The following is a 56042-nucleotide window of genomic DNA, read 5'->3' as shown; positions in this document are numbered from 1 at the left end:
CGAGCCGGTGGACGCGGCCGGGCTGACCCTCGGCATCGTCGTCACCACCTGGCACGCCGAGATCACCGACAGCCTGCTGGCCCGCGCCCTCGAGGCCGCCCGCGCCAGCGGGGTGACCGAGCCGACCGTCGTCCGCGCACCGGGCGCCGTCGAGCTGCCGGTCGTGGCCCAGGCGCTGGCCGAGCGGCACGACGCCGTCGTCGCGCTCGGCGTGGTCATCCGGGGTGGGACGCCGCACTTCGAGTACGTGTGCGACGCGGTGACCGCCGGCCTGACCCGGGTCGCGCTGGACGCCTCCCGGCCGGTCGGCAACGGAGTCCTCACCTGCGACACCGAGGAGCAGGCGCGGGACCGCGCAGGACTGCCCGGGTCCGCCGAGGACAAGGGCTGGGAGGCCGCCATCGCCGCGCTCGCCACCGCTCTGACGCTGCGCGACCTGCGCGGCCCGCAGCGCACGACCGGCTTCAGCGCCGTCCCCGCGGGAGGCCGGTCGTGAAGACGTTCGACTCCCTCTTCGCCGAGCTCTCGGCCAAGGTCGCCGACGGCGACGCCGCCTCGGGCACGGTCGCCGCGGTCCGCGACGGCGTGCACGCCGCGGGCAAAAAGGTCGTCGAGGAGGCGGCCGAGTCGTGGATGGCCGCCGAGCACGAGGGCGAGGAGCGGACGGCGGAGGAGATCAGCCAGCTGCTCTACCGGGTGCAGGTGCTGATGCTCGCCCGGGGTCTGACCCTGGACGACGTCTACGCTCACCTCTGATCATCACCGTTCCCGCCCCCACCTGAGGAGTCCCTGCAGTGCTGCGCATCGCCGTGCCCAACAAGGGCGTCCTGAGCGAGCCGGCCGCGGAGATGCTCGCGGAGAGCGGCTACCGCCAGCGGCGCAGCACCAAGGACCTCGTCGTCTTCGACCCCGACAACGACACCGAGTTCTTCTACCTGCGGCCCCGCGACATCGCCGTCTACGTCGCCGCGGGCACGCTGGACGTCGGCATCACCGGGCGCGACATGCTGCTGGAGACCGCGCCGCTCGACGGGGAGCGGTCGGCCGCGGTCGAGGTCATGCCGCTGGGCTTCGGGCGCTCCTCCTTCCGCTTCGCCGCCCCGGTGGGCTCGGAGATCGAGCGGGTCGATCAGCTCGCCGGCAAGCGGATCGCCACCGCCTACCCGGTGCTGCTGCAGCGCCACCTCGAGGAGTCCGGCATCAAGGCCGACGTCGTCAAGCTCGACGGCGCCGTCGAGACCGCCTGCCGGCTGGGCGTGGCCGACGCCGTCTGCGACGTGGTGGAGACCGGGACGACGCTGCGCGCGGCGGGGCTGCACATCATAGGCGAGCCGGTGCTCGCCAGCGAGGCGATCCTGGTCGGCCGCGAGGGCGCCGAGGAAATCCCGGCCGTCGCCCAGCTGCGGCGCCGACTCCAGGGGGTCCTGGTCGCGCGGCAGTACGTGATGCTCGACTACGACTGCCCCGACGCGATCCTCGCGCAGGCCACCGCGATCACCCCGGGCATCGAGGGCCCGACCGTCAGCCCGCTGCAGCGGCCCGGCTGGTCGGCGGTGCGTGCGATGGTCCGGCGCAGCCAGACCAATCAGGTGATGGACGACCTCTACGAGCTCGGCGCCCGCGCCATCCTGGTCACGAGCATCCACGCCTCCCGCCTCTGAGCCGGGCATGCGCCGACTCCTGCCGCTCCTCGTGCTCGCGGTCGCCCTCGTGACGGCCGGGTGCGGTTTGGACGACGGCGCGGCGTCCGACGCGACCGGCGGCGACCCCGCCGCAGGAGGCATCTCCCAGGCCGACGACGACCTGCAGCTCGAGGTCGACCTGGGCGAGGGCCGGGCGCCGGTGACCTGGACGCTGTCGTGCCTCGGTCCCGCCGAGGGCAGCCACCCCCAGGCGCAGGCGGCCTGCGACCACCTGGCCGGCCTGGAGCGGCCGTTCGCGCCACTGCCCGAGGACGTCGTCTGCAGCCAGCAGTACGGCGGCCCCCAGACCGCGCGGGTGCTCGGCCGCTGGGACGGGGAGCCGGTGGACCTGCACCTTTCCCGCATCGACGGCTGCCGGATCGCGCAGTGGGACTCGCTGGTCCCCGTCGTCCCTGCCCCCGCGGGCTGAACCCCTGCCCGGTCAGCGCACCCGCATGGTGCGTTCGACCAGATCGATGGCGGTGCACAGCCCGAGTGCGGTGGCGCGGCTGCCCGACCCCAGCAGGGCCTCGACGGTGGGCGCCAGCGGGCGCTCCCCGACGAGGGCGTGCAGCACGGCAGCGTACTCGGTGCTCACCCGGCCGGCCGCGGCGTGCCGCAGCACCGCCCGGGAGAGCTCGGTGGTGCGGCAGGCGGCCAGCGCCGTGACCCCTGCGGCGAACCGCGGCGCGGCCGGGTGCCCGAGGAGCACGAGCCCGGCCACGGTGCCCGCCATGACGTCGTCCCCGGCGGGGGTGAGCCCGGGGCCCATGCCGATCAGCCGGGTCGCGGTGCGCAGCGCGGCGTCGAGGTCGGCGCGCCGGACCGCTCCCCGCAGCGCGGCCAGCGGCCCGCCCGGACCGGTCGGCAGCCCGGGCAGCTCGAAGGCGCTGTGCGGGACGCCGTCGCCGTAGAGGGTGGTGCGGAGCTGCCGGACGCCCTCGGGGAGGAGCGCGGGGCGGGGGCTGGGCAGCCGGGGGTGCGGGTCCCACCACGCCGCGGCGCTCACCGCCAGGTCGCCGACGACGACGCGGCCGCCGCCCACCTCGGCGGTGGCGTTCGACGGCACCAGCGGGCGGCCGGTGCTGGGGCGGAAGAGGACGCAGCCCAGGGGCAGCCGCACGGCGTCGCTGGTGAGCACCCCGACCACGTCGCAGTCCCGCTCGCCCGGCACGTGCAGGTACACGCCGGTCGGCGTGCTGGCGAGCACCCGGGCCCGGCGCACGGGGCCGCGCAGCAGCGCCGTGACACCGGTGCTGGCCGCGGCCGGGACGGCGGCGACCTGGCGCGCCCACAGGCCTGCGCGCGCGGCCGCGGACCTGCGGGGGAGGGGGATGGGGGGAACTCCGGCACGCGCGGTACGGCCGCGCGTCGCCGTGGCCCCCGGGCGTTCGTCCCTGTCGGTCGTCGTCTCGTCGATGGTGTGCATGGCGGCCTCTCGCCAATGGGGCCACGGCCCCCCGTCCAGGGCCCGCTCGGGAGCCGGACGCAGAGGGGCAGGTGCCGCCAGGTGCAGGAGGACGGCTTAGCATCGCTGCGAGCGGGATGAGCGGGCTTCGAACCTATGCGGCGCGTCGCACGCCCTCTTATGGCGGAAGTCGCCAAGAATGGGTGTCGGCGTTCAAGGACTCCTGACAGGATTCCGGAACGACCTGACCTCATGTGCAACTGAAGGGGGACGCGACGTGACGCGGAGTGATACGTCGGTGGCGTTGTCCACTCAGCGTGACGGAACCCTTCCGTTTCGGCGTACCTGGGCGGTCGAGGAGCAGCGCCACGACCTGGCCCGGGACGAGCGAGGGAACTGGCAGGAGCGCATGGGGCTGACCGTCGAGGACGTCCTGGACCTCCCTGGGCTGGCGGGCACCACCGTCGCCTCGGGCGCCGGCGGACTGTCCCGGTCGGTCCGGCACATGGTCATCGACAAGCCGACGGACCCGCTGGCCGGCGCCGGCGCCGACGTGCTCGTCGTGCTCGGCGCCCGGCTCCCGCCGGCGGACGCCGCCAACTGCCGGGCCCTGGTCGAGCGGCTGGACGCGATGGGGACCGCCGCCCTGGCCTTCCGGCGCACCGACGGCCCGCCCCCGGTCCCGGCCGAGGTGCTCGCCGAGGCCGACCGTCGCGGGCTGCCGGTGCTGGCGCTGCCCGCGAACGTGCGCCTGGACGAGGTCGTGTCCGAGGTCCTCGGCGCCGTCGTCACCAAGCAGGGCCAGGCCCTGGCGCTCAACTCCCGCATGGACGACCAGTTCATGGAGGTCGCGCTCACCGGAGGCGGCCTGGCGGAGGTCACCCAGCGGCTGGCCGTGATGCTGGACGGGGCAGCGGTGCTGGGCCTGGGTCCCGACCGCGAGGTGGTCACCAGCGCCGGCCCCCGGGACGACGTCGCCGAGATCAGCGACTGGCTGTGGCTGCTGGACGCCGCCGCGGACGACGCCCTGGCCGAGCTCACGCCCTCGCGGCGGCTGGCCGGTGTGCGGGCCGACCGCACCGTCGTCACCCCGGCCGACGTGCTCGCCGACGCCGATCTCTCCCCGGCCGACGGCATCCTGCTCGTCCCCGGTCACCACCAGCTCCCCGGCGGCGTGGGCGAGTACGCCGTCGCCCCGATCATGGCCGGCGACCAGCGCCACGGCTGGCTCGTCGCGGTGCACCGGACCGGCGCGATGCTGGTCGGCGCGGGCGGCGTGCTGGAGCGGGCCGCGGTCATCGCGGCCCTCTCGGTGATCCGCCTCCAGGCCGTCCACTCGGTGGAGCTGCGCTTCCAGGGAGACCTGGTCCGCCGGCTCGTGGGCGGCTCGGTCGGCCACACCGAGCGCACGCTGGCCTACACCCGCTCCTTCGGCTGGCGGCTGGACGGGCCGGTCGCCGTCCTGGTCACCGCAACCGAGACCACCGCCGACGCCGCCGGCGACCCCACCCGCGCGCTCGACGTCCTCGACCGGCTGGCCGACGGCTGGCGCTCGGCGCTGGAAGCCGAGGTGGCCGGGGCGGCCGTCGCGGGCCTGGCCACCGAGATCGTCACGCTGCTGCCGCTGGACGGGCGCACCCCCGACGAGGTCTCCTCGCTGGTCGCCGCCGTCAGCTCGCGGGTCAACGGCCGCCTGCGCCGGCTGGGCCGGGTGCTGGGCACCGGCATCGGCCGGCCCGCGGGCTCGCTGTCCGAGCTCGCCGAGGCGCACCGCCAGGCGCAGCGCGCGCTCGGCGTCGGCCAGGAGATCCAGGGCGGGGCCTCGGTCACCCACTTCGACCAGCTCGGGGTGTTCCGGCTGCTGTCGCTGATCCCGGACAGCACCGAGCTGCGGTCCTACGTCGACGAGGTGCTCGGCCCGCTGGCCGACGCCACCGACGCCGACTCCGCCGACCTGCGCGAGACCCTGCTCGTGCTGCTCGAGACCAACCTCAACGTCGCGGAGTCGGCCCGCCGGCTGCACTTCCACTACAACACGATGCGCTACCGGATCGGCAAGCTCGAGCGGATGCTCGGCCCCTTCACCACCGATCCGACCCTCCGGCTGAACCTGCTGCTCGCGCTGCACGCGGCCCGGATGAGCGGCCTGGACCAGCCGCACCGGCCGCCGCTGGAGGCCGGCATGACCCCGCCGCCCGACGAGGGGCTGGACTCGCTGCTCTGACGGAGGACCCCGCTGCCCCCCACGCCTCGCACGCTCGGCGCGGGTCCCTGCAGCGGGGCCGTGACGAAGGGAATCCACATGAGCGACCCCGCCCGCCCGCTGCAGGGAAAGGTCGCCCTGGTCACCGGGGCGTCGTCGGGCATCGGAGAGGCGACGGCGGAGGCGCTCGCCGCCGCGGGGGCGGCGGTGGCCATCGGGGCCCGGCGCCGCGACCGGCTCGACGCGCTGGCCGACCGCCTCCGGAGCGACGGGGCGACGGTGCTGCAGCTCGACCTCGACGTCACCGACGAGCAGGCCTGCGTCGACGCGGTCGCCCGCACCCGGGCCGAGCTCGGCGGTCTCGACGTCCTGGTCAACAACGCCGGGGTCATGCTGCTCGGGACGATCGTGGGCGCGGACCCCGAGGACTGGCGCCGGATGCTGTCGACCAACGTCCTCGGCCTCATGTACATGACCCACGCGGCGATCGAGGGCATGGTCGAGCAGGGGTGCGGCGTCGTGAACGTCTCCAGCGTCGCCGGGCGGGTGGCCCGCAAGGGCGCCGGCGTCTACAACGCCAGCAAGTGGGCGGTGAACGCGTTCAGCGAGTCGCTGCGCCAGGAGGTCACCGGCCGCGGGGTGCGCATCGGGCTGGTCGAGCCGGGTGCGGTGGCCACCGAGCTGACCGACCACATCACCCAGCCCGAGGCCAAGGCGGCGTCCAAGCAGATGGCGAGCCAGATGACGCCGCTGCAGTCCGAGGACATCGCCCGGGCCGTGGTCTACATGGTCAGCCAGCCCCGGCACGTCGCCGTCAACGAGATGCTCGTCCGCCCCACCGACCAGGAGCGCTGACCCGGCGTCCTCCCTCACCGGGAAGCGTCCTCCCTCACGGTGCGCGGTGAGGGAGGACGCGCTGGGATCAGGTCACCTGATCCCAGCCGCTTCTTTCAGTCGTGGAAGACCTCGATGGCGGCGCCGATCTCCACCAGGCGCTCGTAGAGGTGCTCGTAGCCGCGGGCGATGATGTCGACGTTGCGCAGCACCGAGGTGCCCTTGGCCGCGAGCATGGCCAGCAGGATGCACACCGCGGGGCGCAGCGCCGGCGGGCAGACCACCTCGGCGCTCGACCAGTGCGTCGGGCCGTCGACGAGCACCCGGTGCGGGTCGAGCAGCCGGACGTCGGCGCCCAGCCGGGTCAGGTCGGACAGGTGGATCGCCCGGTTGTCGTAGACCCAGTCGTGGATCATCGTCGCCCCCTCCGCCTGCGCGGCGATGACCGCGAAGAACGGCAGGTTGTCGATGTTGAGCCCCGGGAACGGCATCGGGTGGATCTTGTCGATGGGCGCCCGCAGCTGCGAGGGGTGGATGGTGATGTCGGCCAGCCGGGTGTGCCCGTTGTCGGCCAGGTACTCCGGCGACAGCTCGTAGCGCAGGCCCATCTCGGCCAGCACCGCCAGCTCGATCTCCAGGAACTCCACGGGCGCCCGGCGCACGGTGAGCTCGGAGCCGGTGACGATGCCGGCGGTCAGCAGGCTCATCGCCTCGACCGGGTCCTCGCTGATCGTGTAGTCGACGTCGGCGTCGAGCACCGGCCGCCCGTGCACGACGAGCGTCGTCGTCCCGAGGCCTTCGACGTGGACCCCGAGCAGCTGCAGGTAGAGGACCAGGTCCTGGACCATGTAGTTCGAGCTGGCGTTGCGGATGGTGGTCCGGCCCTCGGCGCGGGCCGCGGCGAGCAGGGCGTTCTCGGTCACCGTGTCGCCGCGCTCGGTCAGCACGATCGTCCGGCCGGCGGTGCCGGTCGGGGTCACCGTGGCGTGGTACTCGCCGGACCGGGCCTCGACCTCCAGCCCGAAGGGGCGCAGGGCGATCATGTGCGGCTGCACCGTCCGGGTGCCCAGGTCGCAGCCGCCGGCGTAGGGCAGCTCGAACTGCGGCGCCCGGTGCAGCAGCGGACCCAGGAACATGATGATGCTGCGGGTGCGCCGGGCGGCGTCGGCGTCGATGCCGGCCAGGTCCAGCTGCTCGGGGACGAGGAGGGTGAGGTCGTGGCCGGCCTCGTCCCAGGTGGCGGAGACCCCGATGGAGCGCAGCACGTCGAGGATCCGCTCCACCTCGACGATGCGGGCCACGTTGCGCAGCGTCGTCCGGCCGCGGTTGAGCAGGGCGGCGCACAGCAGGGCGACGGCGGCGTTCTTCGAGGACTTGACCGCGACGCTGCCGCTGAGCAGCCGCCCGCCGGTGACCCGCAGGTGCGTGGGGCCGGACGGGCCGACGCGGATCAGCTCGCTCTCCAGGGCGGCGGAGAGGCGGCCCAGGAGCTCGAGGGTGAGGTTCTGGCCGCCCTGCTCGATGCGGGCCACGGCGCTCTGGCTGGTGCCCAGCCGTTCGGCGAGCTGCTGCTGGGTGAGGCCGCGGTGGCGCCGGGCGTCGCGCACGAGCGCGCCGATCCGGTGCATCGCGGTGTCGGGGGAGAGCTCGGTGACGGTCACCCGGGCACGTTATCTCGTGTGTGAGATAGAGCTGGAGACGCCGGGCCGATGCCACCCGGATGGTTCCGGTCCAGGATGACCGCATGGACGTCCTCGTCACCGGCGGTACCGGTCGCCTCGGGCAGCACCTCGTGCCACGGCTGCGGGACGCGGGCTCGGGAGTGCGGCAGATGTCCCGGCGCGGCACGGGACCGGGCGGCGTGCGGGGGGACCTGGCCAGCGGCGTCGACCTGCCGACGGCGCTGGCCGGTGCCGACGTCGTCGTCCATGCCGCCAGCGATCCGCGGGGAGACCCGTGGCAGGTCGACGTCGCCGGTACCCGCCGGCTGGTCGAGGCGGTCGACCGGGATCGGCTGCGCCACCTCGTGTACGTGTCGATCGTCGGCGTGGACCGCATCCCGTTCGGCTACTACCGCGCCAAGTTCGCCGCCGAGCAGGTCCTCCTCGCTTCGGGCCTGCCGGTGACGCTGGTGCGGGTGACCCAGTTCCACGACTTCGTCGACGAGCTGCTGTCCACCGCCCGGCGCGGTCCGGTCCTCCCGGTGCCGATGGGGTGGCGGCTCCAGCCGATCGACGTCGCCGAGGTCGCCGCCCACCTGGCCGACCTGACCGCCGCCGCGCCGACCGGGGGTGTGGTGGAGTTCGGCGGCCCCGAGGTGCTCACCGCCGCCGAACTGGCGCGCGCGTGGTCCGGGGCCCGGTCGCCGGGGGCGCACGTGGTGGCCACGCCGGTGCCCGGCCGGTTGAGCTCCGCCGTCCGGGACGGTGCCGCGCTGCCCTCCGGCGGCGCCCGTGGTCAGCGGACCTACGACGAGCACCTCGACGGCCGGAAACCGCGAGAACCTGTCGGTGGCTCCGCCTAGGGTGCGGCCGTGAGAACTTCCGCACCCGTCCTCGAGGGGCGCACCGTCCTGGCCGTCGTCGTCACCGTGCTGGCCTGGGCCTCGGCCTTCGTCGCCATCCGCGGGGTGGGGGAGGATCTCTCACCCGGCGCCCTGGCCCTGGGACGGTTGCTGGTCGGCTCCGCGGTGCTCGCTGCGCTGCTCGCCCGCCGCGGCTGGGTCACCCCCGACCGGCGCGAGTGGACGCTGCTCGCGGTGTGCGGCATCGGCTGGTTCGGCATCTACAACCTCGCGCTGAACGCCGCCGAGCAGCACCTGGACGCCGGCACCACCGCGATGCTGGTCAACATCGGGCCGATCCTCATCGCCGTCCTGGCCGGGCTGCTCCTGGGTGAGGGCTTCCCGCGGTGGCTCGTCGTCGGGGTGGCCGTCGCCTTCGTCGGCGTGCTGCTCATCGGCGCCGCCACCCGCAGCGCCGACCTCGACCTGCTGGGCGTCCTGCTCTGCGTCGTCGCGGCCGTCACCTATGCGATCGGCGTGGTCGCGCAGAAGCCGCTCGTGCGCCGGCTCTCCGCCCTCCAGGTCACCTTCACCGCCTGCGCCATCGGTGCGCTCTGCTGCCTGCCCTGGGCCGGTGCGCTCGTCTCCGACCTGGGCACCGCCCCCGCCGGATCGGTGGCCGGCATGGTCTACCTGGGCGTGGTGCCGACGGCGCTGGCGTTCAGCACCTGGGCCTACGCGCTGAGCCGGATGGACGCCGGGCGGCTCGGGGTGACCACCTACCTGGTGCCGCCGCTGGTGATCCTGCTCGGCTGGCTGTTCCTCGACGAGGTGCCGCCCGCGCTGGCCGTCGTCGGCGGCGCCGTGTGCCTCGCCGGTGTCGCGCTGTCCCGCCGAGGCGGGCGGCGCCGGGTGACGGCTCCGGCACCCGAACCCGAACCGCTCGTCGCCGGCTGATCCCTCCGGTGCGCCCCGGCGGTGTGCGGTCCCGGTCCCCGATGGGGTAGGCAGGGACCAGGCACGCGACCCGGGAGGTACGGCGGTGGAGCAGCAGGAGTGGGCGCAGGTGGTGGAGGCCGCCACGCGGGCGCCGTCGATCCACAACACCCAGCCGTGGCGGTTCACCGCGACGGCCGATCAGCTCGACGTGTTCCTCGACCCGGCTCGCGCGCTGCCGGTGCTGGACCCCACCGGTCGCCAGCAGGTGATCAGCTGCGGCATCGCCGTCGAGTTCGCGGTGGTGGCACTCGCAGCCGCCGGCCGGCTCACCGAGGTGGAGCTGCTCCCGGACGGAGGGAACGAGGACCACCTGGCCACCGTGCGGCTCGTCGGCCCCATCGAGGCCACCGAGGAGGACCGAGCCCTGGCGTCGGCCATCCCCGAGCGGCACACCGTGCGGGACCCCTTCCAGCCGCGGGACGTCCCGACCGAGCTGCTGGACCGGCTGCAGGCCGAGGCCGGCGCCTTCGGCACCTGGTTCAAGCCGGTGACCCGGTCCGAGGAGGAGGTCGCCACCGTCTTCCTCATCGACCGGGCCGAGGAGATGGAGCAGGGCGACCCCGCCTACGTCGCCGAGCTGCAGAGCTGGCTGCGCACCGATCCCACCGCCGTGGACGGCGTGCCGGTGGAGGCGGTCCCCAGCGGCGATCCGAACCAGCGGCCGTCGAACTGGACGATCCGGGACTTCGTCGTGGGCACCCGGCCGCAGGCCCCCGCCGCTCCTGGGCACGACCCCGACGCGCCGCCGCCCGAGGTCGAGCGGCCCACCGTGGTGCTCATGGGCACCGACGGCGACGACCGGCACTCCTGGCTGCAGGCCGGCCGTGCGCTGGGCCGGGTCCTGGTGGTGGCGACGTCGCACGGGGTGGCGGCCTCGCCGCTCACGCAGGCGCTCGACTGGCCGGCCACCCGAGCCCGGCTGCGCACGCGGCTCTCCCTGGTCGGACATCCGCAGATGCTCCTGCGGATGGGGTACCCGCAGGAGGGTGTGCCCGTGGCCGTCAGCGGCCGACGTCCGGTGGACGAGGTGCTGATGCGCGCGTCCGACCGCTGAGCGCCGGCCGGGCTGATCAGTCGGTGCGGCGCACCGGGGCCCAGTGGTCCTCGGCGTCGTCGGCGGGCCGGGTGCCGGCCGGCCCGGACGCGGCCGTCCGGTCCTCCGCCCGCCGGGCGGCGGCCTCCAGCGCCTCGTCGCGCTCGCGGGCGCGCTCCGCGCGCTGCCTCCGTTCCTCCTCGATCTCGGCAGGGTCGGTGGAGCGCGCCCGCCACAGGGCGATGCCGGTGAGGGCCAGGCCGATGGGCAGCACGTAGGCAGCCGCGCGCTCGGTCACCCCTCGGGCCAGCACGTCGACCTCCGCGACGAAGAAGACCGTCGCCGCGGCGCCGACGAGCCCCAGCAGGACCACGGTCGTGCCGAGCGCCTCGGACCGGGGACGCAGGGCGTAGGCCAGGCAGATCAGCCCGACGGCACTGCCGACGAGGTAGAGCACCGCGCCGGTGCCGTGCCAGGTGCCGGAGCGATCGGCGGGGAAGACGCCGACCAGCAGCGTGCCGATGGCCGCGGCGCCGAGCAGGTAGGTGGCCGCGCGGCCGGCGCCGCCGCGCAGGGCCGGGAGCAGCAGCAGGGCGCCGGCGACGATGAGCGCGGCCTGGACGACGAAGGAGGCGTTCATCGCCTGGTGTCCCGGCCAGGTCGTCTCGCCCAGGTCGCTGATGACGTCGTCGGCGCGGGAGTAGCGGTCCCCGCGGAGCTGGACCACCGTCTCCACGACGAAGAACTGCAGGGTGGCCAGCCAGGCGAGAGCGCCCCAGCGGAGGCGGGAGGAAGTCACGGGACCGATGGTCCCAGCCCGGGCCGGCCGGCCCGCGCGAGCACTGCTCGGAGCTGCGCCGCCGACAGCCACGACGGGTTGCTCCCGGCCGGCATGCGCAGCACCTCGGCCGAGCCGAAGTCGGGGTCGGCCAGCAACTCGCCCCGGGGCACGGGATCGGGCAGGGAGGTGAGGCGCACCGGGAGCACAGGGCCGTCGTCCTCGTGCTCCTGCACCGGCGCGGAGACGGTGCCGACGGCGTGCACGCCGGGGCTGGCGCGGCCACTGATCCGCAGCAGCACCGGCTGGCCGGGGGAGACCAGCTCCAGCCGGTAGGAGCGCCGGACGCAGCGGGTCAGCTCCCGCTCCTCGCCCGGCGCCCACCCGGCGTCGATCTCCGCCGGGGCCCGGGTGCTCTTGAGCAGCCACGCAGCGACGTCGGAGTGCTGCAGCCGGGCCACCGGCGGGTCCTCTCTCAGTCGGTGGCGGAGTGCTGCTCGGCGCCGGCGGGGTCGGCGTCCTCGGAGCCGACGGCCTGGCGCTCGAGCTCGGTGCGGTGCTCGAGCACCTCGTCGCTGGGGTGCGGGTCCTTGGCGTGCTGCGTGCGGTCCCGGGTCACGTTCTCCTCGGGGAGGAGGACGTCGTCGAGGTTCGGCTGGTCGGGGGTGGTCATGGTGGTGCTCCGTCCATCGCGGGTGCTGTCGTCCCCGGCCATAGCCAGCAGCCGCCCGGCCTAACCCGGGACGAGGGTCACCGGGGCTCCAGCCGCGCCGCGGGCAGCCAGTTCTCGATCAGCGCCGGGCCGTCCGGGCCGGTCACCGCGTACGTCACCCGGCCCTGCCAGGCGCCGTGCCGCTGCCGCCACTCGACGAGCAGCCCCGGCCAGGTGCCCGGCGCGTCCGGCGGGTCGTGCACCCAGCAGTGCCTGCCCTCGCCGCCGCGCCCCGCGGCGGTACCGGGCGCCGGAGGGGTCGCAGGAGGTTCCGCGGAGCCGGCGCCGGACCGTGCCGCGCGCTCGGCCAGGGACTGCCTCGAACCACCCCGCTGCATCCCTCCGGCCACCCCGAGAGGATCGCACGGATCGAACGCGTGTTCGACGCGGTGGGGGGTGTCGTGGGACGGATGTGCACGGGCGGCCGTGATCCGCGGAACAGGCGCCGGAGGCCGCGCCCCGTCACGGGAACCGGCCTCCGGCGCGCCCGGCTCAGTCGGTGGCGGCTCCGGCCACGCCCTCGGCCAGGGTGCGGGCGACCGACCGCAGCAGCGGGTGCTCCGGCAGGTCCTCCACCAGGACGGGCAGCGGCAGCGACCAGTTGGGACGGTCGGCGGCGCCGGGCATGTTGGGACGGCGGGGCTCGCCCACCGCGTCGTCCAACGTGGCCGACAGCAGCAGCGCCGGCGCCTGCGCCAGGAGCCGGTGGGCCTGCTCGACGGCCTGCTCCGGGGTGGCGTCGTCGGCCAGCCCCGGCAGGTGCTCGAGCAGCGAGGTGCGACCGCGCTCGATCTCCTCGGCCGTCCCGGTGCCGTACTCGGCCTGCTCCTCGGCGTCGGCGCCGCTCCACAGCCCGGCGACCGTGGGCAGGTCGTGGGTCGTGATCGCCGCCATCGCCTCGGCCGGCCAATCGGCGGGCTCGTCGTCCTCGAACCACAGCAGCCGGTAGGAGAGCACCCCGTGCTCGGCCATGGCCTCGCGCACGCCGTCCTCCACGGTGCCGAGGTCCTCGCCGACCACGAGCGCCTGCGCCCGGTGGCTCTCTAGGGCGACGATGTCGAGCAGGTCCTCGGCCGGGTAGCGGACGTAGGCGCCGTCGGCGGCGGTGCCGTCGCGCGGCACCCACCACAGCCGGAACAGGCCCATGACGTGGTCGATCCGCAGGCCTCCCGCGCCGGCGATCGTGGCGCGGATGGACTGGATGAACGGCTCGTAGTCCGCGTCGCGCAGCCGCCACGGGATCAGCGGGGGCGAGCCCCAGTCCTGCCCGGTGGAGTTGAACGCGTCCGGCGGGGCGCCCACGCTCACGCCGTCGGCCAGCGCGTCCTGCCACGTCCACGCGTCGGCGCCGCCGCCGGCGAAGCCGATCGGCAGGTCCTGGATGACGGTCATGCCGTCGGTGGCGGCCGCGAACTGCAGCTCGAGCGCCCACTGCAGCCAGGCGTGGAAGGCGACGACCGCGCCGTGCTGCTCGACGTAGGCCTCCAGCGCCCTGCTGCCCGGCCGGCGGAGCTCCTCGGGCCAGGCGTGCCAGTCGGCTCCGTGCTCCTCGGTGATGGCCGCCCAGGTGGCCCAGTCCTGCAGGGTCTGCCCCTGCTCCTCGCGCCAGCGCCCGAACGCCTCGCCGCCCCCGTGGGCGAAGAAGATGCGCATGAGCACCTCGCGCTTGCGCGCCCAGATCGCGTCCCGGTCGATCAGCTCGCCGTCGCCCAGCGCGCGCCCGGCGTCCTCCTCGAGGTCGACGGCGTCGGCACCGGGCACCTCGGGGACGCGCAGGTAGATCGGGTTGAGGAAGCGCCGGGTGGCCGGCAGGTACGGGCTGTCCTCCTGCTCGGCGATCGGGGCGACCGCGTGCAAGGGGTTGATCAGCACGAAGCCGGCGCCCTGCTCGGCGGCCATGCGCCGGAGAGCGCGCAGGTCACCGAGGTCGCCGATGCCCCAGCTGTCGCGGCTGCGGGCGGCGTAGAGCTGCACCGCCCAGCCCCAGGTGCGCTGTTCGGGCAGCCAGCAGCGGCCCGGGGACACGATCAGCCGGCGACGGCGCCCGTCGGCGGACTGCAGCCAGTGGTAGCCGAGCGGGAAATCCGCGGGCAGGGAGCCGGCGATCGAGCGGACCTCGCCGTCCTCGCAGACGACCTCGCCGCCCTCGACCTCGAGAGAGTCCCCGGGCCGGGCGACGATGGGTGCCCGCTCCTCGAGGTCCGCCGGCGGCCTCCCGATGATCTCGCGCAGCTTCTCGATGGTCTCCTGCGCTACCTCGTGCTCCTCGTCGAGCGCGTCCAGCCAGCTCGCATCGATGCCCCAGTCGTCCGTGGTCGGTGTGCCTGTCACGGAGCGATCCTCGCCGCGGGGCGCCGAGCCCGCAGGGTCAGGACCGCGACCGTGGGGAAGCTCGCTTCGTGGCCGGTGCCGTCGCCGGGTCCTCGGGCCAGGGGTGTCGGGGGTAGCGGCCGCGCAGCTCGCTGCGGACGGCCGGGTAGCCGGTGGTCCAGAAGCCGGCGAGGTCGGTGGTCGTCGCCACGACGCGCGAGGCGGGGGAGAGGAGCTGGAGCCGCAGCGGCCGGCCGGCCACCCGCGGGGCCTGCGCCCAGCCGAACACCTCCTGCACCCGCACCGACAGCGTGGGCACCTCCGGGTCGCCGTAGTCGACGCGGATCCGCGAGCCGGTCGGGACGGTGACCGCATCGGGGACGACGACGTCCAGGTCCGCGCTCAGCGGCCAGGGCACCAGGGCGCGCAGGGCGGCGACGACGTCGATGCGGGCGAGGTCGGCGCGGCGTCGTGCCCCGGCGAGGTCGAGCGCGTCGAGCAGCGCGTCGTCGTCGACCGGCGGCCACGGATCGCCCAGGCCGGCGCGGGCCGCGGCCAGGCGCTCGCGCAGCCGTCGGGCCGCCGTCGTCCAGGTGAGCAGGCCGAGCCCCTCGCGGCGGAGCCCCTCGGCGACCGCCGCCGTCAGCGCGCCCGGGTCGGGCTCGGGCAGCGGCCGCTCGGCCAGCACGATCGCGCCGAGCCGCTCCACGCGGGCGCTGCGCACGTCGCCGTCCCGCCACGACACCTCGTCCACTTCGGCGTGCAGCGAGGCCCCGGCCTCCAGGGCGGTGGCCTCGCCGATCGCGACGGCGGACCGCACCCGGGCGTCGCGCCGTCCCGGCGCCCGGTCGGCCACCGCGACCGCCAGCCACGGCGCGCCGGAGAGCGCGGTGCCGGGCGCCAGCTCCGCACCGGTGCCGGCGGCCATGAGGTAGCCGGTGCCGCCCGGGCGGCGGCGGGCCAGCCGTTCGGGGTGGGCGAGGCCGACCACGAGCCCGGCGGCGGTGTCGTCGGGCAGGTCGCGGGGCGCGACGTCGTCGACCGACCGCTCGAGGCGGGCCACCTCGTCCCGCCAGCGCGCGGTGGCCCCGCGGTCGGACCCTGCGCGCAGCGCCCGCCAGGTCACGGCGAGGTCGTCGCTGCGGGACGGGAGGTCCGCGGAGAGCAGCGCGACCACCTCGGCCGCCCGGCGGCGACCCACCAGCGGTGCGCCGTCGAGCAGCGCCCGGGCCAGCCGCGGGTGCACCCCGACGGCGGTCAGCGCGCGCCCGCGGGCGGTCGCCCGGCCCTCGCCGTCGACCGCCCCCAGGGAGCGCAGGGTCTGGCCGGCCACGAGCTGGGCCGCCGGGGGCGGGGGGTCCGGCAGCGCCAGGCCGGCACCACCGGGCGCGCCCCAGCACGCCAGCTCCAGCTCGAAGGCGGTGAGGTCGGCGACGGCCACCTCCGGCTCGTCGTGCGCGGGCAGCCGATCGTGCTCGGCGGGGGTCCAGCAGCGGTACACCGCGCCCGGCCCCTCCCGGCCGGCGCGGCCGGCCCGCTGGGTGACCGCCGCCCGCGACGCCCGCACCGTCACCAGCGAGCCCAGGCCGCGGGCCAGATCGGCCCGGGGCACGCGGGCCAGACCGGCGTCGACCACGGTCCGGACGCCGGGCACGGTGAGGCTGCTCTCCGCGAGCGCGGTGGCCAGCACGACCCGGCGACGCGGGCCGGTCCGCAGCGCGGCGTCTTGCGCCGCCGCCGGCAGCCGCCCGTGCAGCGGCAGGACGTCGGCGCCGACTCCGCCCAGCTGCTGGGCCACGGTGCCGATCTCGCCGGCGCCGGGGAGGAACACCAGGACGTCGCCGGTGCGCTCGGCCAGCGCCCGGCGGACCGTCGCTGCCACGTGCCCCAGCAGCCGCGGGTCCACGCGCAGGCCGTGCGGCGGGTCGACCGGGCCGGCCGGCGGCGCCCAGACGACGTCGACGTCGTGCAGCGCGCCGGAGGCCGCCACCACCGGAGCCGGTCCGTCCGCGCCCAGCAGGTCGGCCAGCCGCTGCGCCTGGGCGGTCGCCGACATGGCGAGCAGCTGCAGCTCCGGGCGGAGCGCGGCGCGGCCGTCGAGGCCGAAGGCGAGCGCCAGGTCGGTGTCCAGGTGCCGCTCGTGGCACTCGTCGAGCACGACGACGTCGACACCCGGTAGCTCCGGATCGGCCTGCAACCGCCGGACCAGCAGGCCGGTGGTGACCACCTCGACGCGCGTGGCGGCGCTGCGCCGGCTGTCCCCCCGGACGCTGTACCCGACCTGGCCGCCCACCTCCTCGCCGAGCAGTGCGGCCATCCGCCGGGCTGCGGCGCGGGCGGCGACCCGCCGCGGCTCGGCCACGAGGACCCGACCCGGGACGGCGCCGGCGAGCGCGAGGGGGACCAGCGTGGTCTTGCCGGTGCCGGGCGGGGCGACCAGGACGGCGCTGCCGCGGGCCGCGAGCGCGTCGGCCAGTGCGGGGAGCACGGCGCGGACCGGCAGGTCGGTCCCCGGTGACCCGGGCGGTGGCAGCACGCGGTCAGTCTCGCGCGCCGGACTCCGCCCGTGGCCGGCCGGCTGCAATTCCACCCGCGGCCGCTCGGCCCGGCCGGCGCCACGGATGCCACGATGCCTGCATGATTTCCGAGGTGCTGGCCTTCGCCGTCGTCGCGGCGGTGCTCACGGTCACCCCGGGTCTGGACTCGGCACTAGTGCTCCGGGCGGCCCTCACCCGGAGCCGCACCGAGGCGGTGGCTACCGCGGCCGGCATCCTGACCGGCCTGTTCGTGTGGGGAGCGTCGGCGGCCGTCGGCATCTCCGCGCTGGTCACCGCCTCCGAGGTCGCTTACACCGCGCTGCGCTATGCGGGCGCGGCCTACCTGCTCTGGTTCGGGGTCCGCCTGCTCGTCCGCACGCTGCGGTCCCGTCCCGCGACCGAGGAACCCGCGGGCAGCCGCGGTTCGGTGTGGCGGGCGGCGCGGACGGGCCTGGCGACGAACCTGCTCAACCCGAAGATCGGCGTCTTCTACGTCGCCCTGCTCCCGCAGTTCCTCCCCGCCGGGAGCGATCCGCTGCTGCCCGGGCTCCTGCTGGCCGCCGTGCACGCGGGGCTGACCGTCGTGTGGTTCGCCCTGCTGATCGGTGCGGCCGCCGTGCTCAGCCGCTGGTTGCGGCGCCCGGGCACGGTCCGGGCCATCGACGGCGTCACCGGCGCGACCCTCGTCGGGTTCGGCATGCGGCTGGCGTTGTCCGCGCGCTGAGCCTCGACCACTACGGGGTCGCGGGCCGCGGGGGCACATCGCTGGGCAGCAGCCGCAGCACCAGGAGCCCCGCGAGCAGCGAGCCCGTCGTCCCGAGCACCATGTCGCCCAGCGTGTCCGTGTAGGCGGTGGCCAGCTCCGGGCTGGTGCGCAGGAAGGCGAAGAACTCGCCGACCTCCCAGAGCAGCGCCGTCGCCGAGCCCAGTCCGACCGTCAGCCCCAGCCGCGTCCACGGGTGCAGCCACCGGGGGAGGGAGACCGCCAGCCCGCCCATTAGCAGCGCCCAGTTGACCAGGTGGCACGCGTCGTCGAACCAGACGACGGCGTCGTACAGGTCCAGCGCGTTGCCCGCGGTGTCGACCAGGAACGGGATCGAGATCAGCAGGTCGGCCAGTGCCGGGTAGGGCCGGCCGGCCGGGCGCCGGAGCACCCACCAGGCGACCGGCAGCACCAGCAGGCCGAGCGGGTAGGCGACCGCGCGGGCGGCCATCGCCTTGCCTTCGAACTGCTGCCAGTCCGGATGCAACGCGGCGAACACCAGCAGGGCGGTCGTGGCCAGCTTGACGGCGACGTCGGCGGCGAGGACGACGCGGGCGGTGGTCGAGGGACGCTGCACGACGGCGGACGGTACTGCGGACGGCCACCGCGCGCGGTAGGCATGGCCCATGCCGGTCATCGGATTCCACAACTCCCACGAGCAGGTGCACCCGGCCGAGCTGCTGCGCGCGGTGCAGCACGCCGAGACGGTGGGCTTCACCGCCGCGATGTGCTCCGACCACCTGGCGCCCTGGAACCCGCGGCAGGGCGAGTCGGGGTTCGCCTGGTCCTGGCTGGGCGCGGCCATGGCGACGACGTCGCTGCCGTTCGGGGCGGTGAACGCGCCGGGCCAGCGCTACCACCCGGTGATCGTCGCCCAGGCCGCCGCCACCCTCGGCGCCATGTTCCCCGGCCGGTTCTGGGTGGCCCTGGGCAGCGGCGAGGCGATGAACGAGCACGTCACCGGCGATCCCTGGCCCCGGAAAGACGTGCGGGACGCCCGGCTGCGCGAGTGCGTCGACGTCATCCGTGCGCTGCTCGCCGGCGAGGAGGTCACCCACGACGGCCTGGTCACCGTCGACCGCGCGCGGATCTGGACGCTGCCCGAGCAGCCTCCCGCCCTGATCGGGCCGGCGGTGACCGTGGCGACGGCGCGCCGGCACGCGGAGTGGGCCGACGGGCTGGTCACCATCAACCAGCCGCACGACCATCTGCGCGAGATGATCGCCGCCTACCGGGACGCCGGCGGGCAGGGCCGGCTGATCATCCAGGTGCACGTCGCCTGGGACTCGGACCCCGAGCGCGCGCTCGCCCTCGCGCACGACCAGTGGCGCAGCAACGTCTTCCCGCCGCCGTTGTGCTGGGACCTGGACGGCCCGGAGGCCTTCGAGCAGGCCAGCGCGCACGTCCGGCCCGACGGCGTGACCGACGCCGTCCGCGTCTCCGCGGACCTGGCGCAGCACACCGCGTGGCTGCAGGAGTACCTCGACCTGGGCTTCGACGACGTCTACCTGCACCACGTCGGCAAGGAGCAGCGGCCCTTCCTCGACGCCTTCGGCGAGCACGTGCTGCCGCAGCTGGGCGTGACCGCCCCGGCGCCGGCGGTCGCGCGGTGAGGATCACCGACACCGCGGACCTCTGGTGGAAGAACGCCGTCGTCTACTGCCTCGACGTCGAGACCTACCTGGACTGGGACGGGGACGGCATCGGCGACTTCGCGGGGCTGGCCCAGCGGATCGACCACCTCGCCGACCTGGGCGTCACCTGCCTGTGGCTCATGCCCTTCTACCCGACCGCCGAGCGGGACGACGGCTACGACATCACCGACTTCTACGGCGTCGACCCCCGGCTGGGCACGCACGGCGACCTGGTCGAGGTGATCCGGACGGCGAAGGACCGCGGCATGCGGGTGATCGCCGACCTGGTCGTCAACCACACCTCCCGGAGGCACCCGTGGTTCCGCTCGGCGGAGTCGTCGAAGGACTCGCCGTTCCGCGACTTCTACGTCTGGCGCTCCGACCCGCCGCCGGACACCTCCGACCAGGTCGTCTTCCCCGACCAGGAGGACAGCATCTGGACGCTGTCGGAGCCGACGGGGGAGTGGTACCTGCACCGGTTCTACAAGGAGCAGCCCGACCTGGACGTCACCAACCCACGGGTGCGCGACGAGGTCGCCACGATCATGGGCTTCTGGCTGCAGCTGGGCCTCGACGGCTTCCGGGTGGACGCCGTCCCGTTCTTCCTCGAGACGCAGGGTGCCGACGACGGCGCGTTCCCCGATCCGCACCAGTACCTCCGCGCGCTCCGGCAGCTGGTCGGCCGCCGGACCGGGGACGGCGTGCTGCTGGGCGAGGTCAACCTGCCCTTCGAGCAGCAGCTGGAGTTCTTCGGCGGTCCCGACGGCGACGAGCTGACGATGCAGTTCGACTTCATCGGCATGCAGGCGCTCTACCTGGCGATGGCGCGGACCGACGCCGGGCCGCTGGTCACCGCGCTGGAGAGCCGCCCCGCCCTGCACCCGGACTCGCAGTGGGGCACCTTCGTCCGCAACCACGACGAGCTGACCCTGGACAAGCTGTCCGACGACGAGCGGGCCGAGGTGTTCGCCGCGTTCGGCCCCGAGGAGCGCATGCAGGTCTACGGCCGCGGGCTGCGCCGCCGGCTGCCGCCGATGCTGGACGGCGACCCGCGCCGGGTGCGCATGGTCTACAGCCTGCTGTTCTCGCTGCCCGGCACGCCGGTGCTGTTCTACGGCGAGGAGATCGGGATGGGGGAGGACCTCGACGCCGAGGGCCGGCTCGCCGTCCGCACCCCGATGCAGTGGACCTCGGGGCGCAACGGCGGGTTCTCGCCCGCGCCGCCCAGCAGGCTGCCCGGGCCCGTCGTGAGCGGCGGGTTCGCCCCGGAGCACGTCAACGTCGCCGACCAGCGCAACGACCCCGGCTCGCTGCTGTCGTTCATGAAGCTGCTGATCCGCCGCTACCGCGAGTCCCCCGAGCTCGGCTGGGGCGCCTTCCGGGTGCTCGACCAGCCGCACCGGGAGGTGCTGGCCCACCTGTGCGCCTGGGACGACGGCGCGCTCGTCGCCCTGCACAACCTCGGGCCCGAGCCCCGCACCGTGCCGCTGACACTGGAGGACTGCGGCCCCGAGCACCGCCTGGTCGACCTCCTGCAGCCGGGCAGCACGACGCTGTCCGACGACGGGAGCGCGCAGCTGCAGCTGGAGGGCTACGGCTACCGGTGGCTGCGCGTGGTCAGCCAGGACAGCCGACGGCTCGTCTGAGCACGGGACCCGCGTCCGCCACGACGACGTCGGCGGCCGGGCCGGCCAGCGCCAGCGCGGCCGCACAGCCGGCGGGCGGGTCCACCGCGTGCAGGATGGGCGGCGCCGCTCCCGATCCGGGCCACCGCAGAACGCGCGGAGGAGCCGACGGCGGCGAGACCACGAGCTCGTCCAGCGGCGCGAGGAGGCCCGCGCCGGTGGCCTTGACCACCGCCTCCTTCCGCGTCCAGTACGTGGCGAAGGCGGCGGCGCGTGCGGCGGCCGGCGTGCCCGCCAGCACCGCCCTCTCCTCCGGCGCCAGCACGACCAGCGCGAGGTCGTGCAGCTCGGCGGCGGTCCAGGAACCGACCCCTTCGACGTCGACCCCCACCGGGGCTCCCCGGCGGACGGCCACCGCGACCCACCCGCCGGAGTGCGCGACGGAGTGGTGGAGGTCCGGGACGTCCGGCAGGCGCGGCTTGCCGTGCGGTTCCCCGCAGCGGGGGCAGGTCCGGTCGACGCGGAGCCGCCCGCCCGGGCGGCCGGCGTGGATGCCGAGCAGCACCCGGGCCAGCGCCATGCCCGTCGTGGCGCGCTGCCGGTCGCCGGCGGTCCGCAGCCGCGCGCGCCGCCGGAGCTCGTCCTCGTCCAGCAGCGCGTCGTGCTCCGGGCCGACGTCCGTCGTCCGGGCCCACCAGAGCTGGCAGCCGACCAGCGGAGGGACCGCGGCGGTCATCCGTGCCGGCGGAGCTCGGAGAAGAAGCCGTCGATCACGCGCAGCTCGCCCCGGCGGGCCAGCTCGTCGTAGACGAACGTGCCGACGGCGAGGTCGAGCACACCCAGCCCGAAGGGGGAGAACACCACCGTCCGGTCCGGGGGGATGCCGACCCGGCCGGTCATGACGTCGTCCAGGGTGCCGGTGATGAAGGCCCGGGAGCCGGACTGCTGCTCGGCCAGGTGCGGCGAGGTCTGCGCCTTGAGGCAGTGCTCCACGTCGTCGACCACGTTGACCGCGTCCAGCAGGATCTCCGGGGCCAGGTCGCGCAACGACACGTGCAGGACCACGGGCGAGTGCGCGAACGCCGAGGCGTCGTGCACGTACGGCGATCCCGCCACCGTCGCGAAGACGACCAGGTCGCTCGCGCGGACCACCGCCTCCGCGGAGTCGTGCACGGTGACCCGGCCGCCGCCGCCGTCCAGGTAGCCGGTGAAGCCGGCCACGCTCCCAGGGGACAGGTCGTGCACGTTGATCTCGTCGAAGGTCCAGCCGGTGCCGGCGAGGAAGGTGTGCACGTACCGGGCGATCAGGCCCAGGCCGACGAACCCGACCCGCACCGGCAGCGACCGCGAGCGGGTCAGCCAGTCGGCCGCCGCCGCGGCCGACGCCGCCGTCCGGGTGGCGCTGATGACCGAGCTCTCCAGGCAGGCGAACGGGTAGCCCGTGTCGTGCTCGTTGAGGATGAGCACCGCCGACGCGCGCGGGATCCCGGCGGCCACGTTCTCCGGGAAGCTGGAGATCCACTTCAGCCCGTCGACCCGGATCGGGCCGCCGATCGATGCCGGCAGCGCGATGATGCGGGCGGTCGGGCGGTCGGGGAACCGGAGGAAGTAGGACGGCGGGTTGACCGAGTCGCCGCTGCCGTGCAGCCGGTAGGTGGCCTCCACCAGTGCGACGAGCTCCTTCTCCCGGCCGAGCAGCACCTCCTGCACCTGGGCGCCGGGGACCACGGCGAAGGGTGGGACGGCGACGGGCCCGGTGCTCATCGCGTGACCCCGCCGTCGGCCGGCCGCACCGGGTCGCCGAGGCCCACCAGCACCTCGCGCTGACCGGTGTAGGGCTCCCGGTCGTGCGCGGTCCGGATGTTGTCGACCAGCATCAGGTCACCCGTCTGCCAGGGCTCGCGCACCGTGTGCGCGGGATACACCTCGTTGAGCAGCGCGACGACGTCCTCGCCGATGGGCGCGCCGTCGCCGAAGCGGGTGGTGAACGGCAGTCCGTCCTCGCCGTGGACGTCGACCAGGTACTCGCGCACCTCCGGGTCCAGCGTCCACTCGCTGAAGAAGGCGACCTGGTTGAACCAGCCGCGCCGGCCGGTGACCGGGTGCCGGACGACGGCCGGACGGCGCTGGGAGGTGCGGAGGCCGCCGTCGGGCTGCCAGGCGAATGCGATGTCCTGCGCCCGGCAGTAGAACTCGACGGCCGCCCGGTCGCTGGTGCCGAACGCCTCGGTCCACGACGCGCCGATCTCGTCGTTGTACGTGCGCACCAGCAACCAGCCCTCCCGCTCGAAGCGCGCCACGAGGTCCGGGGGCAGGGCCTCGAGCACCGCCGCGCCGTCGGCCAGCCCGGTCGACCCGCCGTCGGTGGGCGGGGTCAGGCAGGCGAGGAGGAGCAGGCCCGGGACGTCGCGCAGGTAGCTGAGCTCGTGGTGCATGCACATCGCCTGGGCGGCCGGCCACGGCGTCGAGGAGTGCACGCCGTCGGCGACCACCTCCCGCGGGGCGAAGGCCTCCCGCTCGGCGACCAGCACGTCGGCCAGCCGGGAGAACACCGCACCGGTCTCGACGGCGTCGCGCAGCCCGAGACCCCGCACGAGCAGGGAGCCGTGCTCGGCGACGAGCGCACGCACCGCCTCCCGGTGCCGGTCGGCCCAGCCGGCGGGATCCCCGGCGTCGGCCACCCGCAGCACGGGTGGTCGGCCCGGCAGCAGGTCGACGTCGAGCAGGGACGAGGACGAGGACGGCATGGTCAGGGCCTTCCGGTGAGAAGTGCGGCGAGGTCGGCCAGCACGGGGTGACCGGCCACGTCCGTGGGCGTGACGGCGCGGTGGAGGGCAACGGCGAGCTTGACCGCCGACAGCGACGTGCCGCCCAGGTCGAAGAACGAGTCCTGGCGGCCGATCCGGTCCGCGGGGATGCCGAGGACCGCGGCCCACGCCGACGCGAGGCGGACCTCGGCCGGCGTCCGGGGGGCGGCGCGCTGCTCCTCGACCGCGAGGGTCGCGGCGAGCGCGGTGAGCGCGCGGCGGTCGATCTTGCTGTTCGCCGTCAGCGGCAGGGCCCGCCGCCAGTGGAAGGCCGTGGGCACCATATACGCGGGCAGCGACGCGGACAGCCGATCGCGGAGCTCCTGGTCGTCGACCGGCCCGGCAGCGGTGTAGAACGCGACCAGGTACTGCGCCGCCCCGGCCGCCCCGGCGACGACGACGGCGCCGTCCCGGACCCCGGGCACCCGCAGCAGGGTGTTCTCCACCTCGCCGATCTCGATCCGGAAGCCGGAGACCTTGACCTGGGTGTCCCGCCGGCCGAGGAACTCCAGCTTCCCGTCCGGGAGCCAGCGTCCGTGGTCGCCGCTGCGGTAGAGGCGCCCGCCGGGGGAGTACGGGTCGGGCGGGAACGCCGCGCGGGTGCGCTCGGGGTCGTTGACGTAGCCCCGGCCCACGCAGACGCCGGAGAAGACGATCTCCCCGGGCGCGCCGAGCGGCACCGGCGCCAGCTGCTCGTCGACGACGAGGACCCGCACGTTGCTGATCGGCCGGCCGAGGGGCACCCGGTCGTGGTCGGGCACCCGGTCCAAGACCTCGTGGTTGGTGTCGTCGGAGGTCTCCGTCAGGCCATAGGCGTTGACCAGCCGGATGCCGGGCTGCGCGGTGAACCAGCGCTGGACGAGCTCCTTCTTCACCGCCTCACCCGTCACGGACACGTAGCGCAGGTCGGGCAGCGGGCGGGGGTGCGCCTCCAGGTAGGCGAGCACCACGTCCAGGTAGGAGGGCACGACCTGGAGGACGGTGACGCGGGAGTCGACGAGGGTGTCGACGAACCGCTCGACGTCGAGGACCACCTGCTGCTCCACGAGCACCGTCCGGCCACCGACCAGGAGCGCGGACACCAGCTGCCAGAGCGAGATGTCAAAGCACTGCGGAGCGGTCTGGGCGACCACCTGCCCGGGACCGATCTCCAGGTCGTCGATCTTGGCGAACAGGTGGTTGACCAGCCCGGCGTGCTCGCACATCGCGCCCTTGGGCTCGCCCGTGGAGCCGGAGGTGAAGTAGATGTAGGCCAGCTGGTCCGGCGCGACGGCGATGCCGAGGCCGTGCTCCGCGTGGCCCTCCGCCCAGGCGTCGTCGACCAGCACCCGCTCCACCCCGGCGAGCCGCTCGATGGCCGGGTCCAGCGTGCCGGTGCTGCCCGCCTCGGTGAGCACCAGCCGGCAGCCCGCGCGGGAGAGCGTGGTCGCGATCCGGTCGGCCGGGAAGTGCGGCTCGATCGGCAGGTACACCCCACCGGCCTTGAACACGGCCAGGACGGCGGCCAGCCAGTCGAGGTCGCGCTCGAGGACCACCCCGACGACGTCCTCGCGGTCCAGCCCCCGGGCGCGCAGCGCGTGCGCCAGCCGGTTGGCGCGTGCGTCCAGCTCGCCGTAGGTCCACTGCCGGCCCCGGTGCACCGCTGCGATCGCGTCGGGGTGCGCGGACGCCCGCTGCTCGACCAGCTCGTGGACCCGCGCGTCGGGCAGCGCGCGCGGCCGGCCGGCGAGGTCCTCCAGCTGGACACGGCGCTCCTCGGCGCTGAGCAGGTCCTGACCGGCGGGGTCGGCGTCCGGGTCCGCCGCGAGCGCGGTGAGCGCCGCGAGGTGGTAGCCGGCCGTGCGGGCGGCGAACTCGGCGTCGACGAGGTCGGTGCGGTGGCGGACGGTCAGCGTCAGCCCGCCCTCGCCGTCGTCCACTGCGACGCCCAGCACGGCCCCGGCGGGCAGGGGGTCGACGTCGCCGCCGGGGGCGAAGACCGTCTCGAACGACGGGCCGGCCAGCCCCAGCTCCCGGGCGAGCTCCTCGACGGGGACGTCCCGATGCGCCAGCAGCGACGCCTCGGCGTCGGCGACCGTCGTCACCAGGTCCCCCCACGACGCCGGTTCCGTGGTCAGCCGGCACGGCAGCGGCCGGCCGCCGGGGCCGGGGGAGTACCCCGTCGTCACCTCGCGGTCCCCGGAGAGCCGCGCGAGGACGACGGCGTGCGCGGCCAGGGCGAGGGTGGTCAGGGGCACGGCGAGTTCACCGGCGCGCCGTCGCAGCGCCGTCGTGACGTCGGCGGGGACCGTCCGGGTGACGACCCCCACCCCGGGAACCGGCGCCCGCGCCCACCGGGGAAGAGTCGTGACCCCTCCCGCGGCCAGCACCTGCGTCCAGAACGTGCGGCCGGGATCGACTGCCGTGTCCATCGGCCCGCCCCCTCTCAGCGCTTCCCGGGTCCGGCGGTCGCCCGCGCCGCGGCACGGGTGGCGCGTGGCCCGCCGGCACGATGCCGGCCACCGGGCAGCGCCGCCGCCGTCCGGTGGTCGCGGGGTGCGGCCACGGCGAGGAGTTCCGGGTGGAGCTCACCGGCCGGGTTCCCGCCCCACCGCGCGCCCGCCGGGACCTCTTCGCCCTTCATCAGGAAGGAGTCCGGCGCGAGCTCCGAGTGGTCGCCCATGGTCACGCCGTAGTGCACCCAGGAGCCGACGCCCACCGTGACGCCCGAGCCGATGGTGATGTGGTCGGACTTGAAGCCGCCGTCCTCCTGGGAATGGCACTGGATCGTGCTGCCGGCGTTGAGCGTGCAGAAGTCGCCCACCGTGACCAGCGTGCGCTCGGGCATGCCGCACCCGTCGTCGAACACCCGCCGGCCGATCCGGACACCGAGCAGGCGCCACAGCAGCGGCTTGAACGGCGTCCCGTTGAGCAGGTCGGGCCGCGAGACGAGCTTCCAGTAGCGCTCGTGCCGCCAGAAGGCGATGTCGTGGATGGAGCAGAACTGGGGCTGCAGCCGCCGGAAACCGGTCGAGGCCCGCTCGACGAGCGCCGTGTAGAACACCTGGAAGACGACACCGGCGACGACGGAGGCGGCCACCGCCCACGCGCCGTAGGTCGAGTACCACGACGCCCCGATCAGACCGAGCAGGGTGACCGCGAAGACGTCGATCCAGCGGACGAGCAGGAACAGGGCGATCGTGTGCCGGTTGTGCCGGTTCTTGGCGCGGAGCCGGCTGCGCACCTCCGCGCCGCCCGTCACGTCGCCGAAGGCGGCATCCCGGTAGACCGACCGGGGGATCTCGAAGCTCGGCGATCCCAGCAGGCCGACACCCTCGCGCAGCGGCCCGTCGGTGGGGACCATGACCTTGGTGGCCAGGAGGCAGTCGTCGCCGGTCCGCGCACCCGAGGGGAACGCGATGGCGTTGCCGAGGAAGTTGTGCGCCCCCACCCTGGCCCGGGACAGGCGGAACGACGTGCTCGTGTAGTCGGCGTTCATCAGGGAGAGCCCGTCGGCGACCATCGTCCCGCTGCCGACCGTGCTGAGGTACGGGCTCTCGTGCTTCACCCCGGTGCCGAAGTTCGACCCCGTCTGGACGACCGGCCGCAGCCGGTATCCCAGCCAGGCCAGGTACGGGACGATGTAGGAGCTGTCGCCGAACAGCTTGGTCAGCGGCTTGACGTTGGTCACCCGGGCGACGCCGCGGTGGATCGAGTAGTGGACGCCGTAGAGGGGATAGACCCGCCCCGGGGTGATCGCGCGGTGCAGCACGCGTGGGACGGTCGTCACGAACAGCAGGCCGACAGCCAGCGTGCCGAACAACAGCACGAAGGAGGCCACCAGGGCCTCGACGTAGAGCAGCCCGTCGTCGATCCGGAGGTCGCCCGACGCGATCAGTTCCTCGAGCTGCGGGAACGCCACCAGCAGCAGGCCGAGGCCCCCCACGGACAGCGGCACGGTCACCAGTAGCGCGGTGAGCAGCTGCGCGACGCTGTAGCCGGCGCGGCGCACCCTGCCGCACGGCGCCGGGCCGATCGCGAGGAAGTCGGTCGAGGTGGGGCGACCGGGTGAACCGTGCCAGCGCTGCCCGGCAGGGACGGCCTGGCCGCTGTGCAGCGAGGACCGGTGGCCCAGCTGGGCGCCGTCGCCCATCGCGGTGTCGATGTCGAGGACGGTGGCCTCGCTGACGAACACGTTGCTGCCCAGGGTCACCCGCCCGGTCCGGATGACCCCGTCGCGGGCGCGGTAGCAGCTGATGAGGGCGTCCTTGCAGATGACCGTGCCGTCGCCGACGGTCAGCAGGTCGGGGCAGGCCGGGACCTGCCGGGAGAACACCGCCACGCCGCGGCCGACGTGCGCGCCCAGGGCTCTCAGGTAGAGGACGTACAGCGGAGAGCCGCCGAAGAGCAGCACGAGCGGGTTGAGCCGCATCAGGGTCTTCGCCAGCCAGAACCGGACGTAGGTGAGGCTCCAGACCCGGATGTCCCGCGGCGTGCACCGGCCGACGAGCACCCACTTGGCCACGATCGGGAACACGCAGACGCCCAGGAACGCGGCGCCGCCGAAGATCACGGCCCGCAGGTAGTCCGAGACCAGGCCGGGCCCGGAGGAGATCCACTCCGATCCGCGCACGGCGACGACCGACGTCGCGTAGGCGTAGAGCAGGAAGGCGAGGAGCTGCAGCGTCCCGCAGAGGACGAACGAGAGCGTGCCGACCGGTTCCTGCGGCGGGTCCGCTGTCGGCGAGGGAGGCGCGGGCCCGCGGGGGGTGGGGGAGGGCCGCTCCACAGGGATGGGCGGAGGGGTCGCGTCGCGCGGCGGGACGAGCACGGGCGCCAGGGCCAGCGCCAGCCCGCCGGTGGTGGGGTGCTGGTAGACGTCGGTCATCGAGACCGACGGCAGGTCCTCGCGCTTCCTGACCCGGGCGCAGAAGCGGGCCATGAGCATCGAGTCGGCGCCCAGGTCGTCGAAGAAGTGGCTGTCCACCGGCACCCGGTCCACCTTCAGCACCGCGGCCAGCACCTCCGCGTAGCCGTCGGCGACGGGCGAGGGGAGGACCTCGGTGTGTGCGCGGCCGAGGCGGCGCGCGGTCGGGTGCTGGTAGACGTCGGTCATCGAGACCGACGGCAGGTCGTCCCGCTTCCTGACCCGGGCGCAGAAGCGGGCCATGAGCATCGAGTCGGCGCCGAGGTCGTCGAAGAAGTGGCTGTCCACCGGCACCCGGTCCACGCCCAGGACGGCGGCGAGCACCTCGGCGTAGCCGCTCTCGGACGCGGTGGGAGTGTCCCGCGCGCGCTCGGGCGCCGGTTCACGCGGTCGGTCCAGGTCGGCCGGCAGCAGCTCGTCGAGTGACATGCCGGCCTCAGGTGACCAGGGTGGGGCCGCCGCCGGCGGCGTGGACCCTGCCCCCGGCGGCCGGGTCCCCGGACGCGGGATCGGCCAGCAGGTCGCCGCCGAAGATCTCCTCCACCCAGTGCGTCTGGTAGACGGTGTCCAGGTAGCGCTCGCCGAGGTCCGGGGCGATGGCGACCGCGGTGAGGTCGTGCGCGTCGTGCCGGTCGAGCCAGGTCATCGCCCCGCTGACGACGGTGCCCGTCGAGCCACCGAAGAGGAAGCCGTGGCGGGCCAGCCGGTGGCAGGCCCGGATCGTGTCGGACTCCGCGACGTGCACCACGTCGTCGATGTAGGACTCGTCGAGCAGGGGTGGCCGGATGCTCGTGCCGAGGCCGGGGATGAGCCGCCGTTGCGGCGTCTGGCCGAAGGTCACCGAGCCGACCGCGTCCACCGCCACGACGCGCACCGGCCGGTGCCAGGCCCGGAAGAAGCGGGCGCAGCCCATCAGCGTGCCCGTGGTGCCGGCCCCCACGAACAGCACGTCGAGGTCGGGGAAGTGCGCGGCGATCGCCGGCGCCGTCCGCCGGGCGTGGGCCTGCCAGTTGCCCGGATTGCTGTACTGGTTGAGCCAGACGTACCGGTCGTCGGACCGGCACACCGCCCGCACGTAGGCGAGCCGGGCACCGAGCAGGCCCTCGACCGGATCGGGCTCGGTGACGATGTGGACCTGGCTGCCCAGCGCCTCCATCAGCCGCCGGGTCGGCAGGTTGCACCGGGAGTCGGTGACGCACAGGAAGCGGTAGTGCTTGCTCGCCGCCAGCATGCTGAGCGCGACCCCGAGGTTCCCCGACGAGGATTCGATGATGGTCGAGTCCTCGTGCAGCACACCGTCGCGCTCGGCGGCCTCGACCATCTCCGTGGCCGCCTTGAGCTTGATGGACCCGGCGAAGTTGAAGCCCTCGCACTTGAGGTACAGCGGGTGGTCGAACATCGACCTCAGGTCGACGTACAGCTCTTCCTCGTCGAAGGCGTGAGGAACGCTGATCACGGTCATCGTCGGCACCCCCTCGGGTGCCTGGGTTCCGGACAGGTGGCGCCGTGGCGCCACGACCGCTCAGCTGGATCTACGGGCAGCTCAGCATGCATGGGAGGTGTCCTGTCTGATCAGGAGATCGCACCAGGGATCGGGCCGGCCGGGCCGGCGGGTCGCGGTGCACCCCGTGGTGGGCCCGGGTCGGTGGGCGCGCGTCCCGCGCGCCCACGCTGAGGGGTGACCCGCGGCTGCGGCGGCCGACCGGCAGGGGGATGTGCGGGCGCTCGGGGAGCGCCGCACCGCCTCTGAGGAATGCATCGTCGGCCCCATTCGCTCGCCGAAGGCCGCCTTCCGGGCGACTCGGCTCCGGCGGCGGAGGAGCGTCGCCGGAGGGCGGAACATGGCATCGCGATCCTGCGAAGTGCAAGTAGTTCGCGCTCCTCGGGACGGGTTCGCCTCGAAACCGTCCGTCACACCGACGACGCGCCGACCACCGTTGCGCAGAGTGAGCGGGCGATCGGATTTCGGCGGTGTACGGGCAGTTCAGCACGGGCTTGCCTACCGAGCGTCACGACGGCGGGTCCCCCTAGGCCGTTCGACATACGACCGGTGGGCGGTGGTCGACCGGGACGTCCCGGGCCGCTGGATCATCGACGGGGCCCTCGCCGCCGCTGGTCCATGCCCGATCGTCGAGGCCGTGAGCGGCGCGGCATCACGCAGCGTCATCGGGTCGCCGGGGTGGCCTGCTCAGCTCGTGCGACGGGTGCGCCTAGCGTGGCCGTGAGGTGATCAATCGATGAGTGAACGCAACGGAAGCACGTCCACCGGCCCCGGTACCGCCGAGATCCCGGTGGTCCGTCCCGCCGGCGCGGCCGCCGCACCCAAGGCGAGGGCGACCACGTCGGGCCCGTCGACGGCGGTGTCGCCGGCCGTGACGCCGTCCCCGGCGCCGGCCGCCGACCCGGTACCGCCGGCCGCCGGGGTGGCTCCCGACCAGGAGCCGACGAGCGCGCACGCGACCGCCCCCGTCACCGTGCGCCCCGCTCCGCGGATGCCGCGTCGTGGGCCGCTGACCGTCATGGGGCCGTGGGCGCCGGTCGCCGGCGGCCTGCTCGGCCTGGTGCTCGGCGGGATCGCCGCGTCGGTCCTGGGTGGCACGGCGGAGAGCTACGACGAGCGGCTGTCGGTGGTGTTCGTGGTGCTCGGGCTCGGGATGCTCGGTACTGCCGTCACGCTGCTGGCCGACGAGGTGCGCATCGTGCGGCAGCGGGCCCGTGACGCCGCCGTCCGCCCCCAGTGGGTCGAGGCGACCGCCGGGCTGGTCAACGGCCTGACCCCGGCGCGGCTGCTCCTGCTGGGCAGCATCGTCGTCCTGGTGCTCGCCGCCTACGTCGGCCGCGGCTGACCGCTCCACCCGCTGCGCGCCCCGCCACCTCCCGGCCCGGTCCGGGAAGTGGCGGGGCGCGCACTCGCGTCTAGGAGTAGGCCTGGATGCCCAGGTGGACGGCGAGCCCTAGCCCGGCGACGGCGATGACCGCGCGCAGGACGCCCTGCGGAGCGCGCCGCACGATGCGGGGTCCGAGCCGTCCTCCGATCAGGAACCCCAAGGCCAGCGGCAGCGCCGCCGACCACGCGACGTCGGTGAGCACGACGAAACCGACCGCCGCGACGGCGTTGGCCGTCCCGAGGACGACGTTCTTCATCGCGTTGCCGCGGGGGAGGCCCTCGTGCGTGGCCAGCAGGTACATGGCGAGGAGGAGCACGCCGGCGGCAGCACCGAAGTAGCCCCCGTAGATCGCGACCGCGAACGTGCCCAGCGGCAGCCATCGGGGATCCCGCACCGGCTGCTGGGCGCCGTCGGCCGCCAGTTCGCGCGGCGGGCGCTGGACGAGGATGGCCGCCGAGGCGCCGCCGATCAGCCACGGGACGATGCGCTCGAACGCCTCGGTCGGCGTGAGCAGCAACAGGGCCATGCCCGTGGCGCCACCGAGGAGGGCGGCGACCAGCAGCGGCCGCAGCCGACGGCCCTGACCACGCAGCTCGGGGCGGGAGGCGCTCACCGAGCCCACCGCGTTGAGCACCAGCGCCACGGTGTTGGTGACGTTCGCGGTCACCGGCGGGATGCCGGTGGCCAGCAGCGCCGGGTAGCTGACGAGCGAGGCGAGGCCGGCGATGCTGCCGGTGAGGCCCGCGCCGATGCCGGCGAGTACGAGGAAGGCGAACTCGAGGGAACTCATCGGCGCAGCAGTACCCCGATCGCGATCAGGCCGAGGACGACGATCGCCGTCCGCAGCACTGGTTCGGGGAGCCGCCGGCCGTAGCGGGAGCTCACGGCGCCGCCGACGAGCGAACCGGCCGCGAGGAGGCCGGCCGCGGCCCAGTCCACCCGGTCGGTCGCGACGACGACGTAGGTGCCTGCCGCGACGGTGTTCACCGCGAGGGTGAGGACGTTCTTCAGCGCGTTGAGCCGCTGCAGCGACTCGCGCAGCAGCAGGCCGAAGATGCCGATCTGCAGCACGCCCTGGCTGGCCGCGAAGTATCCGCCGTACGTGCCGGTCAGGTAGGCGCCGCCGAAGAGGGCGGCCGTGCGGCCCGGGCCGACGTGCTGCTCGACGTCGTCGGCGGAGCGCCGGTGCTGCAGAGCCCGCTGCACCAGGGGCTGGACCGCGACGAGCACCACGGCCAGGCCGACGAGCCCCGGGACGACCGCCTCGAACGTAGACGCGGGCAGGTGGAGCAGGAGGAAGGCGCCGGTCAGCCCGCCGAGGATCGACGCCGGCAGCAGGGCGAGCAGCCGACGGCCCTGGCCGCGCAGCTCGCGGCGGTAGCCGAAGGCCCCCGAGGCGTTGCCGGCGATGAGGCCGAGGGAGTTGCTGACGGTGGCCGGCACCGGCGGGAGGCCGACGGCGAGCAGGACGGGGAAGGAGACCAGCGTCCCCGAGCCGACGACGGCGTTGATGCCTCCGGCCGCCAGCCCCGCCGCGAGGACCGCGACCGTCTCCCACCCGCTCATGCGCCCATCCCGGCGAGCCTCGCACGGCGGGGGAGCACGGGGGAACATGCCTGTTTGTCTGGTCACGCCGACCCTCGGGCGACGCGGCCTCGCGGACTCAGGCCAACACTGCCGGCACCGGCCGGTTGGCGTCTGACAGAACGCGCGAGGCCGCAATGGAGCAATTGCCCACCGCCGAGCGCATGACGCCGATGGCATTCACCGAGGAACTGGCCTCGGTGAATACCTACACTCCGGCCGGGGTCGTCCACGGCTCCGTACTTTCGGCCGGGGCATCAGTGCGGATCACTGAGTCGGCTGGTTCAAGCGGAAGTGCCCGGCGGACTACGAGGACCCGGTGCTGCTGAAACCCATGCGCGGCTTGAAGGAGATTCCCGACCCGGTCGGCCTGACAAGGCCCGGCGGGGTGTGGTCGGAGACGCGTCGAAGCGTCTGAGGCCGGGCGGTTTGCTGCCTGCCCTCCGTCCAACAGTACATGCGCAGAGGTCTGGGCTGGCGACTAACCTGCCTGTGTCGATCGCAGACGAACGGTGGGCCTGCATCGGCCTGTCGCGTCATCAAGATCCGGTACTGGGGGTGGCTCGTCGTCTGCAAAATTTGCAGCTTGCTCTCCAGTTAGTCCCATCGAGTTGCGGAGGATCTGTGCGCCACTTTGGTATCGGTTGCCTTAGCTTCGAACTGGCTGAGTCGGTCGACCCTCCGGAGCTATCGTGGCCTAAGGTCGTCGAGGCAGGTTTGAATGGCCTGCCTTCGGTGGACGACGTCAAGGTCGAGGCTCGCTACTTCAATGGAGGGCCGCTGCAGGACGAGGATGACCCCTTCGACCTTACGTTCGCGCCTCTTCGATTCTCACCTCAACCTATTTCTGGTTTCGTCGAATTTAGGCTGAGAGTTCCCGCCCGACTCCGAAAAGACTTGATCCCTTGGCGAGCGCGAGATTGTGGCGAGAACTTCCTCGTACGGACAATCTACTCGGCGGCCGGGCCGAGTACCATGATCGTCTGCCTCGACCAAATCGAAGAGCCTGCGGGAGACGTCGCAGTCATAGTGGTGCGCGAGTTTCTAAAGCGCCAATTCGGAAGCGACGCTGAAACGCGGCCGACCATGTTGGGTCCGTCTCCGTTTCACGCTGATTGTGCATTAGATGCGGGTGCCAACGGCGGCTTCTCGCATACCCGCACTCCGGGCGAGGAAAAGATTTCCCTGTTCACCTACGATTCCAACAGGTATGGCTCTGAGCTCAACGGCCTTTCTAATCTGCACCTTGAACTTTCTCACGAGCTCGGCGTTTTCTACACTTTGACGCGCTACAGGAACCGCCGACTCTACCGTGCGACTCAGGTTGGCGACGCAACACAGGAGCTCATCCGAGCTCACCGTGCACAGGGTCTGCGGTCTGCGCTTTCCCGCCTGTTCGGGACCGGCCGTCTCGCTCGCGAACTTGGGTTGCGAGTATTAAGTGCGGAACTCGCGGTAGTGCATGATCGTGAGTTCGCTCGTTCCCTGATCTCTGGAGCGTATGCGACAGATGAGGTTCGAGCGTTTCGCGATAATCTGGAATTGGTGGCAGCGGAGGAGTTCCCTGCGTATCTAGAGAACGCCAAGCAGGTGGTTGCACTTCTAGAGGGTGGTCGCGCTAAGGAGCTCGAGATTGCGGTACTCAGTGCGGCGACCCTCGTCGGTGGTGCAGCTGGCGCGGCGGCTGCCTTGATCGCAGGTGCCTAGTCGATGAAATGGTCGCAATTGCGACTGGCGTCGCCTACGGAGCTTGGATCGGCGGCTCAGCGACGGCCCGCCCCTGAGCGCGGCGGAGCGTGACTAGCACAGTTGAGCCGATCACGGCCGCCACGAGCAGCCACGGCAGCAGGACGCCGAGGACGACGACAGCCGCGCCTGCCGCTGAAACGAGGGCGTTCCACCCGGTGCCGAGCGCGTCGACGAAGCCGTCCGGACCACCCGGCGGCGCCACCCCGGGCCGCTCCAGGTGGACCCGCAGCGTGGACAGCTCCACTTGGTCGGCCAGGAGAGCCCGCTGGGACTGCAGCGACTCCAGCTGCTCCTGCCGGCCGGACAGCGCACCCTCGGCGGCCAGCAGGGCGTCGGTGGTGGGGGCCTGGTCGAGCAGGGTCTGCAGCCGGGCCACCGAGGTCTGCAGCGCCGAGATCCGGGCGTCCAGGTCGACGGCCTGGCCGGTCACGTCCGAGCGGTTGACCGACACGCTGGCCACCTCGCCGAGTTCCGCCAGGTCGGCGAGCAGGTCGGTCAGCGCGTCCGCCGGTACCCGGACCACGAGGTCGGCGGAGGCGCCCGTGTCGTCGCCGGTCGCGGTCTGCTCGGTCCGCTCGTCGACCCGGCCGCCGACGGACTCCACCAGCTCGCTCACCCGCTGGGCGCCCTCGGCCGGATCGCCCACGGCCAGGGTGGTGGCGGCGTTCGTGACCACCTGCCGGTCGGCGTCGGCCGCGGCACCGTCGTCGTCGCCGGCTGCACCGCCCTCGTCGGCCACGGCGCCTGCGCCGCCGCCGTCCGCACCGGTCGACTCGCCGTCCGACGGCCCGGAGCACCCGACGACGAGCACCACCGCCGTGAGCGCGACCGCCCTGGTGAGAAGGCTCCTCATGGCGGGACCGTAGGACCTCACCTGTGGCGTGGACCACGATCGATGCCCGATCGTGACGCGGCGGAGCGGCGATCACGAGGCTGGTACGGCTGGGGCGCCCGGGTCGCGGCGGCTCCGCGGGACGGACCGGTCCCCGTCGCCCGGCGGTGTTTCCCGTCACACCGGCCCGGATCGTCCTACCGTCGAGGCATGCACCCCCAGCGCGTCGAACCCTCCTCCGCCCCCCGTTCCGCCGTTCCCGAGCGGGTCCGCTACCTGCACGCGGTGGCCGCCGCCCGCGCGAGCGCCGCGAAGCCCGCCTCGGAGCAGCAGATCGCCGACATCGTCCGCGTCACCGTCGACGACGAGGTGGACACCCGCACCTTCAAGGCGATCGTCTCCGATGTCTCGGACGACCTCCTCCGCTGACAACCCGGGTGCCGGGACGACGGAGGCCCTGGACGAGCGCCGCTAAGCGTTAGTCCTTGCGGCCGGCGTCGACCAGGCGGATCACCGCGGAGCCCTCCTCGTCGGAGGCCTCCAGGTCCACCTCGACGTCGAAGCCCCAGTCGTGGTCGCCCTCGGGGTCGTCGACGATCTGCCGCACCCGCCAGACGCCCGGCTCCGACTTGTCCCAGATCAGCATCGCCGGGCCGCGAGCGTCCCCGCCGGTGCGCACCTCGGCGTGCTCCTCGAAGTAGCCGCGCACGACGGTCTCCCAGCGCTCGGCCGTCCAGCCCGAGCCGGCGTCCAGCTCGCCGAGGTCGTACCACCGGCGGCGGGCCCACAGCTCCACCCGGCGGAACAGCGCGTTGCGCACCATCGCGGTGAACGCGCGCTCGTTGCCGGTGAGCGGACGCGGGCGGGCGGGGACGGCGACCTCGGCCACCGGACCGCCGTCGTCCGGGTGGGTGAGCGCCTCCCACTCGTCCAGCAGTGACGAGTCCACCTGGCGCACGAGCTCGCCCAGCCACTCGACCAGGTCGGTGACCTCCTCGGTGCGGGCGTCCGCGGGCACACCGGACCGCAGCGCCTTGTACGCGTCCGACAGATAGCGCAGCACCGCGCCTTCCGAGCGCGTGAGCCCGTAGGTGTTCACGAACTCCCGGAAGGTGAACGCCCGCTCCCACATCTCGCGGACGACGGCCTTCGGCGACAGGTGCGCGTCGGCGGCCCACGGGTTGGTGCGCACGTACACCTCGAACGCGGCGTCGAGGAGCTCCTCCAGCGGCTTGGGGTACGTGACCTCCTCGAGCAGCTCCATCCGCTCGTCGTACTCGATGCCCTCGGCCTTCATCTGCGCGACGGCCTCGCCCTTGGCCTTGTTCAGCTGCGCGGCGAGGATCTGGCGCGGGTCGTCGAGGGTCGCCTCGATGACGCTGACGACGTCGAGGGCGTAGGTGTCGGACCCTGGGTCGAGCAGGTCGATGGCGGCCAGCGCGAAGGTCGACAGCGGCTGGTTGAGCGCGAAGTCCGGCGGCAGGTCCAGCGTCAGGTCGTAGCGCCGGCCGTCGGGCTCCGGCTCGGGCAGCCGCTCCAGGACGCCGGCCTGCAGCAGCGAGCGCGCGATGCCGATCGCGTCGCGGATGAGCTTCAGCTGCTTCTTGCGCGGCTCGTGGTTGTCGGTGAGCAGCCGGCGCATCGCCGCGAACGGGTCACCGGGGCGGTCGACGACGTCCAGGATCATCGCCGTCGACACCCGCATGTTGCTGGTCAGCTTCTCCGGCTCGCCCTCGACCAGCCGGTTCATCGTCGCCTCGCTCCACGGCACCATGCCGTCGGGCACCTTCTTGCGGACGAGCTTGCGGCGCTTCTTCGGGTCGTCGGCGACCTTGGCGAACTGCTTGAGGTTCTCCACCTCGTGCTCCGGCGCCTGGACGACGACGGTGCCCGCGGTGTCGTAGCCGGCGCGCCCCGCCCGGCCGGCGATCTGGTGGAACTCGCGCACCTGGAGCAGCCGCATGCGGACGCCGTCGTACTTCGACAGCGCCGAGAAGACGACGGTGCGGATGGGCACGTTGATGCCGACCCCGAGGGTGTCGGTGCCGCAGATGACCTTGAGCAGGCCGGCCTGGGCCAGCTGCTCCACCAGCCGCCGGTACTTGGGCAGCATGCCAGCGTGGTGGACGCCGATGCCGTGCCGGACCAGGCGCGAGAGCGTCGTCCCGAAGCTCGAGGTGAACCGGAACCCGCCGATCATGTCGGCGATCGCGGCCTTCTCCTCCTTCGTGCAGACGTTGACGCTCATCAGCGCCTGCGCGCGCTCCAGCGCCGAGGCCTGGGTGAAGTGGACGACGTAGATCGGCGCCTGCCGGGTGTCCAGCAGCTCCTGGATGGTCTCGTGCATCGGCGTCGTCGCGTAGTAGTGGTGCAGCGGGACGGGGCGCTCGGCGTTGGCGACCAGCGCGGTGGGCCGGCCCGTCCGGCGGGTGAGGTCCTCGCGCAGCGACGTGACGTCGCCCAGCGTGGCGCTCATGAGCAGGAACTGGGCCTCCGACAGCTCGAGCAGCGGCACCTGCCAGGCCCAGCCGCGGTCGGGGTCGCCGTAGAAGTGGAACTCGTCCATGACGACGAGGGCGTCGCCCACCCCGTCCGGCCCGCCGCCCTCGCGGAGCGCGACGTTGGCCAGGATCTCCGCGGTGCAGGCGATGATCGGCGCCCCGGCGTTCACCGACGCGTCGCCGGTCAGCATGCCGACGTTGGCCGCGCCGAAGATCCCGCAGAGGGCGAAGAACTTCTCGCTGACCAGCGCCTTGATCGGCGCGGTGTAGTAGCTGCGCCGCCCGGCGGCCAGCGCCGCGTACTGCGCGCCGGTGGCCACGAGCGACTTGCCCGACCCCGTCGGCGTCGCGAGGACCACGTTCGCGCCGCTGACCAGCTCGATCAGCGCCTCCTCCTGCGCCGGGTAGAGCGTCGTGCCGCCGGCCTCGGCCCAGGCGGTGAAGTCGGCGAACAGCTCGTCGGGGTCGGCGCCGCGCGCGCGGAGCGCGGTCAGGTCGGCCGGGTCGTCGAGCAGGGGAGGGGCGACAGTCGTGGTCATCAGGAGGACCAGCGTGCCTGACGGCTGTTCCCTTCCCGCCGACCCCGGCCGGGGCGACCTCACCCCGATGGGGTGACGATCCGGTAACGACGCGTGTGGCGCGCGCGCATGGTGCACACTGGGCATCCGCAAGGTGAACAGCAGGTGAACGAGAGGTGGCCCGTCATGCGCAGCCCCGAGTGCCCGGAGTGCCGGTGGGTGCCCGTCCTCGACGAGTCGGGACGGCGTCGGCTGGAGATGCGCTGGGAGCTGCCCGTGTCCGCCCCCGCGCCGGCCACCCTCGCTGCCGCGACGACCACCCTGGCCCGCGCCGCCTGAGGCGCGGGTTCCGCGCGGGGCGGCGCGGGTAGGCAGGCGGCGAGCGGCCGGGCCAGCAGAGGTCAGGACCGCACAGCGCCCGCCCTGTACCGGAGGACCCCCCGTGTCATCGCCCCGTCCCGAGAGCCAGCCCGCCCAGCAGCAGACCCCGCCGGGGACGCTCGGCGCGATGGACCCCAAGCCCGACCACGGCGAGGAGAGCTACCAGGGCTCCGGCCGGCTCGCCGGCAAGAAGGCCGTCATCACCGGCGGCGACAGCGGCATCGGCCGCGCCGTCGCGATCGCCTTCGCCCGCGAGGGCGCCGACGTCCTCATCTCCTACCTGAACGAGCACGAGGACGCGCAGGACACCGCGAAATACGTCGAGCAGGCCGGGCGCACGTGCGTTCTTGTCCCCGGCGACATCTCCGACCGCGCGCACTGCAAGACGATCATCCCCAAGGCGGTCGAGGCCTTTGGCCGGGTGGACATCCTGGTGAACAACGCCGCCTACCAGATGAGCCACGACTCGCTCGAGGAAATCTCCGACGAGGAGTGGGACTTCACCGTCGCCACCAACCTCTCGGCGATGTTCACGCTCACCAAGGACGCCGTCCCGCACATGCAGCCCGGCGCGTCGATCATCAACTCGTCGTCGGTCAACTCCGACAACCCCAGCCCGAACCTCATCGCCTACGCGATGACCAAGGCCGGCATCGCGAACTTCACCGCCTCGCTCGCGCAGATGCTCGCGGAGAAGGGCATCCGGGCCAACAGCGTCGCGCCCGGGCCGATCTGGACGCCGCTGATCCCGGCCACCATGCCGGAGGAGAAGGTGGAGAGCTTCGGCCAGCAGGTGCCGCTGGGCCGGGCCGGGCAGCCGGCCGAGCTCGCCCCGGTCTACGTGCTGCTGGCCAGCGACGAGGCCTCCTACGTGTCGGGGGCGCGCATCGCGGTCACCGGCGGCAAGCCGATCCTGTAACCCGCCGTGGTCTTCATCTGGAGCAGCGGCTGGGGTCCCCGGCGCCGTCGTCCCCACCGCGGCTACGGCGGCTACGGCGGGCCGGGCTACGGCCGGGGCTACGGTCCGCCGGGGGGTTACGGGTACGGGCCCGGCTACGGCTACGGACGGCGCAACGACACCTGCCTGCGCGACCTGCTGTTCCTCAACACCGGCTGCTGCCTGGCCAACGCGATCGGCTGCGGCGGCGACGCGTTCCTGCTGGCGCCGTCGACCGCCCGCGCCGTCCGCCGGGCCGGCACGGGGGAGCGGGGGAGCCGGCTCGCCGAGCGCCTGGCCGCCGCCGTCCGCGTCTACCAGCGGGAGATCAGCCCGAAGCGGGCACCCTGCTGCGTCTACGAGCCGACCTGCTCGGCCTACGCCGTCGAGGCCCTCGAGCGGCACGGCGCCCGCCGCGGCAGCTGGCTCACCGCCCGCCGGCTGGTGCGCTGCCGGCCGGGCGCGACGGGCGGTGCCGATCCGGTGCCCGACTGAGGTCAGACTGGGCGCGTGCCTGCCGTCGACAACGGAGCCGGTGACCTGGCGGTCACCGGCTCCGTTGTCGTCCCCGCGGCCGCGCTGAGCTGGCGGTTCTCCCGCTCGTCGGGCCCGGGCGGGCAGGGGGTCAACACCGCCGACTCGCGCGTCGAGCTGTCGGTCACGCCCGCGGACCTGCCGGGGCTCACCGATCCCCAGCGGGTCCGGCTGGCGCACCGCCTGAGCGGCCGGCTCGTCGACGGCGTCCTCACCGTCGCCGCCAGCGAGCACCGCCAGCAGCTGCGCAACCGGCAGGCCGCGCGCGAGCGGATGGCCGCCGTCCTCCGGGCCGCGCTGGCGCCGCCGCCACCGGCCCGCCGCCGCACCAAGCCGACCCGCGGCTCGACGGAGCGCCGCATCGAGGCCAAGAAGCAGCGCGGGCAGCTCAAGAAGCAGCGCCGAACCTGGGACTGAGCTGGGCCTAGGACAGCCGGTGCCGCAGGTGCACCGTCACCTGCTCGCCGGCCTCCTGCTTGCCGATGGCGGTGCAGATGGCCGCCCGTAGCGGCAGCCAGTGCGGGCCGGTTCCCGAGGGCATCAGCGTGGCGGCGAACTCGTGCCCGTCGGCGGTGCCGGTGACCTTGACCGCCTTCCGGGTGCCGAGCAGTGCGGCGGAGCCCGGCTCGACGAGGTAGGTCGGGAAGGCGCCGTCCTTCTCGATGGGCGCGGTGAACGTGTGGTCGAGGGGCTGCGGGCTGCTCATGTCCCTGTCGACCGTCCGGACGCCGACAACTCATCGCGCCGCCGCCGGAGGAAGGCGCGCTCGCGCTCGTTGGCGGTGAGGGCCAGGGCGGCGTCGTAGGCGGCGACCGCCTCCTCCACGCGACCCAGCCGGCGCAGCAGGTCGGCCCGCACCGCCGGGAGCAGGTGGTGGCGCAGGTCCAGCCCGTCGACGATCTCCAGGCCGGCCGCAGACCCGGCCACCTCGGCGACGGCGACGGCGCGGTTCAGCGCGACGACCGGTGTCGGCGACACCGCCATCAGCTGGTCGTACAGCGCGACGACCTGGGCCCAGTCGGTCTCCTCGGCGGTGGCCGCGTCGCTGTGCACCGCCGCGATGGCGGCCTGGAGCTGGTAGGGCCCGGGGTGGTTGCGGCGCAGGCACCGGCGGACGAGCTCCTGTCCCTCGGCGACCAGTGCGGCGTCCCAGCGCGTCCGGTCCTGGTCGGCCAGCAGCACCAGGTCGCCGGAGGGCGACGTCCGGGCCGGGCGGCGGGACTCGGTGAGCAGCATCAGCGCCAGCAACCCGGCCACCTCTGGCTCGTCGGGCATGAGCTCGGCCAGGAGCCGCCCGAGGCGGACGGCCTCGGCGCAGAGCTCCGCGCGCACCAGCTCCTCGCCGGCCGAGGCGGTGTACCCCTCGGTGAAGACCAGGTAGACGACGGCCAGCACCGCCGGCAGCCGGTCGGGCAGCTCCGCCTCCGTGGGCACGCGGTAGGGGATGCGGGCGTCGCGGATCTTGGCCTTGGCCCGCACGAGCCGCTGGGCCATCGTCGGCTCGGGCACCAGGAACGCGGCGGCGATCTCCGCGGTCGTCAGCCCGCCGAGCAGCCGCAGCGTCAGGGCCACCTGGGCCGGCACGGCCAGCGCCGGGTGGCAGCAGGTGAAGACCATGCGCAGCCGGTCGTCGGTCACCGCGACCTCCTCGACCGGCTCGGGCTCCCCGCGGAGCAGTTCCGCCTGCACGTGCTTGTCGGTCCGCGCCGCTTCCCGGCGCCAGCGGTCGATCGCCCGGTTGCGGGCCGTCGTGACGATCCACCCCGCCGGACTCGGCGGGATGCCCTCGTCGGGCCACCGGGCCAGCGCGGCGGTGAGCGCGTCCTGCACCGCCTCCTCGGCGGCACCGATGTCGCCGAGGAGACGGGTGAGGACGGCGACGGCGCGGCCGTAGCTCTCCCGGAAGACGGCCTCGACCGCGGCGTCCGGCGACACCGTCAGAAGGCGTCCCGGAACGGCCGCACCTCGATGGGCAGGCCGCTGGCCGATGCCTGCCGACGTCCCCACCCGACGGCGGCATCCAGGTCGGGGACGTCGATCACGGTGATCCCACCCAGGTGCTCGGCGCCCTCGGCGTAGGGGCCGTCGGTGATCAGCACGTCGTTGCCGTCGGGGCGCAGCACGGTCGAGGCGCCGGGATCGTGCAGGCCGCCGGCGAACACCCACGAGCCGGCCGCCTGCAGCTCCTTCCGGACGACGTCGAGGTCGGCCATCACCTGCTGGAGGACCTCCCTGTCCGGTGCCGGTCCGACGGGCTGGTGCATCGCGAGCAGATAGAGAGCCATGGTGTCCTCCTCGGGTCGGCGCCGGCACCGTGCCGGCCGCTCACCCCCTGTACGAGCGGATCCTGCCCGGATCGACACCTCGTGCCGGGAAATCTCATCGGCGGACGCGGGCGAGCACCTCTCCGAGGATCCGGGCGCCGTCCGGGAAGCGACCGGGGTCCGGGCCGGCGAAGCTGAGCCGGAGGAAGGGCGCGGTCGGCTCGGCGGGGAACCACTCGGTGCCCGGTGCGACGACGACGCCGGCGGCCTCGCACCCGGCGACCACCCGGTCCAAGTCGGTGTCGTCGGGCAGCCGCGCCCACAGGTGCAGACCGCCGGCCGGCACCTGCTCGACGTCCACCTGGGGGGTGTGCTCGGCCAGGGCGCCCACCAGCAGGTCGCGCCGGGCCCGCAGCTGGGGGCGGAGGCCGCGCAGGTGGCGCTCCCACGCCGGCTGGGTGACGACGTCGAGGGCGGCGGCCTGCAGGAGCCCGCTGACGTACATCGACTCCGCGGCCCGGTCGGCCAGCAACCGGTCGCGCGCGGCGCCGCGGGCGACCACGGCGGCGACGCGGAGCGCGGGGGAGACGCTCTTGGTCAGCGAGCGCAGATAGACCACATGGCCGGAGTCGTCCGAGGCCGCTACCGGGGTGGGCGTGGTGGTGATGCCGAAGTCGTGGGCCCAGTCGTCCTCGAGCAGGAAGGCGCCGTGCGCGCGCACCACCTCGAGCACCCGCCGCGCGCGGTCGGCCGACCACTGCGCGCCGGTCGGGTTGGCGTAGCTGGGCTGGGCGTAGAACAGCCGCGCGCCCGACGACGCGAAGGCGCGGGACAGCTCGTCCGGGTCGGGGCCGTCGCTGCCGCTGGGCACCGGCACGATGCGCACGCCGGCGCGGGTGGCCGCCTGGATCGCCCCCCAGTACGTCGGCGACTCCATCAGCACCGGCTGCCCGCGGCCCACCAGCGACCGGAACACCGAGCTCAGCCCGCTCTGGCTGCCGGGCAGCACGACGACGTCCCGCGGTGTGGGTGGGGCGACGTCGGCCGGGGTGGCGGCCCGCAGCTCGCCGGCGAACCACGCCTGCAGCTCCGGCAGGCCGGCGGCGGGCGGCCGGGACAGCGCGGCGTCCGTGCGCGCGGCACGGGCGAGCGCGGAGCGGACCAGCCGCTCGGGCAGCAGCTCCCGGTCGGGGAAGCCCGCGTGGAGCGCAACGACGTCGTTGGGCGCGGTGCGCAGGACCGTGGGCAGCCCGGGCGCCGGCGCGGTGGTGCCGCCCATCGCCGTGGTCTGCCAGCCGTAGTCCGCCGGCCGGGCCGCGCGCACCTCGCGAACGAACGTGCCGACACCCGGGCGGGCCTCGACCAGCCCCTGGGCGGTCAGCGTGCGCAGCGCCTTCTGCACGGTGACCGGGCCGGCCTGGTGGCGGGCGGCGAGCTCCCGGGTGGACGGCAGCCGCGCCCCCGGCGGTGCCGTGGCGATCCAGTCCCGGAGCTCGCGGGCGATCCGGCCTCCGCTATCGTCCAGCATGACGGCATACGATAGCGCTACTGTCCTTCGCTCTCGGCCGCTACCGGTGCCTGGAGTCGGGCTCGCGTGGGGGTTGCTCGGCGTCCTGGCCTTCTCCTTCACCGTGCCCTTCACGCGCGTCGCCGTCGCGGGGCTCGACCCGCTGTTCATCGGCTCCGGCCGATCCGTGGTCGCGGCAGGCCTGGCAGCCGTGGCGCTGGCGGTCACCCGGCAGCGACGTCCGCAGGGCACCCAGTGGTGGCGCCTGGCCGTGGTCGCCGGCGGCGTGGGCACGGGATTCCCGCTCCTGACGTCGTTCGCCCTGACGAGCGCCCCCGCCAGCCACGGCGCCGTCGTCATCGCGCTGCTGCCGGCCGCGACCGCCGTGGTCGCCGTGCTGCGGGCCGGTGAGCACCCGCCGACGCCCTTCTGGCTCGCGACCGGCGCGGGTGCCCTGGTCGCCGTCGGCTTCGCCGCTGCTGCGTCAGGTGGCCTCGCCGGCCTGCACCTCGCTGACCTGCTGCTCTTCGGCGCCGTGCTGGCGGCCGCCGTGGGGTACGCCGAGGGCGGCTTGCTGGCCCGCGAGCTCGGTGCCTGGCAGACCATCTCCTGGGCGCTCGTCCTCGCCGCGCCGGTGACCGGCACCCTGACCCTGGTATCGGCCGCGGCCAGCCCGCCCGAGGGCACCCCCGGCCAGTGGGCGGCGTTCGGCTACCTGGCGGCGGTCAGCATGTACCTGGGCTTCTTCGCCTGGTACCGCGGCCTGGCAATCGGCCCGATGGCGCGGGTCAGCCAGATGCAGCTCGTCCAGCCGGTCCTGAGCCTCGTCTGGGCCGGGCTGCTGCTGGGCGAGCAGCTCACCGCCGGCACGCTCGTCGGGGGTCTGGCCGTCGTCCTCTGCGCCGGACTCGCCGTCCGGGTGCGCGCGCGACCGGCACCGGCGGTCGGCGTCAGGGAGCGAGCGGGAACTCCTGCACCACCCGCCAGGACCGAGGCGCTGCGGCCCCCTCGATGAGGAGGACGGTGTCGATGCGGGCACGGACGGGGAGATGGGCGGAGACCTGCTGCTCGGCCCGCCTCAGCGTCGGCAGATCCGCGAGCCTCCGCTCGCCCACCGTGAGGTGCGGCACCGAGTCCTCATGGGCCCCCGCGTACGGCGGGTGCTCCGGAAAAGCCCGGACGATCCCGGTCGTGAGGTTTCGGAACGGCTGAGCCGGATCCGGCGCGAGCCACAGAACGTCCTCGCCGAACCAGGACGTCTCGGCGAACGAGCAGTCGAATGCCGGCATCGCCCGGACCGTTTCGCGAATGGCGTCCAGCGTCTCGGGTCGGCGCGCGGAAGCCGGCTCGACGAATGGATAGAGCACCGTGACGTGCGGTGGTACGGCCCAGGCAGCCGCGCCGTCGAGGTGCCTGCGGTGCTGCCCGACCGCGGCTTCTGCTGCCATGACCGGAAGAAGCGGCAGGATCGGGAGATGACACCGGGCCGAGAGACGTCGTCGCTGCCGTTGCCGGAGTTCGTGAAATGGTCGATCTTCCCGTTCGAGGGCGAATTCCGGGTCCGCCGGCCCAAGCCGCACTACCCGACCGACCGCCCCCGCACGGGAGAGCCGGGCGGCCCGCCCTGTTCCGCGTGCGCGGCAGCGGATGACGAGTACATCTGGGCCGACCGGAACTGGCGGGTCAGCGCGACCAGGCCGTCCGGGGTGCCGGTGCAGCTGTTCCTCGAGACCCGTGCACACGTCGACATGGACGACCTCGACGACCAGCTGGCCGGCGAACTGGGTCAGATGATCGTCCGGCTGGACCGGGCGATCCAGGCGATCGGTGGCATCGGTCGGGTGCACGTCGCGCGCTGGGGCGACGGCGGCTCGCACTTCCACATGTGGTTCTACGCCCGGCCCCGCGGCGCCGGGCAGCTGCTCGGTTTCTGCCTGCCGATGTGGGCGATGATCCTGCCGCCGACCCCGGAGCAGCAGTGGCAGGCCAACGTGGCAGTCGTCGCCGCCGAGCTGGCGAAGGTGAGCGGCACGGCGATCGCCAAGCCCCAGGGGGAGCCCGCCGGGGACAGGTGACGCGCGGTCAGCCGGACGGGGAGTTCTCCCGGGACCGGGGCACCCGGCCCATCAGGTAGAACTCCTCGTTCGGCATGGTGCCGGTCAGGTGCACGAGCCGGTTCGACATCGCGAAGAACGCGCTGATGGCGCCGACGTCCCAGACGTCGTCCTCGGACAACCCGTGCCCGCGCAGCGAGTCCAGATCGGCGGGCGTCACCGTCCACGGTTCGCGTGCGAACCGGATGGCCACCTCGGGGACGGCCCGCTGCCGGTCGTCGATCGCGGCCTTGCGCCAGTCGGTGGCGATCTGGTCGGCCAGGTGCGGATCGCGCGCCCGGATGCGGAGGATCGCCCCGTGCGCGACCACGCAGTAGAGGCAGCGGTTCTCCGCACTCGTGGCGACGACGACCAGCTCGCGGTCGGCCGTGGGCAGCCCCGGCGTGTCCTTGTCCATGAGCGCGTCGTGGTAGGCGAAGAAGGCCCGCCACTCGGCGGGGCGGCGCGCGAGGCTCAGGAAGATGTTCGGCACGAAGCCGGACTTCTCCTCCACCTGGTCCAAGCGCGCCCGTAGGTCGTCCGGCAGCGAGTCCCGCGGGGGCACCTCGAACATGCCGCGACGATAGGGCGTCCGAGGTCAGCGCGGCAGCGGCCGGCGAGTCACCACCCACACCGGGAGCTCGTCGTCGGAGGTGCGCAGCTCGGCGGTCACGTCGAAGCCGAAGCCCCGCAGGAAGCGGACGTTCGCCCACGAGTAGACCGCGGCTGCCGCCAGGTCCTGCAGGGTGTCGCTCCGCACGATCACCGGGGCGAGCACCGCGGCCGCCAGCCCCCGACGGCGGGCGGAGGGCCGGACCCCGAGGTGGGACAGCCACCAGTGCGGCTCGGCGGGCCGGGCGGCACCGACGAGTGCGGCGGTCTCGGCCACCACCCGGGCCCGGTTGCCGGTGATGTGCGGCAGCTCGCGGGCCAGGGCCTCGGCGACGTCCGCCGGCAGGGGAGCGGTGCCCGCCGGCGGCTCCCACGCCGCGACGGCGTCGACGTCGTCGGTGACCCACGTGCTGGCCGTGGCCACCCCGCGGTGCCCCGCGTCGAGCTCGTGCAGGCGGGTGAGCCGCTGCATGCGCCCGTCGTCCGGGAGCGCCCAGCGGGTCCACCGCGAGTCGGCCAGGGCGACGGTCAGCGTCGCGGCGATCCGGGGCACGTCCCGGGTCTCGGCCAGCCGGACGTCGGGTCCCTCCTCGTCCGGGTCGTCGATCCGCCGGATGGTGGGTCCCTGGGTCACCCCGGCATTCGACCACGACCCGGACACGCGAACGGGGGCCGCCCCGGATGGGACGGCCCCCGTTCGGAGGTCCGGTGCGTCAGACGTCGAAGCCCGCGCGGTCGACCTTGCGGTGGAAGCGGTCGCCGAGCTTGCCGCCCAGGATCGCGCCCAGCAGCGTGACCAGGAGGACGGCGACCAGGGCGATGATGCCGCCGGTCGTCAGCGTGCCCTCGTCGATCGGGATGCGCGGGAGGTCCAGCTGCTGGAGCACGTTGTACTCCGAGCCGAAGACCAGGCCCGCGAGAGCGAGCGCCAGCACGACCAGCAGGCCGATCACCCAGACGGCGATGCCCTGGCGGGCACCGTCGAAGCGCGCCATGCGACCGGCGACGTAGCCACCGGCCAGGTAGGCGAGGAAGAGGACGACCAGCAGGACGATGCCGCCCGCGATGCCGATGGTGTCGGCCTGGTCGGCCGCGTCGTCGGCGGCGTCGAGCTGGGAGAGCCCGATGGCCAGGCCGCCCGCGCTGGCCAGGGCGATGAGGATCACGGCGAGCCCGTTGGCGGACAGCCAGCCGAAGAAGGCGGCTCCCCACTTGATGCCGCCGAAGCGGTCGTGCTGGGCGTCGACGGCGTCGCGCGCGGCGCCGCGGGTCGCCGAGGCGCCCGGGGCCCGGCCGTCGCCGGGAATCGGGTCGGATGTGGCCATGAGATGGATTCCTTCGAGGTGGTGCGGCACGGCCAGGGATTGGACCGGGTGGTGCAGGGGCGGCGGCGGCGCGGGCCGGGGCCCGCGCCGCCGTCCGATCAGCTCCGGCGAGTGGTCTCGTCGTCGAGCTCGATCTGCTCCTTACGCACCGTCTCGTTGATGGTCTCCTGCTCGGTCACCGTCTGGGTGTCCAGGCGCACGCGCTCGACCGGCACGGCCTCCTTGGCGACGACGGGGCGCTCGGCGTGGAGCACCACCTCGTGCTCCTCCTCGGAGATGGCCGGGCCGTCGAGGGCGTTGCCCACGTTGGCGTCGGTGATCGGCTCGCGCTCGACGCGGATCTCCTCGTGCGAGACCGGGACGGTCTGCGTGACGTTCTCGGTGACGACGTACTTGCGCAGCCGGACGCGACCGGCCTCGACGCGCTCGGTGCCGACGCGGAGCTGCTCCTCCGAGCGGGTCATGGCGTTGTCGGTCGTCGGGCCCGAGGTGTCGTGGCCGACGGTGCCGTGAGTGTTCGTGCGGTCGGTGGTCGTGGTGTCGGTGTAGGCGGTCTCCGTGCCCGACCCGATGCCGTAGTAGCGGTAGAGCTCGGCCTCCTCCTCGGGGGAGAGGTGGCCGTCGGTGTCGATCTGGGGGGCGTTCTTGACCTTGTCCTTGTCGTAGGGCAGGCGGAGGTCGCTGCCCGACAGGTCGGCCTCGGCGAGCGGGACGAAGGACTCCTTGGTCCCGAACAGGCCGGTGTGGACGGTCGCCCACTCGGGACGGCCCGTCTCGTCGTCCAGGTAGACCTCGCCGACGGTGCCGATCTTGCCGTCCGTGCCGTGGGCGGTGCTGCCGATGACGGTGCTGAGCTGCTGCTCGGTGATCACGTGCGCTCCTCGCGGGTTCAGAACTGGGTTTTCCGATTGCGGTCTCACCTCGGGGGTACGTGCTCACCGCCGAGGGCCGGTCACGGACATGCCCCCGCTGTTTACGACGTAAACAGCGACCCGCATGTTGAGGAGCTCACTCCCGGTCGTCCCCTCGCCCGGGCGCCCGGCCCTCCCGCAGCACCAGCTCCAGCCGCTCGAGCAGGTTCTCCAGCGCCTCCTCGAACTCCGCGGCCGACTCGTCCAGCGAGAGCAGCGGCTCCAGGCGCACGACCGTCGGGTACTCGCTCAGGTCGGTGGCCGCCTGCGCCTCCTCGACGCCTTCGGGCTTGTCCTCCGCGTTGACCGCCACACCCTGCTGCGAGACCTCCAGCAGCAGGTGGCCCAGCAGGAAGCTCGAGTAGGCGCGGTAGGCCGACACCGCCGCCTCCTCGGAGAAGCCGCTGTCGATCAGCGCGACCAGGAACGACTCCACCCAGCGCAGGCTCCGCAGCGGCGGCCGCACCCACGGTGCCGCCGGCGGACGCGTGGCCACCAACGGGAACACCTCGGGGTGCGCCAGCGCGATGCGGCGGACGCCGTGCGCCAGCCGCTGCAGGTAGTCCTGCCAACCGTGCCCCGGCGTCAGGTGCACGTCGGGATCGCCGTACAGCTCGTCGACGACGGCCTCCACCACGCCGTCGAGCAGGTTATCCCGGCTGGGCACGTAGCGGTACAGGGCCATCGCCTCGACGCCGAGGTGGGCGCCCAGCCGCCGCATGGTGAGCGCGGCCAGGCCGTGCGCGTCGATGAACTCGACGGCCGCGCCGATGATGCGGCGCCGGTCCAGTGCGGTGCGGCCCGATCCCGGCGGCGCGGCGGGCATCACGGCGGCCATGCCGCCCCGGCCCTCGCGGCTGTCGGGATCGGCGTCTGCTCGGGGCAGGTCCACGATCGTCGCCTTCCTCTCGATCCGGGTCCCCCGCGGCCGATCATGCCTCAGCCGCTCACCGCACCGGTCGGAGCGGTGTGAGTTCCTGTGCACCCAGCGTTGACGCCGGTGTGCACCCGGGGAAACGACCGGGGCCCAGTCTCGGTGCATGCCCGCCGCCGTCGCCCCCGAGTCCGCAGGTCGCGGTGCCGCCGTGCTCCGGACGACGGCGACGCACTGCCCGTACTGCTCACTGCAGTGCGGCATGGCCGTGACCGCGGGGGACCGCCCGGCGACGCTCGTCCCGCTGGACTTCCCGACCAACCGCGGGGGCCTGTGCTCGAAGGGCTGGTCGTCGACCGAGCTGCTCGACCACCCCGAGCGGCTCACCCGCCCGCTCGTGCGCGCGGTGCCCGGCGACCGGACCAGCCCGCTGGTCGAGGCCTCCTGGGACGACGCCCTCGACCGGGTGGTCGGGGCGATCGAGCGGACCCAGCAACTGCACGGCCGCGACGCCGTGGGCTGCTTCGGCGGGGGATCGCTCACCAACGAGCAGGCCTACCAGTTCGGCAAGTTCGCCCGGGTAGCGCTGCGCACCAGCGCCATCGACTACAACGGCCGCTTCTGCATGAGCTCGGCGGCCGGCGCGGCCAACCGCGCCTTCGGGCTCGACCGCGGCCTGCCCTTCCCGCTCAGCGACATCGCCGACGCCGACGTCGTCGTGCTCGTCGGCTCCAACCCGGCCGACACCATGCCGCCGGCCATGCAGTGGTTCGACGCCGGCCGCGAGCGGGGCGCCCGGCACATCGTGATCGACCCCCGCCGCACCGCCACCGCCCGCGGGGCCGGCCTCCACCTGCAGCCGCTGCCGGGCACCGACCTGGCGCTGGCCAACGGCCTGCTGCACATCGCGATCGCCGAGGGGCTGGTCGACGAGGCCTACGTCGCGGCCCGCACGAGCGGGTTCGACGACGTCCGCGCCGGTGCCGCCGCCTACTGGCCCGACCGCGTCGAGCGGATCACCGGGGTGCCCGTCGAGCAGCAGCGGGAGACCGTGCACGCCCTGGCCGGGGCGGACCGGGCGATCGTGCTCACCGCGCGCGGCGCCGAGCAGCACCGCAGCGGCACAGACACCGCCCAGGCCTGGATCAACCTGGCGCTGGCGCTGGGCCTCCCCGGCCGGCCGGGCAGCGGCTGGGGCACGGTCACCGGCCAGGGCAACGGGCAGGGCGGCCGGGAGCACGGGCAGAAGGCCGACCAGCTGCCCGGCTACCGGTCCCTGGCGGACCCGGCCGCCCGGGCGCACGTCGCCGGGGTGTGGGGTGTCGACCCCGACGACCTGCCGATGCCGGGGCGGTCGGCCTTCGAGCTGCTCGACGCGCTCGGTTCCGACGGCGGCGTCCGCACCCTGCTCGTGCTGGCGTCCAACGTGGCGGTCAGCGCGCCGGACGCCCGCCGGGTGATCAGCCGGCTGCAGCGCCTGGACTTCCTCGTGGTCAGCGACTTCTTCCTCTCCGAGACCGCCGAGCTCGCCGACGTCGTCCTGCCCAGCGCCATGTGGGCGGAGGAGGCGGGCACGATGACCAACCTCGAGGGCCGCGTCGTCCGCCGCCGGCGGGCGCTGGACCCGCCCGCCGGGGTGCCCGACGACCTGCAGCTGCTCGCCACGCTCGCCGGCCGGCTCGGTGCCGGCGAGCTGTTCAGCGGCGACCCGGAGACGGTCTTCGAGGAGCTGCGCCGGGCCAGCGCCGGGGGAGCGGCGGACTACTCCGGGATCAGCTACGCGCGCATCGACGCCGAGGACGGCGTCTTCTGGCCCTGTCCCGCGCCGGACCACCCCGGGACCCCGCGGCTGTTCACCGAGCGGTTCGCCACCCCCGACGGCCGGGCCCGGTTCCTGCGCGTCGAGCACGTCGAGGCGCACGAGGTCCCCGACGCCGAGTACCCCCTCGTGCTCACCACCGGTCGGGTGCTGGCGCAGTACCAGTCCGGCACGCAGACCCGGCGCTCGCGCAGCCTGCAGCTGGTCGCGCCCACGCCCCGCGCGGAGCTGCACCCCGACCTCGCCCGGCGCCTCGGCATCAGCCAGGACGACGTCGTCGAGTTGGCCACCCGCCGCGGCCGGGCCCGCTTCCACGCGCAGGTCACCGACGCGATCCGCGCGGACGTCGTCTTCGCGCCGTTCCACTGGGGTGGTGGCTCCAGCGCCAACGCGCTCACCGATCCGGCGCTCGACCCGACGTCGCGGATGCCCGCCTTCAAGGTCTGCGCCGTCGCCGTCGTCCGCATCGGCGGGCCGGAGGAGCGGATCACCCCGCCGGCACCGGCCGACCAGCCGCAGCCCCGCCCCCACCAGCTGCCCCCGTCCACCCGTCCCCGGCCTCCCGCCCGGAGCAGAAGGAGCACGTCCGTGAAGAGCACCCCCCGGTTCCTGCAAGGCGTCTTCCCGATCACCGGGGAGGGGCTGACCAAGCCCGGCCCGGTGGATCCCGCGCTCCGCTACACCGTGCCGGCGGGGTGCTCGGCCCAGGCGCTGTACCTGCGGGCCGGCAACTCCACCGCCGAGCTGGTCTACGTGCTCCTGCTGCGCGACGGCGAGCCGATGCGCTGGTTCCCCGTCGGCGCCAAGGCCGACACGCACGTGCCGCTCCGGGTGGTCGAGGACCTGCCCGGCGGCTCGGTCGTCGAGCTGCACGCCGCGGCACCCGAGGGTGTCACCGGCGAGCTGGTGGTCGACCTCGGGCTGGTGGAGGTCTGATGCGGGTCCTCGGTGGCCGCCCGGAAGGCGTGACGTCCCTGCACGTGGACGACGGGCTGGAGGAGCGCGCGCGGCTGGTCGTCGTCGGCAACGGCATGGCCGGGGCCCGCTTCGTCGAGGAGGTGCTCGATCGCGGAGGGGACGAGCAGTTCGCGATCACCGTCCTCGGCGACGAGCCGCACGGCAACTACAACCGGATCATGCTCTCGCCGGTGCTGGCGGGGGAGTCGCACGAGGACGACATCGTCCTCAACAGCCATGACTGGTACGCCGACAACGGCGTCACGCTGCGCGCCGGCGTCCGGGTCGAGCGGATCGACACCGCCGCCAAGCAGGTGCACGCCGACGACGGCACCGTCACCCCCTACGACCACCTGGTGCTCGCCACCGGCAGCTACTCCTTCGTGCCGCCCATGGCCGGGGTGCGCCGGGACGACGGCTCGCTGCTCCCGGGGGTGTACGGCTTCCGCACCATCGACGAAACGCGGGCGATGCTCGAGGCCACCGGCCGCTGCACCAAGGCCGTGGTCATGGGCGGGGGGCTGCTCGGCCTGGAGGCGGCCCGCGCGCTGCAGGGTCACGGGCTGAAGGTCGAGCTGGTGCACGCCATGCCGTGGCTGATGAATGCGCAGCTGTCCCGCGAGGCCGGGGCGATCCTGGAGCAGAGCGTGCGGTCCCTGGGCATCGCGGTGCACCTCGACGTCCTGGCCACGGAGGTGCTGGGCGACGAGCACGTCGAGGGCGTGCTGCTCAAGGACGGCCGGCGGCTGGACTGCGACCTGCTGGTGGTCGCGGCCGGCGTCCGCCCGCACACCGACGTCGCCGTCCGGTCGGGGCTGGAGGTGCAGCGCGCGATCGTCGTCGACGACCAGCTCCGCACCGACGATCCCGACGTCTACGCGATCGGCGAGTGCGCCCAGCACCGCGGTGAGGTGTACGGCCTGGTCGCCCCGGCCTGGGAGCACGCGAAGGTGCTGGCCGACGTCCTCACCGGCACCGACCCGGACGCCGAGTACACCGGCAGCCGGACCGCCACCAAGCTCAAGGTGGCCGGCGTCGACGTCGCCGTCATGGGGGTGAGCACGCCCGAGCGGGACGACGACGAGTTCCTCGTCATCTCCGAGCCCAAGCGCGGCGTGCACCTGTCGGTCGTCGTCCGCGACGACACGCTCGTGGGCGCGACCCTGCTCGGCGACACCCGCAAGGTCGCGTTCCTGACCCAGGCGTTCGACCGCGGCGCGCCGCTGCCGGAGGAGCGGATCCGGCTGCTGGTCGACCTCTCCGACGGCGTCGAGGAGGTGGGCGTCGCCGAGATGCCGGCCGACTCGCAGGTCTGCAACTGCAACGGCGTCTCCAAGGGCGACATCTGCGGTGCGGTGGCCGACGGCTGCGGCAGCGTCGGCGCGGTCATGGACCGCACCCGCGCCGGCAAGGGCTGCGGCTCGTGCAAGTCGCTGGTCAAGCAGATCGTGGAGTGGGCGGCCGACGGCGACCTGGCCGAGGACCCCGCGGCGTCCTGGTACGTGCCGGGCATCCCGATGGCCAAGCGGGAGCTCGTCGCCGCCATCCGGGAGCAGGACCTGCGCAGCGTCTCGGCGGTCTTCGCCGCGCTCGCGCCCGGCGGCAAGGAGGACGCGAAGTCGAAGATGGGCCTCACCTCGCTGCTCAAGATGCTGTGGGGCGCGGACTTCGTCCCGCAGAAGGACGGCGAGTTCATCAACGACCGCGTGCACGCCAACATCCAGCGCGACGGCACGTTCTCCGTCGTCCCGCAGATGAAGGGCGGGGTGACCACGCCGGCCCAGCTGCGTCGCATCGCCGACGTCGCCGAGAAGTACGAGGTGCCGATGGTGAAGGTGACCGGCGGCCAGCGGATCGACCTGCTCGGCGTCCGCAAGGAGGACCTGCCGGCGATGTGGGCCGACCTCGGCATGCCCAGCGGCTACGCCTACGGCAAGAGCATGCGCACCGTGAAGACGTGCGTCGGCTCGGACTTCTGCCGGTTCGGGCTGGGCGACTCCACCCAACTGGGCATCGACCTGGAGACCCGGTTCCAGGGCATCGAGAGCCCGGCCAAGATCAAGATGGCCGTCGTCGGGTGCCCGCGGAACTGTGCCGAGGCCTACGTGAAGGACGTCGGGGTCGTCGCCGTCGGCAACGGGAAGTGGGAGGTCTACGTCGGCGGCGCGGCCGGCGCGTCGGTGCGCAAGGGCGACCTGCTGGCGACGGTGTCCTCGCCGGAGGAGGTGCTCACGCTCACCGGCCGCTTCGTGCAGTACTACCGGGAGAACGCCAACTGGCTCGAGCGCACCTACGACTTCGTGCCCCGCGTCGGCCTGGAGGCGATCCGGGCGGTGCTGGCCGACGACGAGGCGTGCGCCGATCTCGACGCCGGCATCCAGCGCTCGATCGACGCCTACAGCGACCCGTGGGGCCAGGACGGCGCCGAGCCGGCCACCCCGGGCCAGTTCCGCACCGCGCTCCCGATGGTCGACCTGCCGAAGGTGCCGGTCCGATGAGCGCCCCGCACCTGGCGGCCGCCCGCCCCACCACGCCCGGCACCGAGCTGGGCACGCCGGCCACCGACGTCCCGCCCGGCACCGTCCCGGCGGGCCCGGGCGTCGAGCACGCCGTCGGCCGGCTCGAGGACATCCCGATGGGGGAGGGGCGGGCCTTCGTCGCCGGCGGGGTGCCGGTGGCGGTGTTCCGGCTGCGGGACGGCTCGCTGCACGCGACCCAGGCCGCCTGCCCGCACGCCGGCGGACCGCTGGCCGACGGGCAGACCGACGTCGACGTGCTGGTCTGCCCGCTGCACCTGTACGCCTACCGGTGGTCCGACGGCGCGGCGACCAGCGGCGCGGCGCCCCTGCGGCTCTTCCCCGTCCGCGAGCACGACGGCGAGCTCCTGGTCACCGTCTGACAGTGAGGATGTGGGCGAGCCCCGCAGCGGTCGTTCCTGACCCACCGACTGACTGACTTCGGGTCTTCAACGGGATCTGTCGGTTCGGTCCGCTGCGGGGCTCGCTTGCACTCACCGGTCGAG

At 74.0% G+C, this 56042-nt stretch carries 53 protein-coding genes (1 of these 53 running past the window's edge); 24 read left to right on the top strand and 29 right to left on the bottom strand.

The genetic code is table 11. From position 1 onward, the window contains the following. The 4 genes in view from ribH to DQ239_RS05260 are tightly spaced (at most 38 nt apart) and all read left to right on the top strand, a layout consistent with a single transcriptional unit that may run on beyond the window. Positions 1 to 496, top strand: the 3' portion of a protein-coding gene (ribH, locus tag DQ239_RS05275; RefSeq protein ID WP_113833381.1) for a 6,7-dimethyl-8-ribityllumazine synthase. Its footprint begins 26 nt before the window's first position; only the last 496 of its 522 coding nucleotides appear in the window; its start codon lies off the left edge, out of view; it ends in the stop codon at positions 494 to 496. Next, a complete protein-coding gene (locus DQ239_RS05270; protein ID WP_113833380.1) occupies positions 493 to 756 on the top strand; it encodes a phosphoribosyl-ATP diphosphatase in 264 nt (87 codons plus the stop codon). Before ribH ends, DQ239_RS05270 begins: the two co-directional genes overlap by 4 nt. 38 nt (positions 757 to 794) lie before the next feature. Then, positions 795 to 1661, top strand: a complete 867-nt coding sequence (hisG, locus tag DQ239_RS05265) for an ATP phosphoribosyltransferase (RefSeq protein ID WP_113833379.1) — start codon at positions 795 to 797, stop codon at positions 1659 to 1661. Between the two features lie 7 nt (positions 1662 to 1668). Then, a complete protein-coding gene (locus DQ239_RS05260; RefSeq protein ID WP_113833378.1) occupies positions 1669 to 2112 on the top strand; it encodes an SSI family serine proteinase inhibitor in 444 nt (147 codons plus the stop codon). Positions 2113 to 2124: 12 nt separating this feature from the next. On the opposite strand, the gene DQ239_RS05255 is transcribed toward DQ239_RS05260, so the two are convergent. Further along, positions 2125 to 3111, bottom strand: a complete 987-nt coding sequence (locus DQ239_RS05255) for a DUF2877 domain-containing protein (RefSeq protein ID WP_113833377.1) — start codon at positions 3109 to 3111, stop codon at positions 2125 to 2127. Between the two features lie 388 nt (positions 3112 to 3499). On the opposite strand from DQ239_RS05255, the gene DQ239_RS05250 reads away from it, so the two are divergent. Beyond that, entirely contained in the window at positions 3500 to 5314 is a 1815-nt protein-coding gene (locus DQ239_RS05250) for a PucR family transcriptional regulator (protein WP_113833376.1), read from the top strand. Positions 5315 to 5392: 78 nt separating this feature from the next. Then, on the top strand, positions 5393 to 6148 hold the full coding sequence (locus tag DQ239_RS05245) for an SDR family NAD(P)-dependent oxidoreductase (RefSeq protein WP_113833375.1): 756 nt from the start codon (positions 5393 to 5395) through the stop codon (positions 6146 to 6148). 95 nt (positions 6149 to 6243) lie between these two features. Here DQ239_RS05245 and DQ239_RS05240 read toward each other — a convergent pair whose 3' ends face one another. Continuing rightward, complete coding sequence (locus tag DQ239_RS05240; RefSeq protein ID WP_199582688.1) at positions 6244 to 7788, bottom strand: UDP-N-acetylglucosamine 1-carboxyvinyltransferase; 1545 nt, start codon at positions 7786 to 7788, stop codon at positions 6244 to 6246. 83 nt (positions 7789 to 7871) lie between these two features. Between DQ239_RS05240 and DQ239_RS05235 the strand changes: the two genes are divergently transcribed. From DQ239_RS05235 to DQ239_RS05225, 3 genes are all read left to right on the top strand, one after another. Next, positions 7872 to 8651, top strand: a complete 780-nt coding sequence (locus DQ239_RS05235) for an NAD(P)H-binding protein (RefSeq protein ID WP_113833374.1) — start codon at positions 7872 to 7874, stop codon at positions 8649 to 8651. A 9-nt stretch (positions 8652 to 8660) separates the two neighbouring features. Next, positions 8661 to 9587 carry a DMT family transporter gene (locus tag DQ239_RS05230; protein WP_113833373.1) on the top strand — a complete coding sequence of 309 codons (927 nt, stop codon included), beginning with the start codon at positions 8661 to 8663 and terminating at the stop codon, positions 9585 to 9587. A gap of 85 nt (positions 9588 to 9672) precedes the next feature. After that, a complete protein-coding gene (locus DQ239_RS05225) occupies positions 9673 to 10683 on the top strand; it encodes a nitroreductase family protein (protein ID WP_113833372.1) in 1011 nt (336 codons plus the stop codon). Between the two features lie 16 nt (positions 10684 to 10699). Here the strand turns inward: DQ239_RS05225 and DQ239_RS05220 are convergent, their stop codons facing one another. The 6 genes from DQ239_RS05220 to hrpB form a co-directional block, all read right to left on the bottom strand. Continuing rightward, positions 10700 to 11461, bottom strand: coding sequence for a DUF998 domain-containing protein (locus DQ239_RS05220; RefSeq protein WP_113833371.1), 762 nt, complete (start codon positions 11459 to 11461; stop codon positions 10700 to 10702). Further along, positions 11458 to 11901, bottom strand: coding sequence for a hypothetical protein (locus tag DQ239_RS05215; RefSeq protein WP_113833370.1), 444 nt, complete (start codon positions 11899 to 11901; stop codon positions 11458 to 11460). Before DQ239_RS05215 ends, DQ239_RS05220 begins: the two co-directional genes overlap by 4 nt. Before the next feature lie 14 nt (positions 11902 to 11915). Next, positions 11916 to 12113, bottom strand: coding sequence for a hypothetical protein (locus DQ239_RS05210; RefSeq protein ID WP_113833369.1), 198 nt, complete (start codon positions 12111 to 12113; stop codon positions 11916 to 11918). Between the two features lie 77 nt (positions 12114 to 12190). Further along, entirely contained in the window at positions 12191 to 12355 is a 165-nt protein-coding gene (locus tag DQ239_RS20825; RefSeq protein WP_233488778.1) for a hypothetical protein, read from the bottom strand. 289 nt (positions 12356 to 12644) lie between these two features. Further along, entirely contained in the window at positions 12645 to 14483 is a 1839-nt protein-coding gene (malQ, locus tag DQ239_RS05200) for a 4-alpha-glucanotransferase (RefSeq protein ID WP_113833367.1), read from the bottom strand. Positions 14484 to 14520: 37 nt separating this feature from the next. Then, on the bottom strand, positions 14521 to 16998 hold the full coding sequence (hrpB, locus tag DQ239_RS05195) for an ATP-dependent helicase HrpB (RefSeq protein ID WP_113833366.1): 2478 nt from the start codon (positions 16996 to 16998) through the stop codon (positions 14521 to 14523). Between the two features lie 101 nt (positions 16999 to 17099). Between hrpB and DQ239_RS05190 the strand changes: the two genes are divergently transcribed. Continuing rightward, the gene (locus tag DQ239_RS05190; RefSeq protein WP_113833365.1) at positions 17100 to 17723 is read left to right on the top strand and encodes a LysE family translocator; all 624 of its coding nucleotides are present in this window, start codon (positions 17100 to 17102) and stop codon (positions 17721 to 17723) included. A gap of 10 nt (positions 17724 to 17733) precedes the next feature. Here the strand turns inward: DQ239_RS05190 and DQ239_RS05185 are convergent, their stop codons facing one another. Then, entirely contained in the window at positions 17734 to 18339 is a 606-nt protein-coding gene (locus tag DQ239_RS05185; protein WP_147252006.1) for a hypothetical protein, read from the bottom strand. Positions 18340 to 18388: 49 nt separating this feature from the next. Here DQ239_RS05185 and DQ239_RS05180 point away from each other — a divergent pair, with 49 nt between their 5' ends. Together DQ239_RS05180 and DQ239_RS05175 are read left to right on the top strand one after the other, a co-directional pair. Further along, a complete protein-coding gene (locus tag DQ239_RS05180) occupies positions 18389 to 19375 on the top strand; it encodes a TIGR03885 family FMN-dependent LLM class oxidoreductase (protein WP_113833363.1) in 987 nt (328 codons plus the stop codon). Further along, positions 19372 to 21042, top strand: a complete 1671-nt coding sequence (locus tag DQ239_RS05175) for an alpha-amylase family protein (RefSeq protein WP_113833362.1) — start codon at positions 19372 to 19374, stop codon at positions 21040 to 21042. Before DQ239_RS05180 ends, DQ239_RS05175 begins: the two co-directional genes overlap by 4 nt. On the opposite strand, the gene DQ239_RS05170 is transcribed toward DQ239_RS05175, so the two are convergent. The 6 genes from DQ239_RS05170 to sbnA are packed head-to-tail and all read right to left on the bottom strand — an operon-like array spanning position 21014 to position 30196. Then, the gene (locus DQ239_RS05170) at positions 21014 to 21757 is read right to left on the bottom strand and encodes a 4'-phosphopantetheinyl transferase superfamily protein (protein WP_113833361.1); all 744 of its coding nucleotides are present in this window, start codon (positions 21755 to 21757) and stop codon (positions 21014 to 21016) included. The two genes, DQ239_RS05175 and DQ239_RS05170, sit on opposite strands and share 29 nt — an antisense overlap. Beyond that, on the bottom strand, positions 21754 to 22785 hold the full coding sequence (sbnB, locus tag DQ239_RS05165; RefSeq protein WP_113833360.1) for a 2,3-diaminopropionate biosynthesis protein SbnB: 1032 nt from the start codon (positions 22783 to 22785) through the stop codon (positions 21754 to 21756). Before sbnB ends, DQ239_RS05170 begins: the two co-directional genes overlap by 4 nt. Then, a complete protein-coding gene (locus tag DQ239_RS05160) occupies positions 22782 to 23768 on the bottom strand; it encodes a TauD/TfdA family dioxygenase (protein ID WP_113833359.1) in 987 nt (328 codons plus the stop codon). The genes sbnB and DQ239_RS05160 overlap by 4 nt, the downstream gene beginning before the upstream one ends. A 2-nt stretch (positions 23769 to 23770) precedes the next feature. After that, positions 23771 to 26239: a non-ribosomal peptide synthetase gene (locus DQ239_RS05155; RefSeq protein WP_113833358.1), complete on the bottom strand. Its 2469-nt coding sequence runs from the start codon at positions 26237 to 26239 to the stop codon at positions 23771 to 23773. A gap of 14 nt (positions 26240 to 26253) precedes the next feature. Continuing rightward, a complete protein-coding gene (locus DQ239_RS05150; protein ID WP_199582685.1) occupies positions 26254 to 29163 on the bottom strand; it encodes a Pls/PosA family non-ribosomal peptide synthetase in 2910 nt (969 codons plus the stop codon). 7 nt (positions 29164 to 29170) lie between these two features. Next, a complete protein-coding gene (gene sbnA / locus DQ239_RS05145) occupies positions 29171 to 30196 on the bottom strand; it encodes a 2,3-diaminopropionate biosynthesis protein SbnA (RefSeq protein ID WP_113833725.1) in 1026 nt (341 codons plus the stop codon). Between the two features lie 775 nt (positions 30197 to 30971). Here sbnA and DQ239_RS05140 point away from each other — a divergent pair. Then, complete coding sequence (locus DQ239_RS05140; protein ID WP_113833357.1) at positions 30972 to 31580, top strand: hypothetical protein; 609 nt, start codon at positions 30972 to 30974, stop codon at positions 31578 to 31580. A 70-nt stretch (positions 31581 to 31650) separates the two neighbouring features. Here DQ239_RS05140 and DQ239_RS05135 read toward each other — a convergent pair whose 3' ends face one another. Together DQ239_RS05135 and DQ239_RS05130 are read right to left on the bottom strand one after the other, a co-directional pair. Then, a complete protein-coding gene (locus DQ239_RS05135) occupies positions 31651 to 32412 on the bottom strand; it encodes a sulfite exporter TauE/SafE family protein (protein ID WP_113833356.1) in 762 nt (253 codons plus the stop codon). Further along, positions 32409 to 33188 carry a sulfite exporter TauE/SafE family protein gene (locus DQ239_RS05130; protein ID WP_113833355.1) on the bottom strand — a complete coding sequence of 260 codons (780 nt, stop codon included), beginning with the start codon at positions 33186 to 33188 and terminating at the stop codon, positions 32409 to 32411. The genes DQ239_RS05135 and DQ239_RS05130 overlap by 4 nt, the downstream gene beginning before the upstream one ends. Positions 33189 to 33941: 753 nt before the next feature. Here DQ239_RS05130 and DQ239_RS20095 point away from each other — a divergent pair. Then, a complete protein-coding gene (locus DQ239_RS20095) occupies positions 33942 to 34913 on the top strand; it encodes a hypothetical protein (protein WP_147252004.1) in 972 nt (323 codons plus the stop codon). Between the two features lie 34 nt (positions 34914 to 34947). Here DQ239_RS20095 and DQ239_RS05125 read toward each other — a convergent pair whose 3' ends face one another. After that, the gene (locus DQ239_RS05125) at positions 34948 to 35808 is read right to left on the bottom strand and encodes a DUF4349 domain-containing protein (protein WP_113833354.1); all 861 of its coding nucleotides are present in this window, start codon (positions 35806 to 35808) and stop codon (positions 34948 to 34950) included. Positions 35809 to 35997: 189 nt separating this feature from the next. Here DQ239_RS05125 and DQ239_RS05120 point away from each other — a divergent pair, with 189 nt between their 5' ends. After that, positions 35998 to 36216, top strand: coding sequence for a hypothetical protein (locus DQ239_RS05120; RefSeq protein WP_113833353.1), 219 nt, complete (start codon positions 35998 to 36000; stop codon positions 36214 to 36216). 49 nt (positions 36217 to 36265) lie between these two features. On the opposite strand, the gene DQ239_RS05115 is transcribed toward DQ239_RS05120, so the two are convergent. Further along, complete coding sequence (locus DQ239_RS05115) at positions 36266 to 38827, bottom strand: DEAD/DEAH box helicase (RefSeq protein ID WP_113833352.1); 2562 nt, start codon at positions 38825 to 38827, stop codon at positions 36266 to 36268. A 165-nt stretch (positions 38828 to 38992) separates the two neighbouring features. On the opposite strand from DQ239_RS05115, the gene DQ239_RS20285 reads away from it, so the two are divergent. The 4 genes from DQ239_RS20285 to arfB all read left to right on the top strand — a co-directional run bounded on the left by DQ239_RS20285 (position 38993) and on the right by arfB (position 41075). Further along, complete coding sequence (locus DQ239_RS20285; RefSeq protein ID WP_158544786.1) at positions 38993 to 39145, top strand: hypothetical protein; 153 nt, start codon at positions 38993 to 38995, stop codon at positions 39143 to 39145. 103 nt (positions 39146 to 39248) lie between these two features. Continuing rightward, positions 39249 to 40106, top strand: a complete 858-nt coding sequence (locus tag DQ239_RS05110; RefSeq protein ID WP_199582682.1) for a glucose 1-dehydrogenase — start codon at positions 39249 to 39251, stop codon at positions 40104 to 40106. 6 nt (positions 40107 to 40112) lie between these two features. Then, positions 40113 to 40619 carry a membrane protein insertion efficiency factor YidD gene (yidD, locus tag DQ239_RS05105; protein ID WP_113833351.1) on the top strand — a complete coding sequence of 169 codons (507 nt, stop codon included), beginning with the start codon at positions 40113 to 40115 and terminating at the stop codon, positions 40617 to 40619. A 15-nt stretch (positions 40620 to 40634) separates the two neighbouring features. After that, positions 40635 to 41075: an alternative ribosome rescue aminoacyl-tRNA hydrolase ArfB gene (arfB, locus tag DQ239_RS05100; protein WP_113833350.1), complete on the top strand. Its 441-nt coding sequence runs from the start codon at positions 40635 to 40637 to the stop codon at positions 41073 to 41075. A 7-nt stretch (positions 41076 to 41082) separates the two neighbouring features. Here the strand turns inward: arfB and DQ239_RS05095 are convergent, their stop codons facing one another. From DQ239_RS05095 to DQ239_RS05080, 4 genes are all read right to left on the bottom strand, one after another. Beyond that, on the bottom strand, positions 41083 to 41364 hold the full coding sequence (locus DQ239_RS05095) for a DUF1905 domain-containing protein (RefSeq protein WP_113833349.1): 282 nt from the start codon (positions 41362 to 41364) through the stop codon (positions 41083 to 41085). Continuing rightward, the gene (locus DQ239_RS05090; RefSeq protein WP_113833348.1) at positions 41361 to 42593 is read right to left on the bottom strand and encodes an RNA polymerase sigma factor; all 1233 of its coding nucleotides are present in this window, start codon (positions 42591 to 42593) and stop codon (positions 41361 to 41363) included. The genes DQ239_RS05095 and DQ239_RS05090 overlap by 4 nt, the downstream gene beginning before the upstream one ends. 2 nt (positions 42594 to 42595) lie before the next feature. Continuing rightward, positions 42596 to 42943, bottom strand: coding sequence for a YciI family protein (locus DQ239_RS05085; RefSeq protein WP_113833347.1), 348 nt, complete (start codon positions 42941 to 42943; stop codon positions 42596 to 42598). Between the two features lie 94 nt (positions 42944 to 43037). After that, positions 43038 to 44450, bottom strand: coding sequence for a PLP-dependent aminotransferase family protein (locus tag DQ239_RS05080; RefSeq protein WP_113833346.1), 1413 nt, complete (start codon positions 44448 to 44450; stop codon positions 43038 to 43040). A 46-nt stretch (positions 44451 to 44496) separates the two neighbouring features. On the opposite strand from DQ239_RS05080, the gene DQ239_RS05075 reads away from it, so the two are divergent. Further along, positions 44497 to 45444 (top strand): DMT family transporter, encoded by a 948-nt coding sequence (locus DQ239_RS05075; RefSeq protein WP_199582679.1) that lies wholly within the window; start codon positions 44497 to 44499, stop codon positions 45442 to 45444. On the opposite strand, the gene DQ239_RS05070 is transcribed toward DQ239_RS05075, so the two are convergent. Beyond that, positions 45380 to 45877: a 2'-5' RNA ligase family protein gene (locus tag DQ239_RS05070; RefSeq protein WP_113833344.1), complete on the bottom strand. Its 498-nt coding sequence runs from the start codon at positions 45875 to 45877 to the stop codon at positions 45380 to 45382. The two genes, DQ239_RS05075 and DQ239_RS05070, sit on opposite strands and share 65 nt — an antisense overlap. Positions 45878 to 45904: 27 nt before the next feature. Between DQ239_RS05070 and DQ239_RS05065 the strand changes: the two genes are divergently transcribed. Next, positions 45905 to 46504 (top strand): hypothetical protein, encoded by a 600-nt coding sequence (locus DQ239_RS05065; RefSeq protein ID WP_113833343.1) that lies wholly within the window; start codon positions 45905 to 45907, stop codon positions 46502 to 46504. Between the two features lie 7 nt (positions 46505 to 46511). Here the strand turns inward: DQ239_RS05065 and DQ239_RS05060 are convergent, their stop codons facing one another. The 5 genes from DQ239_RS05060 to DQ239_RS05040 form a co-directional block, all read right to left on the bottom strand. After that, entirely contained in the window at positions 46512 to 47096 is a 585-nt protein-coding gene (locus DQ239_RS05060) for a peroxidase-related enzyme (protein ID WP_113833342.1), read from the bottom strand. Between the two features lie 24 nt (positions 47097 to 47120). Continuing rightward, complete coding sequence (locus DQ239_RS05055) at positions 47121 to 47768, bottom strand: N-acetyltransferase (protein WP_113833341.1); 648 nt, start codon at positions 47766 to 47768, stop codon at positions 47121 to 47123. Positions 47769 to 47847: 79 nt separating this feature from the next. After that, the gene (locus DQ239_RS05050) at positions 47848 to 48459 is read right to left on the bottom strand and encodes a hypothetical protein (RefSeq protein ID WP_113833340.1); all 612 of its coding nucleotides are present in this window, start codon (positions 48457 to 48459) and stop codon (positions 47848 to 47850) included. Between the two features lie 98 nt (positions 48460 to 48557). Then, a complete protein-coding gene (locus DQ239_RS05045; protein ID WP_113833339.1) occupies positions 48558 to 49331 on the bottom strand; it encodes a PRC and DUF2382 domain-containing protein in 774 nt (257 codons plus the stop codon). Between the two features lie 136 nt (positions 49332 to 49467). After that, positions 49468 to 50262: a TetR/AcrR family transcriptional regulator C-terminal domain-containing protein gene (locus tag DQ239_RS05040; RefSeq protein ID WP_233488776.1), complete on the bottom strand. Its 795-nt coding sequence runs from the start codon at positions 50260 to 50262 to the stop codon at positions 49468 to 49470. A gap of 148 nt (positions 50263 to 50410) precedes the next feature. On the opposite strand from DQ239_RS05040, the gene DQ239_RS05035 reads away from it, so the two are divergent. From DQ239_RS05035 to DQ239_RS05025, 3 genes are read left to right on the top strand one after another with little or no spacing between them, the layout of a single operon-like run. After that, positions 50411 to 52999, top strand: a complete 2589-nt coding sequence (locus DQ239_RS05035; protein WP_113833338.1) for a molybdopterin oxidoreductase family protein — start codon at positions 50411 to 50413, stop codon at positions 52997 to 52999. Then, positions 52999 to 55518 (top strand): nitrite reductase large subunit NirB, encoded by a 2520-nt coding sequence (gene nirB / locus DQ239_RS05030; protein ID WP_113833337.1) that lies wholly within the window; start codon positions 52999 to 53001, stop codon positions 55516 to 55518. The genes DQ239_RS05035 and nirB overlap by 1 nt, the downstream gene beginning before the upstream one ends. Continuing rightward, complete coding sequence (locus DQ239_RS05025; protein ID WP_113833336.1) at positions 55515 to 55919, top strand: Rieske (2Fe-2S) protein; 405 nt, start codon at positions 55515 to 55517, stop codon at positions 55917 to 55919. The genes nirB and DQ239_RS05025 overlap by 4 nt, the downstream gene beginning before the upstream one ends. Positions 55920 to 56042 lie beyond the last annotated feature (123 nt).

Origin of the sequence: Blastococcus sp. TF02-09 (assembly GCF_003319105.1) — a bacterium.
Classification (GTDB): Bacteria; Actinomycetota; Actinomycetes; order Mycobacteriales; family Geodermatophilaceae; genus Blastococcus.
Note: the sequence above shows the minus strand (reverse complement) of the source record. Positions and strands in the feature narration are given on the sequence as shown.

What these genes read in the sequence shown, in the direction of transcription:
- DQ239_RS05260 (WP_113833378.1), top strand. Translation starts at nt 1,669, where the DNA reads ATGCGCCGACTCCTGCCGCTCCTCGTGCTCGCGGTCGCCCTCGTGACG.
- DQ239_RS05255 (WP_113833377.1), bottom strand. Translation starts at nt 3,111, where the DNA reads ATGCACACCATCGACGAGACGACGACCGACAGGGACGAACGCCCGGGG.
- DQ239_RS05250 (WP_113833376.1), top strand. Translation starts at nt 3,500, where the DNA reads ATGGGGCTGACCGTCGAGGACGTCCTGGACCTCCCTGGGCTGGCGGGC.
- DQ239_RS05245 (WP_113833375.1), top strand. Translation starts at nt 5,393, where the DNA reads ATGAGCGACCCCGCCCGCCCGCTGCAGGGAAAGGTCGCCCTGGTCACC.
- DQ239_RS05235 (WP_113833374.1), top strand. Translation starts at nt 7,872, where the DNA reads ATGGACGTCCTCGTCACCGGCGGTACCGGTCGCCTCGGGCAGCACCTC.
- DQ239_RS05210 (WP_113833369.1), bottom strand. Translation starts at nt 12,113, where the DNA reads ATGACCACCCCCGACCAGCCGAACCTCGACGACGTCCTCCTCCCCGAG.
- DQ239_RS05190 (WP_113833365.1), top strand. Translation starts at nt 17,100, where the DNA reads ATGATTTCCGAGGTGCTGGCCTTCGCCGTCGTCGCGGCGGTGCTCACG.
- DQ239_RS05180 (WP_113833363.1), top strand. Translation starts at nt 18,389, where the DNA reads ATGCCGGTCATCGGATTCCACAACTCCCACGAGCAGGTGCACCCGGCC.
- DQ239_RS05170 (WP_113833361.1), bottom strand. Translation starts at nt 21,757, where the DNA reads ATGACCGCCGCGGTCCCTCCGCTGGTCGGCTGCCAGCTCTGGTGGGCC.
- sbnB (WP_113833360.1), bottom strand. Translation starts at nt 22,785, where the DNA reads ATGAGCACCGGGCCCGTCGCCGTCCCACCCTTCGCCGTGGTCCCCGGC.
- DQ239_RS05160 (WP_113833359.1), bottom strand. Translation starts at nt 23,768, where the DNA reads ATGCCGTCCTCGTCCTCGTCCCTGCTCGACGTCGACCTGCTGCCGGGC.
- DQ239_RS05155 (WP_113833358.1), bottom strand. Translation starts at nt 26,239, where the DNA reads ATGGACACGGCAGTCGATCCCGGCCGCACGTTCTGGACGCAGGTGCTG.
- DQ239_RS05150 (WP_199582685.1), bottom strand. Translation starts at nt 29,163, where the DNA reads ATGTCACTCGACGAGCTGCTGCCGGCCGACCTGGACCGACCGCGTGAA.
- sbnA (WP_113833725.1), bottom strand. Translation starts at nt 30,196, where the DNA reads ATGACCGTGATCAGCGTTCCTCACGCCTTCGACGAGGAAGAGCTGTAC.
- DQ239_RS05140 (WP_113833357.1), top strand. Translation starts at nt 30,972, where the DNA reads ATGAGTGAACGCAACGGAAGCACGTCCACCGGCCCCGGTACCGCCGAG.
- DQ239_RS05135 (WP_113833356.1), bottom strand. Translation starts at nt 32,412, where the DNA reads ATGAGTTCCCTCGAGTTCGCCTTCCTCGTACTCGCCGGCATCGGCGCG.
- DQ239_RS05130 (WP_113833355.1), bottom strand. Translation starts at nt 33,188, where the DNA reads ATGAGCGGGTGGGAGACGGTCGCGGTCCTCGCGGCGGGGCTGGCGGCC.
- DQ239_RS05125 (WP_113833354.1), bottom strand. Translation starts at nt 35,808, where the DNA reads ATGAGGAGCCTTCTCACCAGGGCGGTCGCGCTCACGGCGGTGGTGCTC.
- DQ239_RS05120 (WP_113833353.1), top strand. Translation starts at nt 35,998, where the DNA reads ATGCACCCCCAGCGCGTCGAACCCTCCTCCGCCCCCCGTTCCGCCGTT.
- DQ239_RS05115 (WP_113833352.1), bottom strand. Translation starts at nt 38,827, where the DNA reads ATGACCACGACTGTCGCCCCTCCCCTGCTCGACGACCCGGCCGACCTG.
- DQ239_RS20285 (WP_158544786.1), top strand. Translation starts at nt 38,993, where the DNA reads ATGCGCAGCCCCGAGTGCCCGGAGTGCCGGTGGGTGCCCGTCCTCGAC.
- DQ239_RS05095 (WP_113833349.1), bottom strand. Translation starts at nt 41,364, where the DNA reads ATGAGCAGCCCGCAGCCCCTCGACCACACGTTCACCGCGCCCATCGAG.
- DQ239_RS05085 (WP_113833347.1), bottom strand. Translation starts at nt 42,943, where the DNA reads ATGGCTCTCTATCTGCTCGCGATGCACCAGCCCGTCGGACCGGCACCG.
- DQ239_RS05080 (WP_113833346.1), bottom strand. Translation starts at nt 44,450, where the DNA reads ATGCTGGACGATAGCGGAGGCCGGATCGCCCGCGAGCTCCGGGACTGG.
- DQ239_RS05070 (WP_113833344.1), bottom strand. Translation starts at nt 45,877, where the DNA reads ATGGCAGCAGAAGCCGCGGTCGGGCAGCACCGCAGGCACCTCGACGGC.
- DQ239_RS05065 (WP_113833343.1), top strand. Translation starts at nt 45,905, where the DNA reads ATGACACCGGGCCGAGAGACGTCGTCGCTGCCGTTGCCGGAGTTCGTG.
- DQ239_RS05060 (WP_113833342.1), bottom strand. Translation starts at nt 47,096, where the DNA reads ATGTTCGAGGTGCCCCCGCGGGACTCGCTGCCGGACGACCTACGGGCG.
- DQ239_RS05050 (WP_113833340.1), bottom strand. Translation starts at nt 48,459, where the DNA reads ATGGCCACATCCGACCCGATTCCCGGCGACGGCCGGGCCCCGGGCGCC.
- DQ239_RS05035 (WP_113833338.1), top strand. Translation starts at nt 50,411, where the DNA reads ATGCCCGCCGCCGTCGCCCCCGAGTCCGCAGGTCGCGGTGCCGCCGTG.
- nirB (WP_113833337.1), top strand. Translation starts at nt 52,999, where the DNA reads ATGCGGGTCCTCGGTGGCCGCCCGGAAGGCGTGACGTCCCTGCACGTG.
- DQ239_RS05025 (WP_113833336.1), top strand. Translation starts at nt 55,515, where the DNA reads ATGAGCGCCCCGCACCTGGCGGCCGCCCGCCCCACCACGCCCGGCACC.